Origin of the sequence: Pseudomonas sp. 10(2024), from assembly GCF_045164175.1 — a bacterium.
Lineage (GTDB): Bacteria > Pseudomonadota > Gammaproteobacteria > Pseudomonadales > Pseudomonadaceae > Aquipseudomonas > Aquipseudomonas alloputida.
Map to the genome: position 1 here is coordinate 4,488,535 of NZ_CP174006.1, position 55,779 is coordinate 4,544,313.

Genomic DNA, 55,779 nt, shown 5'->3' on the forward strand with positions numbered 1-55,779 from the left:
TCAGCCGCCAGCGCCTGATGCCGTGGCTGTTGGCCGGCATGGGCCTGTTCATCGCCGGCTTGCTGGGTTTTGCGCTGGCAGGCTCGGTACTGGCCTGGTGCCTGGCGATGCTGGTGTTCACGCTGGGCGAAATCATCGTGATCCCGGCCGAGTACATGTTTATCGACCTGATCGCACCGGAGCACTTGCGCGGGGTGTATTACGGCGCGCAGAACCTGTCCAACCTGGGGGCGGCGCTGGGGCCGGTGATGGTGGGGTTTGCACTGGTACACCTGTGGCCGGGGGCAGTCTTCTACCTGCTGGTGTTGTCGGTGATACTGGCAGGGGTGTTCTATTGGTTGGGTACCCGAAGGGGTTGATGTTGCCTGTTCCGGCCTATTCGCGGGTGAACCCGCTCCTACAACCATCGTCTGCGCTGACGAAGCGGCACTTGCGTGCCAGACTGATTGATCGGGACCGCGTTACCTTTTTGCTTCGGAGTCTTCATGTCGTTGTCCAGCGGGCTGATCGCCGTGGTCGCCCTGGCCTATATGGCCATCATGTTCGCCATCGCCTTCTATGGCGACCGCCGCAGCACGCCATTGCCGCCAAAGCTGCGTGCCTGGGTGTACAGCCTGTCGCTGGCCGTGTACTGCACCAGCTGGACCTTCTTCGGCGCGGTCGGCCAGGCCGCCGAACAGCTTTGGGCGTTCCTGCCCATCTACCTGGGCCCGGTACTGCTGCTGATCTTCGCCCCTTGGGTGCTGCAGAAGATGGTGCTGATCAGCAAGCAGCAGAACATCACCTCGATCGCCGACTTCATTGCCGCGCGCTACGGCAAGTCGCAGACCCTGGCAGTGGTGGTGGCACTGATCTGCCTGGTCGGCGTGCTGCCGTACATCGCCTTGCAGCTCAAGGGCATCGTACTGGGCGTGAACCTGCTGATCGGCGCCAACGCCGACGCCACCGGCACCCGCGTGCAGGACACCGCGCTGGTGATATCGCTGGTACTGGCGCTGTTCGCCATCGTCTTCGGTACCCGCAGCCTGGATGTGACCGAGCACCACCGCGGCATGGTCCTGGCGATCGCCTTCGAATCGCTGATCAAGTTGCTGGCGTTCCTTGCCGTGGGCATCTTCATCGTTTTCAACCTGTATGACGGTTTCGACGACCTGTTCAGCCAGGCCCGCCAGTCGATCCACTTGCAGGACTATTGGAAAGAAACCATCAATTGGCCGTCCATGGTGGTGCAAACCGCCGTGGCAATGATGGCAATCATCTGCCTGCCCCGGCAGTTCCACGTTACCGTGGTGGAGAACATCGAACCGCAGGACTTGCGCCTGGCGCGCTGGGTATTCCCGATGTACCTGGCACTGGCCGCGCTGTTCGTGGTGCCGATTGCCCTGGCCGGGCAGATGCTGCTGCCCGGCACGGTGATCTCCGACTCGTTCGTCATCAGCCTGCCCCTGGCCGAGGCGCACCCGAGCCTTGCCCTGCTGGCGTTCATCGGCGGTGCCTCGGCGGCCACCGGCATGGTGATCGTCGAGGCCGTGGCGTTGTCGACCATGGTGTCCAACGACATGCTGCTGCCCTGGCTGCTGCGCCGCAATAACGCCGAGCGGCCTTTCGAAGCGTTCCGCCACTGGATGCTTTCGGTACGCCGGGTAACCATCGTGGTGATCCTGCTGCTGGCCTATGTCAGCTACCGCCTGCTGGGTTCCACCGCCAGCCTGGCGACCATCGGCCAGATCGCCTTTGCCGCTGTGACCCAGCTCACCCCGGCCATGCTTGGCGCGCTGTACTGGAAGCAGGCCAACCGTCGCGGTGTGTTCGCCGGCCTGGCCGCTGGCATTTTCCTGTGGTTCTACACCTTGGTGCTGCCGATTGCCGCGCACAGCCTGGGCTGGTCGTTGCAGTTGTTCCCTGGCCTGGCGTGGCTGCACGGCAACCCGCTGAACCTGCCGATCAGTCCACTGACCCAAGGTGTAGTGCTGTCACTGGCGGGCAACTTCACCCTGTTCGCCTGGGTTTCGGTGCTGTCGCGCACGCGGGTTTCCGAGCACTGGCAGGCCGGCCGGTTCATTGGCCAGCAGACCAGCGCGCGGCCCAGCAGCAAGCCGCTGCTGGCGGTGCAGATCGACGACCTGTTGACCCTGGCCTCGCGCTTTGTCGGGGAAGAGCGCGCACGGCAGAGCTTCATCCGCTTTGCCTACCGCCAGGGCAAGGGCTTCAACCCTAACCAGAACGCCGATGGCGACTGGATCGAGCACACCGAGCGCCTGCTGGCCGGGGTGCTCGGTACCTCGTCGACCCGCGCGGTGGTCAAGGCGGCCATCGAAGGCCGCGACATGCAACTGGAAGACGTGGTGCGCATCGCTGACGAAGCCAGTGAGGTGCTGCAGTTCAACCGCGCCCTGCTGCAAGGCGCCATCGAGAACATCAACCAAGGCATCAGCGTGGTCGACCAGAACCTGCACCTGGTGGCCTGGAACCGCCGCTACCTTGAACTGTTCAACTACCCGGACGGGCTGATCAGCGTAGGGCGACCGATTGCCGACATCATCCGCTACAACGCCGAGCGCGGCCTGTGCGGCCCCGGCGAGGCACAGGTGCATGTGGCGCGGCGGCTGCACTGGATGCGCCAGGGCCGCGCGCACTCCTCCGAGCGGCTGTTCCCCAATGGCCGGGTGATCGAGCTGATCGGCAACCCGATGCCGGGCGGCGGCTTTGTCATGAGCTTCACCGACATCACCCCGTTCCGCGAGGCCGAGCAGGCCCTGCGCGATGCCAACGAACGCCTTGAGCAACGCGTGGCGGAGCGCACCCACGAACTGTCGCAGTTGAACCAGGCGCTGTCCGAAGCCAAGAGCCAGGCCGAAGCGGTGAGCAAGTCCAAGACCCGCTTCCTGGCCGCCGTCAGCCATGACCTGATGCAACCGTTGAACGCCGCACGGCTTTTCTCTGCCGCCTTGTCGCAACAGGCCGAGGGCATGAACGAAGAGGCCCGGCAGTTGGTACAGCACATGGACAGCTCGCTGCGCTCGGCTGAAGAGCTGATCAGCGACCTGCTGGACATCTCGCGCCTGGAAAACGGCAAGATCACCCCGGATGCCAAACCCTTCGCCCTCAACGAGCTGTTCGACACCCTGGGCGCCGAGTTCAAGCTGCTGGCGGCCGAGAAAGGCCTGGAGTTCCGCCTGCGCGGCAGCCGCCTGCGGGTGGACAGCGACATGAAACTGCTACGCCGGGTGCTGCAGAACTTCCTCACCAATGCCCTGCGCTACGGCAAGAGCCCGATTCTGCTGGGCGCGCGCCGACAGGGCGAGCGCCTGTGGCTGGAGGTCTGGGACCGTGGCCCAGGCATTGCTGACGACAAGCTGCAAGTGATCTTTCAGGAGTTCAAGCGCCTGGACAGCCACCAGACCCGTGCCGAGAAGGGGCTAGGGTTGGGCCTGGCCATTGCAGACGGTCTGTGTCGGGTGCTGGGGCATCCGCTGGAAGTGCGCTCATGGCCAGGCAAGGGCACGGTGTTCCGCGTCAGCGTACCGATTGCACGCCAGGCCGCCGCGGCGCCAAGCACGCCCGTGGAACAACAGGGCGGCCAGCCACTGGCGGGGCTGCAAGTGCTTTGCGTGGACAACGAAGACAGCATCCTGATCGGCATGAACAGCCTGCTGAGCCGCTGGGGTTGCCAGGTATGGACCGCGCGCAACCAGGCCGAATGCGAAGCCCTGCTGGCCAAAGGCATGCGCCCGCACCTGGCATTGGTGGACTACCACCTGGACGACGGCGAGACCGGCACCGGGCTGATGGGCTGGCTTCGAGCACGGCTGGGTGAGCCGGTACCCGGTGTAGTGATCAGCGCCGACGGCAGCAAGGAAACCATCGCCCTGGTACATGCATCAGGGCTGGACTACCTGGCTAAACCGGTCAAGCCTGCGGCCTTGCGCGCCCTGCTCAATCGCCATCTGAGCCTGGCTCAGTAACCGCTACCTCGGGCAGCGCCTCATCGGACAGCGCCCGCTCCAGCAGGTCTGCCGGCAAGCTCTTGCTGGCACGGGCGCCCAGCAGCTTAAGCTGCTCGCTGCGGCTGACCAGGTTGCCACGCCCTTCGCACAGCTTGTTGCGCGCGGCGGCATAAGCCTTGTCTACCTGCTGCAAGCGGCTGCCCAGCTCGTCCAGGTCCTGGATGAACAGCACGAACTTGTCGTAGAGCCAGCCGGCCCGCTCGGCAATTTCGCGGGCGTTCTGCCCTTGACGCTCCTGCTTCCACAGGCTGTCGATAACCCGCAAGGTGGCCAGCAACGTGGTAGGGCTGACAATCACGATCTGCCGGTCGAAGGCCTCCTGGAACAGGTTCGGCTCGGCCTGCAGGGCCGCCGAAAAGGCCGCCTCGATGGGCACGAACAACAACACGAAATCCAGGCTGTGCAGGCCTTCGAGGCGGCTGTAGTCCTTGCTCGACAGGCCTTTGACGTGGCTGCGCAGCGACTGCACATGCTGCTTGAGCGCAGCTTCGTCGTTGCCGGCAACGAACTGCTGGTACGCCGTGAGGCTGACCTTGGCGTCCACCACCACCTGCTTGTCGCCGGGCAGCATGATCAGCACATCCGGCTGGAAACGCTCGCCGTCGGCGCTTTTCAGGCTGACCTGGGTCTGGTATTCGCGGCCCTTTTCCAGGCCGGCATGTTCCAGCACACGTTCGAGGATAAGCTCACCCCAGTTACCCTGGGTCTTCTGGCCCTTCAAGGCCTGGGTAAGGTTGGTGGCTTCGTCGGACAGGCGCAGGTTGAGCTGTTGCAGGCGCTCCAGCTCCTTGCCCAGCGAGAAGCGCTCGCGGGCCTCTTGCTGGTAGCTTTCCTCCACGCGTTTTTCGAAGGCCTGGATGCGCTCCTTGAGCGGGTCGAGCAACTGGCCAAGGTGCTGCTGGCTGGTCTGGGCGAAGCGCTGCTCGCGTTCGTCGAAGATCTTGGTGGCCATGTCGGCGAACTGGGCGCGCAAGGTGTCACGGGCCTCCTGCAGGTCTTCCAGGCGTTGCTGGTGGCTTTCCTGCTGTTCGCGCAGTTCTGCGTCCAGGCGTGCGGTTTGCGCCTCCAGGCGACGCAATTCGGCTTCGCGATTGGCGCGCTCAAGGCTCCAGGCGTGGGCGGCGTCACGGGCGTTGTCGCGATCGATCTGCAGCAGCTCCAGCTCACGGCTTTGGGCGGCCAACTGGGCCTGCTTGACGGCGTTGGCCTCACTGAGGTCGCTGACCTCGTCGCGACTGGCGTCCAGTTGCGCCTGCAGGCCGGCCTGGGCCAGCTGGGCTGCATTGAGGCGTTCTTCGAGCAAGGCCTGCTCAGCTTGCCGGGCGCCTTGGCGGCGCTGCACCTGCATGACCCACACCAGGCAGGGTATTGCGCCTGCCACCAAGCCCAGCAGAATGCTGGCCAGATCCACTGTCATGCTTACCCCGAACGCTCTGATGCAAATTGAGTGCAGCTTATCAGCCTGATGGGTGTGTTGCCTGCATCCGCCTCTTTGCGGGCAAGCCCGCTGCGCAAGCCTGAAAGAAAAGCCCGCACGGTCGCCCGTAGGAGCGGGTTCACCCGCGAAGAGGCCGGCCCTACTGGCCAATTTCCACCCGCCGTTCACCGTCGCAGCCGCCACCGTATTCGCGGGTAAACCCGCTCCTACACACGCGTCGGGGGTTGAACACAGGCCGCCGTAGGAGCGGGTTCACCCGCGAAGAGGCCGGCCCTGCTGGCCAATTACCACCCGCCGTTCACCGTTGCTGCCGCCACCGTATTCGCGGGTGAACCCGCTCCTACACACGCATCGGGGGTTGAACACAGGCCGCCGTAGGAGCGGGTTTACCCGCGAAAGGGCCGGACCTGCTGGCCAATCCCCACCCGCCGTTCACCGTTGCTGCCGCCACCGTATTCGCGGGTAAACCCGCTCCTACCACGGTGGTGAACACACATCGGTGATTGCTCGCGAAAGGGCCCGCGCAGGCAAAAAAGCTCAGGCAGGAAACCACTGTCGCAACAAGCGCCGCGCTTCCTGCGATCCCTGCCCTGCCGCAAGCTCAAGCCAATAGCGCGCCTGCTCCGGCTCGTTGTGCTGACACAGCCGGGCGTATTCCAGCTGCGCCCGCCGATCCCCTGCGCGGGCAGCCTGACGCAGCAGCTCATGGCCTATACGCCGGTCACGGGCGTTGCCACAATCTCGGCACAGCATCTGCCCCAGGCGGCTCTGCGCCACAACCACACCTTGGCGCGCCGGCTGCTTCAACAAGCGCCCGGCCAGGTGCTTGACCTGAGGGTTGTCGCCCAGGCGCGGACTGTCGAGCAACCACAGGGCCACTTTCAGGGAAAAGCGTTTGGCGGGAGGTGCAAGTGTCGATGCAGCAGGGCTGGCGAGGTTTTTACCGCGAAACTTCATGAGCAACAGGTTTGGTAACTCGAAAGGCGCGCCACTCTACTCTTTTTTTTTCGCCCTGGCCTGTCGATTTCTGGAGGATTGAAAAAAAATTCCATGATCTTTTCTTGACGTTTTCGGGTGGATGACCAACCAGTCTGTTGGAGCATGGCAATTGTCGGACAGTCCATCTCATTGCTGGCACGCCCGTGCTAGAGCAAGTGCTCGGGACAATCCACAGTTCCTGTGGATAACTCGGTGGACAACCCCCTCTCACACCCCTCAAACCCCCGTGAATTGGGGGCTTTGGTCAAACTGACGATTTTTTCACCAGCTAAAAATAGTGTTTTTTTTCATTGACTTAACCACGCAGTCAAGGCATTGGCGAGGTGGCCGGGTGGTGTTACCAGGCCGTTACAAGCGCTGCCCCGAATGTGAACAAGTGCACCATAAACCTCCATTTGGGTGCACGAAAAGGGCACATCGGCCGGCATTCGGGCCATTTACCCCCTCTTCCCAGCAACGAAAATTCGCGCCATACTGCGCGGCTCACCTGAACAAACGTAGCGCTTGCCAAACATCTGCACTTCCGGTAAGGTGCCCCTCGTTAGTACCAAGCTGAAAGTCAATTCTGGCCGCAAGCGTCCTTGCAGACTCGCTCCCCCCAAGAGCGTCCCTGCTGAAACAAGGACCGGCCCATTCAATGATTCACTCGCCAGCCTTACGCTGCGCAAGCACGAATCACATGACAGATTGATCAGGATCCCACCTCGACGGCCTAGAACCTTGGCCCCGGCGTGCTGCCTGCCTTCCGAAGTACCTACCAGTCAGCCCAAGCGCCTACATTTGATTGCGCCCCCTCTGGCTGCCCTGTTCCAGTCAGGTTCGTTCGTCCCTTAATAAAGGCGTCACTGGAACGTTTCTATCATGCACGGATCATAACCCCCGTGTTTAAAGCAGGAACCTCCAACAATATGCAAACTCATCATCAGATTCAGGCTGCCATTGGCACCCTCTCCCAGGCCTTCTCGCCGTTGAAGTGCCTTATCGTTGCCCCACGCAAGGGCAGCTTCAGCTTTACCTTGGTAGACGAACACGGCGTTGCCTGCCACACAGAACGCCTGTACCACGAACAGTACAGCCGCCATGAACCGCTGCAGGCGGTGATCGCCCGGACGCGTCAGTCGCTCACCGCGTGACCGGCGAATACCGAGGTATTCAAGCGCTGAATCCTCCGATCGCAAGACTGCCTGAACGCTCTGGCCGTAATTGCCTTAGGGCATATAGCCCGGAGCATCAGGCAGCAATCGATTTAAAAACAGCTCTTTACACCACGATTATCACACTACACTTCAACTCGAGCGGTGCTTTCCGCTCCCGGCGGGCCTGATCATTCACCAGCTGCCAAGCTCCAGCGCCCGTCCGGCCCTTACCTGCTCGAGGGCATCATGGGTATTGCGGCGAATGAATTGTGTCAGTATGTGATCCGACCCACCCTGGTCTACCTGAACCGTCACTGCGCCAGCGCCGAAGCCTTGCTCCTGGGTATCGCCGCCAGCCAGTCAGCACTCGGCTCAGCCCTGCACGACCGACGCGGGCACGGCCTCTACCGCATCGGCGAACATCGTCACCAGGCGCTCTGGGACGAATACCTGGCCCGTGACCCCGACCTCGCCAGCCTGGTCCGCGGCCTGGCCAGCCAGCACGCCTTCCTTGGTGGCCCGCACCTGGAGCTCACCGTCAACCTGCGCTATTCCACTGCCATTGCCTGGATGCTCATCGAAGAGCAGGCCACCCCATTGCCTGCGGCGGACGATCTGCTGGCACTGGCGCGTATCTGGCGACAGATTTTCAACCCCCAGGGTCGTCTGCGCGACTTCACCCATGCCTGGCATGCCTGCATAGATCAGAAATTGCCACAGGCATCTTGAGACGCGTCCTACAAGTAACCCGGAAAAAATGGAATTTTGGTCGGATTGTCCTACAAAACCGCTCTAACTCCTGCGATTGAGCCTATAGCGCAGCGCGTGATTTGTTGGTAGCTTTTCGCCCCGGAGACCCAAGGAGTTTTCTAATAATGAAAAAAGTAATGCTCAAAACCTCCCTCGGCGTAGCCGTTGCGCTTGCTTCCAGCCAACTGCTCGCCGCCGGGTTCGCGCTGAACGAACAAAGTATCAGCGGCATGGGAACCGGTTTTGCTGGGCGCTCGTCTTCTGCCGACGATGCCAGCACTGTGTATGGCAACCCGGCCGGCATGTCCCGCCTCAAGCGCGAACAATTCACCGTGGGCGGCGCTGCCGTCATCGCCAAGACCGACATATCGGGCCCAGGTAGCAACTTCGGGGGGGAAACCGATGGTGACATGGTGCCTCTCGTTGGCGTACCCATGGGCTATTACGTCAAGCCGATTGATGATCACTGGAGCGTTGGCTTCGGCGTTTACGTGCCATATGGCCTGATCACCGACTACGGTAGCGATGACGCTGCACGCTACTGGGGCAAGAAGAGCAAGGTCGAGGTTGTCACCTTCCAGCCAACCGTCAGCTACGCCTTCAACGACAAGGTGTCGATCGGTTTTGGCCCGACTATCAACCGTATCAAGGGTGAACTGGGTTCGAACCTGAGCAGCAAGGCCCTTCTGGGGCCCAATGGCCCTGATGGCGAGACCAAGATCAAGGGCGACGACACTGCGATCGGTTACAACATCGGCGTTCTGGTGCAAGCTACGGACCGTACCCGTCTGGGCCTGACCTATCACTCGATGGTCGACTACAAGCTTGAAGGCAATACCCGCGTTTCCTACCCGATTCCACAGCTTGGCCTGAACGGCAGGTTCGACGCCAGCCTGAAGATCAAGACGCCAGAGTCAGTGGACTTCTCGGTCACTCATGAACTGGATGACCATTGGACACTGTATGCGGGTAGCACCTGGACGCGCTGGAGCCGCCTGGAAAGCATCGTCGTCGAGAACGAAGCGCCGGCAGGCTACCCGTTGAAGACCATCACCGAAGAGCAGAACTGGCACGACACCTGGGCCCACGCCATTGGCGCGTCCTACAAGGTGAACAAGGAGTGGACCCTGCGCGCAGGCTTCTCCGTCGACCAGTCGCCCACCAACAACCATGATCGCTCGCCACGCATTCCGACTGGCGATCGTAAAGCGGTCAGCTTTGGTGCCGGCTGGAGCCCGAACGATGACATGACCATCGACGTTGCCTATTCGTATTTGTGGGAAGAGGATACCAAGGTCAACAACCTGCCAAGCTCGCAACAACAAGGGCTGTTGAAAGGCAGCTACCAGGCCAAGTACGAGAACAGCGCTCACGGTATCGGTGCATCCCTCACCTACCGCTTCTGATTCCTGTGCGTTACATGAAAACCGCCTTCGTGGCGGTTTTTTCATGCCTGCACTTGCCAGCTGTCGCCCAGGCATTCGCGCAGGTAGTCCATGAAAGCGCGCACCTTGGTGGTCATGGCAAAGCGATCGGCCAGGCACAGGTAGATGTCCATGGGCTCGGTCTGGGCGTAAGCCTGGCTGCTGTCGCAGTATTCGAACAGCGGCACCAACGCACCCGAGGCCAAGTGCGGTCGTACGATGAACTCGGCCAGACGGGTGATGCCACCATCGTGCAGGGCCATCTGGGTCAGGGCATCGATATCGTCGCTGATCAATACACTGCCGAACTCCGCTTCGAAGCGCAGGCCGTCCCGCATGAAGCCCCAGCGCAAGAAGCGGCCATCCACCGGATAGCGAAACACAAGGCAACGGTGCCCGCGCAAGGCCTCGGGCGTGGCAGGTACGCCAGCGCTCTGCAGGTAACCGGGTGAGGCACAACAAATGAACGGGATGCGGGCGATGCGCCGGGCCAGCAGCTGGTCTTCGAGCTGTGGGGCAATGCGCAAGCTCACGTCAACGTCTTCACGGGCATGGTTGACCCGACGATCAGTCGTTACCAACTCTATCGAAAGTAAAGGGTAGCGGGCACTGAAAGCAGGTATCAACGGCGCCAGCACATGGCGCCCAAAGGCAGAGGTCGAGGCAATGCACAGCCGCCCCTGAGGCTCGCTGTCGGGTGTTGTCACTGCCTGTTCGGCCAGGGCCAGATCACGCTCGATATGCTTTACACGCTCGTAATACTGGGCGCCAGAGGGCGTCAGGGCCATGCTGCGTGTGGTTCGGCTGAGCAGGCGTACTTGCAGGTGGCCTTCCAGCCGCGCCAGGTTCTGGCTGACGGCTGCCGGACTGAGGCCGAGGATACGGGCACCGGCAGCGATGCTACCGGCCTCTACCACCTTGATGAAGCAGCGAATGGCGTTGAGCAGGTCCATGGTGAGCGCTTGGATTCGTAAGAATTTCTTTATAAAGAACTCAGTGCTGCCGGTCTACAGCTGTAGGCGCGCAGGTTGCTAATCTGCGCTTCCACTCAGCTTTCAGGAGTTCGCATGAGCAATCTGTCCCGGTCGCGCAGTCGACGTAAATTGCACCCGGTCGCTACTCCCTACGTTTTCGCGTTCTACATGTCGTCGATCATGGCGCTGTTGATGTGCTTCGTGATCACGGCGGCCAATGCCGGGTTTACTCCTGAGTATCTGGGCAATGTGCTCAAGGCCTATCAGTTGGCGATGCCGGTGGCATTTGTGTGTGTGCTGCTGGTCCGGCCGGTGGTGGTGCGGCTGGTGGCGATTACCGTGCATGCACGGTGAAGTGACCCGCAGCCAGCCACTTCCTGTTCTTGATCTTGATCCCGCGACTTCAGCAGGACGGCGTACGGCCTCCTGAAGTCGCAATCTGCGTCGCCTGAACTGCCTCGCGCTTAAAAGCAAACGCCGCAGCAAGCGCGGCCAGGTTATTGCTGCGAGGCGATGGCCTTTTCGATAGCGGCGCGGAACGCGGGATCATCCGGTTTGGTCAGGCTGGAGAAGTTACCGATCACCTTGCCCTTGCGATCGACAACATACTTGTAGAAATTCCACTTCGGCGCACTGCTCTGGCTGGCCAGTTCCGCGAACAGCGGTATCGCATCCTTGCCCCGCACCGCCTGCGTCTTGGTCATCGTGAAGGTGACACCGTAGTTGGCATAGCAAACCTTGGCAGTCTTCTCACTGTCGGCGTCTTCCTGCTTGAAGTCATTTGACGGCACGCCGAGCATTTCCAGGCCTTGGTCGTGATACTCCTTGTACGTCGCCTCGAGCCCCTCGAACTGAGGGGCAAAACCGCAATAACTGGCCGTGTTCACCACCACGAGCGGCTTACCGGCAAAGCGCTCGCACAGCTCGACCTGCCCCTTGCCGCGCAATTCCGGCAGGCTGCCCTGCAACAATGCCGGGCAATCTGCAGCCCAGCTCGATGTACTGGCAAGCAGGGCCAGCACCGGCACCGTCAACCAATGTGCACGCATGACTCGTTTCTCCCGCATGACAATCCTTGAGCTTGCAGGGTAGCGCCTAACACACACTCATGCCCAGTTGCATCAGCGCCATCCCACCCTGATGCCAGCCCCACCACACCAGTGCCAGCAGCAACAGAGCGGCAATAGCCAACAGGCCGCGTATCAGGTAGCGGTTCATACAGCCTGGGCCTGAAGGCGTGAAACCGGGCGTTCGCGCACCGGCCAGTTAAGGGCAGCGGCCAGCAGGCTGAGCAGGATGGAAATCTGCCAGACCAGGTCATAGCTACCGGTGCGGTCATACACTATCCCACCCAGCCAGCCCCCCAGGAACGCACCCAACTGATGGAACAGGAACACGATACCGCCCAGCATGGACAGGTTGCGCACCCCGAACACCGTGGCCACGGTCCCATTGGTCAGCGGTACCGTGGACAACCACAGAAGGCCCATGGCAATGCCGAACAGGTAAGCACTGAACTCGCTCACCGGCGCCCACAGGAACAGCACGATCACCACCGCACGCAGCAGGTACAACCCGGTCAGCAGGCGCGGCTTGGACATACGCCCGCCCAACCAGCCTGCGGTGAAGGTACCGACGATGTTGAACAGGCCCACCAGCGCCAGCACTGTCGTACCGGTGGTCGCAGCCAGGTGCTGGTCAACCAGGTAGGCCGGCAGGTGCACGCCAATGAATACGACCTGGAAGCCACAGACAAAAAAGCCCAGTGCCAGCAACCAGAAGCCGGAGTGCGTGCACGCCTCGCGCAGCGCCTGGCCCAGGGTCTGCTCGGCACCGTGACTGGGTAACGGGCGATCGCGCAGCAGACAGACGAAAGGCACGATGAACGCCACCAAAAGGCCCAGTACCAGCAACGCTGCCGACCAGCCCAGCCACTGAATCAGGCCTTGGGTGCCCGGCAACATGGCGAACTGGCCGAACGACCCGGCGGCGCTGGCGATCCCCATGGCCATGCTGCGCTTTTCGGCCGGCACTGCACGCCCGACCACACCGAGGATGACCGAGAACGACGTGCCGGACAGGCCGATGCCGATCAGCAAGCCCGCACTCAGCGACAACGACCAGGGCGAATCAGCCAAGCCCATCAAGATCAAGCCGACGGCATAAAGAATACCGCCGATGATGACCACCCGCGCCGCGCCAAGCCGGTCGGCCAAGGCGCCAGCGAACGGCTGCGCCAGGCCCCAGATCAGGTTCTGCAGGGCAATGGCGAAGGCAAACACCCCACGCCCCCAGCCAAAATCAGTACTCATCGGCTCCAGAAACAGGCCAAAGCCGTGCCGTACGCCCAGAGACAGCGCCAGTATCAAGGCCGCCCCCACCAACACCCATCCGCTGGTTCGCCACACCGAAGTCATTGTCGTTATCTCCAGCACATCGCAAGGTTTACGGGTATATACCCGCTTATAGTCGTATCAAATCAGGCCAGTTGTTCCAGCAGTCGCACCAGTTCATCCCGCTGCCCCACCCCGAGCCGTTCAACCAGCTCTTTCTGGGCCTGCTCCCAGGCCGGGTGGGCAACGTGCAAAAGTTGCTTACCCGCCGCGGTCAACAGCACCACGCGGTTACGCTGGTCGTCGCCCTCGCCCAGTGCTACCAGCCCATCCGCCTCCAGCACACGCAGGTTGCGGCCCAGGGTACTGCGCTCGAGCCCCATGGCTTCGGCCAGGGCTGTGATGCTGGGTCGGTCGAGCCGCTGCAGGTGCCGCAGCAGGGAAAACTGGGCGACATTGACCCCGAAGCCGGCAAGGGCTTCGTCGTAATGCCGGCTCACGCCGCGGGCGGCGCGACGCAGGTGGGTACAGATGCATTCACTGGTCAGCATGGATACGTGTATATACCCGCGTACGGAGTGTTGCAAGAAGTTTCACAAGGAATAGAGAAGCGTCAGTCCGGGTTCAAGCGCCTGCGGATCGGCTCGAACTCAACCGTGGCCTTGCGCACCAAGGGGTCTGGCGCGCCCTGCTCGACCGCCTGCCAGTAGCGCCACGGCACCTTCGCCGTGCCCAGCTCGTAGTCCATGCCATCCCAGTTGTCTTCACGGAAGCTATAGAACGCCCAGTGCAACCGGTTGCGATCCAGCACGACGAGCACATCTTCAAGGTACTGCCGACAACCCGGCAGCCTGCGCATGCAGCCAAACTCGCCCACCACCAGACGAGAAAGCGGTAGCCCCACAGCCTCGGCCCATGCCAGCGGCTGGCGCAAGTAGCCTTCAACTCGCCGCCCATCCCACAGCTGTGTCTGCCCGGCAAAAGATACGGGGCCTGGATAGGCGATGGGCTGTTTGCGCGCCATGTTCGGCGCACTGGTTGCGGCATAGGGCTCATACATGTGCACGCTGTACAGCACTCGCGGGTCCTCCAGCGGCGCTGGCCAATAGCCGAACGCGTCTGCGCCTGCATACCAGCCGGCATCGACCATGATCGGCGTATCAGCGTCTTCTTCACGTATGGCCGCTATCAGTTGCCGGTACAGCAAGGGCAGATCGCGCGCACCGCCCTGCGCTTGCGCATACCACTGCTGCATCTGCCCGAGTTCGGCATGTTCAGCCAGGCCGCCCCGTTTCTCCGGTGCTGGCTCATTGATCAGGTTGTAGGCCGCGATGGCCGGATGACTTTTCAGTTCGCGCGCCACATCTCGCCAGAACGCCGCAGCCTGGGACCAGTAACGTTTGTCTTGCCACAGGCGATCATCGAACTGGCCCTGGTTGTTTTGCGACCAGCGCATACCCGGTAGCGAGAGTGGCGCGATGACCACCTTGAGCCCCGCCTGGTGCGCCCGGTCGAGGGTGGCACGCAGCACCGCCAGGTCGGCGTCGGACAGGCCTTCATAGGTATCGGCGCTGCCGAGGAGGAAATCACGTTTCACCGGTTGCCATTTGTCGTACGACAGCCGCACCCATGTGGCGCCGTACCCCCTCAGGGCATCGAAGTAGGCTTGATCGGGTGGCAGCCGGTTGAAGCTGTTGCCGCCGTGGCGTGGGGTGACCCAGAACGCCATGAGATCTGCTGCAGTGGCTGGGAGGGTGGACAGGACCAATAGACTGGCAAAGATCCAGTGACGCACGGGAAGCCTACCTGGTTGCTGGGGGGAGGCTGAGGATACGCCGACAAGCAAGAGGCAGGCGCTACCGGACCGTTTCTGGAAGTTACTGGCCCCCTCCACACCTATGGCCTCCTGCTCAAAGCCCCAGCGCCAACCCGAGCACGACGGCCAGCTCCAGCAGCTCCAGCAACGCACCGGCGGTATCACCGGTGGTCCCGCCCAGGCGCCGGCACATCAGATGCCGCAACCAGGCAAACACCGCCAGCGCCAGCAGCACGCTCCATCCGCCCAGGAAGAGGCAGAACAGCACACAAACCAGCAATACCCACCCTGCTGCGCGCCGGGGCATATGTTCGGCCAACGCCTGGCCCAACCCGCCAGGTCGCACATAAGGTGTACAAAGGAACAGGCCCAACATCGCCGCCCGCCCGATCAACGGCGCCAGCAGCAATTGCGCCCCGATGCCCTGCCCGACCAGCACCCATAATGCGCAAAACTTCAGCAACAACACCAAGACCAGGGTGACCACGGCAATTGGCCCGCTGCGCGGGTCTTTCATGATCCGCAAGGTGCGCTCACGGTCGCCGAAACCACCGAGCCAGGCGTCGGCACTGTCCGCCAGGCCATCCAGGTGCAAGGCACCACTGAGCAGTACCCACAACGTCAGCAGCAAAGCCGCATGCAGCGGCGACGGCGTACCCTGTAGCAGGTGACTGGCCAACCACAGCAGCAAGCCGAACAGCAGCCCGACCAGCGGGTAGTACAGCAGCGAACGCCCTACCTCACGCGGTGCCGGCATGCCCGGCAGGCTCACCGGCAGGCTGCTGAGAAACTGCAGGGCGATCCAGAACGGCAACATCTCAGGGCGCCTCGACCAGTTGCCCATCGCCACCCGGCACCAGCCGCATCAACGCGCCATGGCCAACCTCGACCTGCAGCAACTGCTCCCTGGGCAAGCCACGGGCACGGGCCAGTAACAGCCGCATGACGCCGCCATGGGTCACCAGCAGCACGCGTTTGCCGGCATGCTGAAGGCGCAAACGCTCGACAGCCGCCAGCACCCGTTCGGCAAACGCCTCGACCGGCTCGCCATTGGGCGGTGTGAAGGCGTAAGGGTCGGCCCAGAAACGGCCCAGTGCATCAGCCTGGTGCTCCATGATCTGCGCGGCACTTTGGCCCTCCCAATCACCGAAGTGCAGTTCCTGCAGGGCGGGCTCACGCTGCACTGGCAGGTTCAACTTCGCACCCAGCTCATCGGCGAAACGCCCACAGCGTTGCAGCGGCGAGCTGACCAGCACCTGCCACGGGCCGACGTCGGCCACGGCGCGGCGCATCTGCGCCCAGCCCTTGTCGGTCAAGGCATCATCAAGGCTGCCACGCAGGCCGCCCTGTTCCGTTTCACCATGGCGCAGCAAGTCGAGGATCATGCCGGGCGGTCCGCCACCGCGGCCTCGGCAAAGGTCGCCATCTGCCCATGCAGCGCACAGGCCAGGCGCAACAGCGGCACCGCCAGGGCAGCGCCACTGCCCTCACCCAGGCGCAAGCCCAAGGCCAGCAAGGGCTCGGCCTGCAGCGCAGCAAGCAAGGTTTTGTGCCCGGGCTCAGCCCCCTGGTGAGCGAACAACAGCCAGGCCCGACACTGCGGGTTGAGGCGCACTGCCACGAGCGCAGCGACACTGCAGATAAAGCCATCCACCAACACCGCGACACCCGCCTGCGCGCAACCGAGGTAGGCACCCGCCAACGCCGCGATCTCGAAACCGCCAACACAAGCCAGTGCCTGTAACGGGTCTTCAGCACGCAAGCCATGCAGGCACAGCGCCCTCTCGATGACTTCAGCCTTGTGCTGCACCCCGGCGTAGTCCAGGCCGGTACCAGGGCCGCTCAGCTCCGACGCCGGACACCCCAGCAGAACACTGGCCAAGGCTGCGGCGGCGGTGGTGTTACCGATGCCCATCTCGCCACCGATGAACAGCTGTGCGCCCTGTTCGGCGGCGCGCTGGGCACTGTCGCGACCAGCCTGCAAGGCCGCTTGCAGCTGGTTTTCGGTCATCGCGGGTTGACGGGCAAAGTTGGCAGTACCGGTGCCCAGGCGCAGATGACGCACGCCGGGCAGCTCCAACTGCGCGTCAATGGTGCCCAGGTCGACCACGTCCAGGCTGGCCTGCAGTTGCCGCGCCAGCACACTGATCGCCGCGCCCCCGCCGACGAAGTTGCGTAGCATCTGCCCGGTCACCGCCTGCGGGTAGGCCGAGATGCCCTCTTCGACCACGCCGTGGTCGCCGGCAAAAATGCTGATGGCTACCTGATCCAGCATTGGTCGTTCAAGCCCCTGCAGGCCAGCCAGCTGAATGGCCAGTTCTTCAAGTTGACCGAGCGAGCCAGCAGGTTTGGTCAGTTGCTGCTGCCGGGCGCGGGCCTGGTCCATGGCGGCGTTGTCGAGGGGTTGGCAGGCGTCACGCCACCAGGCTTGGGTCATAGTGCAGGTCCTTTGAGGATTAGGGGCAGGCCGGCCACGGTCAGCACGACACGCTGACAGCGTTCGGCCACGGCCTGGTGCAGCCAGCCGGCCAGGTCGACGTAGCGCCGGGTCAACTCGCCCATGGGCACGACGCCCAGGCCGGTTTCGTTACTGACCAGGATAAGGGTGCCAGGTAACTGTTCCAGGCATGCCAGCAGGGCATCACGCTCCTCGGCCAGGCGCTGGTCATCTTCCAGCATCAACAAATTGGTCAGCCACAGGGTCAGGCAATCCACCAGCAGGCAGCGCCCTTCGGCCGCTTCGGCGCGCAGTACCGCGGCCAGGGCCAAGGGCTCTTCGATCAACCCCCAGTCATCCGGCCGGCGCTGACGATGCAGCAACACGCGTTCGTTCATTTCGCCATCCAGCGGCTGGCTGGTGGCGATGTAGGTCACCGGCAAGCCGCTGGCGCTGGCCAGTTGTTCGGCCAGGCGGCTTTTGCCAGACCGGGCGCCGCCGAGAATCAGGTTACGCATGTCAGGCTACCCCATACAGTTGGCGCAACTGCGCGGTGTCCAGGTGCTTTTCCACCAGATCGGCCAGGCGCTCGATGTCGTGTTCGCGCAACGCTTCGTAGTCGATAACCTGCACATCCTCCAGCCCGGCCCAGCGCAATAGCGCAGCACACGACTGGCTGCCTTCGAACAGGCCATGCAGGTAGGTGGCGAGGATCTGGCCATCGGCACTGACAGCACCATCATGGCGGCCATCAGCCAGTTGGACCGCGGGTTGCGCCAGCGCAGGCCCCGTCGTAACGCCAGCATGAATTTCATAACCGGTTACCGTTGCCGCTTCAAGGCTCAGCGTGCCGGCCACATTGCGCAGTTGCTTCTCGGCTTCGAGCACCGTGGCATAGTCGAACAGGCCGAGCCCCTGGCTCGAGCCTGCGGCCCCCTCCAGCCCCAGCGGGTCATGCACTTCCCGCCCCAGCATCTGCAGGCCACCGCAAATACCGATCAGCTTGCCGCCATAGCGCAGGTGCCGCTCGATGGCCTTGTCCCAACCGCGCTCGCGCAGTTGTGCCAGGTCGCCGCGCACACTCTTGGAGCCTGGCAAGATGATGAGGTCGGCAGCCGGAATCGGCTGGCCCGGGCCAATGAACTGCAAGTCCACCTGCGGGTGCAGGCGCAGCGGGTCGAAGTCGGTGTGGTTACTGATGCGCGGCAGCACTGGCACGATCACCTTTAGCACTCGCTCGTGCTTGACGCCTTGGCGCACATCGATGCCGTCTTCGGCTTCCAGGTGCAGGTCGGTAACGTAAGGCAGGACGCCCAGTACCGGTTTGCCGGTGCGCTGTTCCAGCCAGTCCAGCCCTGGCTGCAGCAGAGCAATGTCGCCACGGAAGCGGTTGATGACAAAACCTTTGACCCGCGCCTGTTCAGTGGTCGACAGCAATTCCAGCGTGCCCACCAGATGGGCGAACACACCACCGCGGTTGATGTCGGCCACCAGGATCACCGGGCAGTCCACCGCTTCGGCAAAGCCCATGTTGGCGATATCGCCGGCACGCAGGTTGATCTCTGCCGGCGACCCCGCACCCTCGACCATGACCACCGGGTACGCGGCGCTCAGGCGTTGGTGAGACGCCAGCACCGCTTGCATGGCAGTGGTTTTATAGTCGTGGTAGGCCACTGCATTCATGCTGGTGACCGCGCGACCGTGGATGATGACCTGGGCGCCGGTGTCGCTGTTGGGTTTGAGCAGCACTGGGTTCATGTCGGTGTGCGGTTGTAGCCGGCAAGCCTGGGCCTGCACCGCCTGGGCCCGGCCGATTTCACCGCCATCAGCCGTCACCGCGCTGTTCAGCGCCATGTTCTGTGGCTTGAAGGGCACCACAGCGACGCCCTGGCGCAACAGCCAGCGGCACAACGCGGTCACCAGTGTGCTCTTGCCTGCGTCGGAGGTGGTGCCTTGCACCATGAGGGTCGTCATGCCGTTTCCTTCTGATAAGCCGCCAGGGCCTGGGCCAGGCGCTGTTCGTCCGCCGCGCAGGCAGGCAACCCAAGGCGCACGGCAGCTGGCTGTTCGAACAGCCGTACCAGGATGCCGCGCCGGGCGAGAAATTCATGCAGCCGCGCAGCATGCTCGCTACGCACGTACTGGAACAGGTCGCAGCCACCACTAGGCGCCAGGCCGGCACTGCGCAACACGTGCGCAAGCCGCTCGCTGGCAGCAGCACAGCGTTGGGCCTGCGCGCGCTGGGCAGTCTCATCAGACAGGCTGGCCTGGGCCAGCACCCGGGTCGGGCCGTTGACGGTCCAGGGTCCGAGCAGCTCGGCCAGGCGCAGCAGCAAGCTGTGTTCGGCGGCAACGAAGCCCAGGCGCACGCCGGCCAAGCCGAAGAACTTGCCAAACGAGCGCAGCACAATCAGTCCCGGGCGTTCGGCGCAGTCCACCACGCTGTCCGCCGGGGTGTTGTCCATGAATGCTTCGTCGACCAGCAGCCAGCCACCGCGGGCAGCCAGGCGAGCATGCCAAGCCAGCAGGCGTTCGCGCGACACCCGCTGGCCGGTCGGGTTGTTGGGGTTCACCAGCACCAGCACATCGAGGCCGTCGAGCGCAGCCTCGACTTGCGCTTCATCCAGCGCCAGCAGTTGATGCCCCGCCCGTTGCCAGGCATAGGGGTGTTCGGCATAGCACGGCGTCAGCACGCCTACTCGAGCGGCTGGACGTAGCAGTGGCAAGGCCTGGATCGCGGCCTGGGAGCCGGCTACCGGCAGCAACTGGCGGGCACCGTAATACAAGCGCGCGGCGTCCTCCAGGCCGTCCTCGGTTTCCGGCAGGCGGGCCCAGGCGTCGACGGGAATCGGCGGGACAGGAAATGGCCAGGGCGCAATGCCGCTGGACAGGTCGAGCCACTGCTCACGGGGGATACCGTATTGCTGCACCGCGCGTAACAGGCGGCCACCATGTTCAAGCATTGATATAGGCCCCCAGGCAGATCACCAGCAGCCACAGCCACACGCCGCGCTGCACCAGCTGCCAGCCGCGCTCGATGGCATCGGCATCGGCCACTGGCCCCTCGCCCAGACGCGGCCGCTCATGCAGTTCGCCGTGGTACACCGCCGGGCCACCAAGCTCGACGCCCAGCGCGCCGGCGCCGGCAGCCATCACCGGCCCGGCGTTGGGGCTGTCCCACAGCGGACCCTGCTTGCGCCAGCAGGCCAGGGCCAGACGGGTCTTGCCCAACAGGGCATAAGTCAGGGCCACCAGCCTTGCAGGTATGTAGTTGAGCACATCGTCGATGCGCGCCGCGCACCAGCCAAAGCGCTCGAAACGTTCGTTACGGTAGCCCCACATGGCATCCAGCGTGTTGCTCAGGCGGTACAGCACCACGCCTGGCGCACCGGCCACCACAAACCAGAACAACGCGGCGAACACTGCGTCGCTGCCGTTCTCCAGCACCGACTCGGTCGCCGCTCGGGCCACCGCGGGCTCGTCCAGTTCGCGCGTTTCGCGGCTGACCAGGTAGCCAACCCGTCGCCGCGCCTCCGCCAGGTCGCCCTGGCGCAAGGCGTTAGCCACCGGCAGCACATGCTCGCCCAGGCTGCGCAGCCCCACGGCGCAGTAAAGCGCCAGCACATCAACCAGCCAGCCGATATACGGCAGCCACGAAAGGACCAGCGCCACCAAGGTCAGCGGCACCACCGCCAGAAACCACGCGCTCACGCCGTGGCTGCGCCAGCCGCGCCCGCCCGCATTCAGGCGGCGCTCCAGGTTGCCGGCCATATTGCCGAACGCCACCAAAGGGTGACGGCGCTGTGGTTCGCCCAGCAAAGCGTCCAGGGCCACCCCGGCCACGGTCAGCAAGGCCACGCTCATTGACGCTCTCCCCATTGGTTTTCGTAAAGCATTTCACTCAGAGGCCGCTCTTCGGCCCAGCTTTCCTGCACCAACATCGGCACCGGATAGAACTCGGCGACCGGCCCAAGGCACAGTACCGCCACCGGCTTGGCCCCGGCGGGCATGCCCAGCAGCGCGGCCAGCGCCAGCGGGTCGAACAGCGACACCCAGCCCATGCCCAGCCCTTCGCCACGCGCGGCCAGCCACAGGTTCTGGATGGCACAGGCCAGCGAGGCCAGGTCCATCTCCGGCAGGGTGCGGCGGCCGAAGATGTGTGGCTCGCGGTTGTCCATCAAGGCCGCCACCAGCAGCTCGGCACAATCGTTTATGCCCTCCACCTTCAACTTCATGAAGGCATCGGACCGCTCGCCCAACGCCTCGGCCGTGCGTACCCGCTCCGCCTCCACCAAGGCCTGGATGCGCCCGCGCAGCTCACGCTGGGTGATGCGGATAAAGCGCCACGGCTGCATAAGCCCGACACTGGGCGCCTGATGCGCGGCGGCCAACAAGCGGCCAAGCAGTTCGGGCGCCACCTGGCCACCCGCAAAATGGCGCATGTCGCGGCGCTCGCCGATGACCCGGTAAATGGCGGCGCGCTCGGCGTCGCTGTAGGCGTGATCATTCATGGTCGCAACAGCGCCGCCGCCGCATCCGGGCAGGAAGGGAAATAGAAGTGCACGTAAGAGGCCGTCAGCCGGCCCAGACGATAAACCGCCTCGTTGCCACGCCCGCCGTTGGGGCTCAGACCCCGGGCGATCGGTTCCAGCGCAGTGCTGGTCAGCGAATGGTGATAGGTGTGACCGCGCAAGGTCCCCTCCGGCAGTTCCACCGCCTGCAGCGCCAGGGCAGCCAGGCGCTTCTGCATGGTCGCCTCACCCGGCAGCAGGCCGAGCAGTTCGGCACGTTCACCGGTCACGTCAGTCAGGGCATCAAGCAGGTACAGCATGCCGCCGCACTCGGCCAGCAATGGCTTGCCCTGCGCGTGGTGGGCGCGGATCGCCTCGCACATCGGTGCGTTGGCGGCCAGCGCATGGTGATGCAGCTCAGGATAACCTCCCGGCAGATACAGGCTGTCTACCGCCGGCAGTTCGTGGTCGTGCAGCGGCGAGAAGAACACCAGCTGGGCACCCAGGTTGCGCAACAGGTCGAGGTTAGCGCCATAGATGAAGGCGAACGCCTCGTCCCGCGCCACGCCAATGCGCACACCGGCCAGCGAGGCAACGCAGGCTTGCGGTTCCGGCTCGGCAAAGCTGACTGGCGGCGGCAACGCCGCATCGCAACTGGCGCCCAGCGCTTCGGCGGCAGCGTCCAGGCGGGTGTCCAGGTCATTCAGCTCGCTGGCCTGCACCAGGCCCAGGTGGCGGCTGGGCAGCTCGATGCCGCGCTCGCGGGACAAGCCGCCATACCAGCGCAAGCCCTCGGTCAGGCTGCCTTCGAGCAGTTGCGCATGACGCAGGCTGCCTACCCGATTGGCCAGCACGCCGGCGAACGGCAGATCGGCCTGGTACCGCGCCAGGCCCAGGGCCAGGGCGCCGAAGGTCTGGGCCATAGCTGTGCCGTCGATCACCGCCAGCACCGGCACGCCAAAGTGGCGCGCCAGGTCGGCGCTTGACGGGGTACCGTCGAACAGCCCCATCACCCCTTCGATGAGGATCAGGTCAGCCTCGCCAGCAGCTTCCCACAGCAGACGACGGCTTTCCTCGGCACCGATCATCCACAGGTCCAGCTGATACACCGGCGCGCCACTGGCCCGTTCGAGAATCATCGGGTCAAGAAAGTCGGGCCCGCATTTGAACACCCGCACCTTGCGCCCGAGGTTGCGGTGCAGGCGGGCCAGCGCAGCAGTGACGGTAGTCTTGCCCTGGCCAGAGGCCGGCGCCGCGATCAACACGGCGGGGCAGTGCCGCGATCGACTCACAGTTCGACGCCTTTCTGTGCGCGGATACCGGCCTGGAAGGCGTGCTTGAGCATGCCCATTTCGGTCACGGTGTCGGCCAGTTCGATCATCTCGGGCTTCGCAGCGCGGCCAGTGACAATCACATGCTGCATGGGCGGGCGGGCCTGAATGTCGGACAGTACCTGGTCCAGATCGAGGTAACCATGTTTGAGGGCGATGTTGAGCTCGTCCAGCACCACGAACTGTACACCCGGGTCCTGCAGCAACTGGCGCGACACCGCCCAGGCGGCTTGCGCAGCAGCGATATCACGCTGGCGGTCCTGGGTTTCCCAGGTAAAGCCCTCGCCCATCACGTGGTAGCGCACCTGTTCGGGGAAGCGACGGAAGAACAGCTCCTCGCCGGTGCTGTTGCGGCCCTTGATGAACTGCACCACTCCGCATTGCATGCCGTGGCCCAAGGCGCGCGCGAGCATGCCGAAGGCCGAACTGCTCTTGCCCTTGCCATTGCCGGTCAGCACCAGCAGCAGGCCACATTCGTTAGGGGAATTGGCGATGCGTTCGTCGATGACCGCCTTCTTGCGCTGCATGCGCGCCAGGTGGCGTTCGTCGCGTTCGGTGGAATCGCTCATCAGGGTTCTCCGCTGGCTGGCACCACGGCAATGCGCGGCGACAGGTAATAGGCAGGCAAACGGAGAACGCGCAGAGGCCATGGCTGGGCGCCACGGTGCACCGCGCATCACCCTCCGTGATGCCGTTGGCAGTATCAGGCCGGTCTCCGGGCTTGTGAGTGGGCCTTGGCCCTGGCCTGCGCGCCTTCCCGGATGCTGGCATCCAGTGGCCCTGCGCGGCCTTTTACTCATCCACCGTTGCGGGGGCAGCGCCGGAATCGCGCCATGCTGGCGCCCACCGGCTTCCCAGTTTCACCCTGCCCAGTCGGGGCTGGCAGGGCACCTGAAACACGCCGCGAAGGTTAGAGGGTTGCACCGGGAGCGTCAATCGAAGCGGGTGGTCTGGCGGGTGAGCAAAACACCTTGAATCCAGGCAGCCGGTATCGGCCCCGAGCTCGAGGGGCCGCTAAACAGGCATGGATATCAAGGGTTCTGTGCCAGATGCCCTTGCGGAATCACCCGCTTGGCCTGCAGGTAGGCCTTGGCCCAGTAGCTGTTCGACAGGTAGTCCAGGCGCACGGTGCCACCGGTGGAAGGTGCATGCACGAAGCGCCCGTCCCCGACATAGATGCCGGCATGGCTGACCTGCGAGCCGCCACTGGTGGCGAAGAACACCAGGTCACCGGACTGCAGCGAACTGGCATCCACCGTGGGTGCGCGCATGACGATCATCTCTCGCGTCGAGCGCGGCAGGCTGATGCCAGCAGCATCACGATACACATACTTGATCAGGCCGCTGCAGTCGAAGCCGGAGTCCGGCGTATTGCCCCCCCAACGATAGGGCGTGCCAACCAGACCAATGGCGCGAATCAGCACGTCATCGGCAATCGGTGAAGGATTGGGCTGGCTATAGGTAACCTGCGGCTGTACCACAGGGGCCGGCGCAGGCGCACGGCTGGAGCATGCAGCCAGCAAGGCTGCCAAGGAGAGAAATGCGAAGCGCGCCATCTTTACCATGGCCAGAACATCCTGTCTGAGACCGCTGCGCTGCAGCCGAAAAGAGTTGAGAATTTAGATTAGACGCTTTCTGTAAATGCGCACGGCGGTGAGCTTTTTTTTCAAAGCATCACCGCCGCGGCAGGGTACATCATTTTGATATCAGTTGCGCGCGATGCTGGTCGGCGCCATGGCCAAGGCGCGCTTGGCTTCAATGAAGGTCTTGCTCCAGTAACGATCACCGAGGCTGTCGATGCGCACACCACCACTGCGGCGGCTGCTGGAGTGGATGAACTGGTTGTCACCCAGGTAGATGCCGGCATGGCTTACCCGGCCGCGGCCATTGGTGCTGAAGAACAGCAAGTCACCTGGCTTGAGTTTGTTGCGGGCCACTTTCGGCGCATCGACGTTGATCATTTCACGCGTGGAGCGCGGCAGCGTCATGCCCGCCTCTTCGCGGAACAGGTAACCGATGAAGCCACTGCAGTCGAAGCCGGACTTTTCCGAGGTACCACCAAAGCGGTAGCGGGTGCCGATCAACGACATGCCGCGCTCGAGAATGCTGTCAGCCAGAACCGGCAATTGGTAAGGCTTGCCGCCGGAGAAAGACGCCAGGTCATCTTCGGTGGCCAGCTCTTCCGGCTCGCCGAATACCGACGAGGAAGAGGCCTTGGCCTTGACAGCCGATTGTGCAGTGATCGGGGTGTGATCCTGGGGCTGAGATACCGGGCCTTGGGCCGCGCAGCCAAAAAGCAGGGTCACGAGTGCGAGTGGCACGAGGGGTGCGAAGCGCTTCAGCATGGGCACGACCGTGTCTGTAATCCTTTAGAAGGGTGAAACTATGCCCTCTATCATGGCCATTTGCAAATTTTATCGAAAAAGATGTGACTTTTTTGTTTTACCGCTCTGGCCCAGGGTTTTCAGGGGGTTACCAGCCGAGGGTTTCCTTGAGAAAAGGGATGGTGAGCTTGCGTTGTGCCTGCAGCGACGCCTGATCGAGGCGCTCTAGCAAGTCGAACAACGCGCTCATGCTCCGCGCGCCGCGGGTGAGGATGAAATGGCCGACTTCGTCGGTCAGGTGCAGGCCACGGCGCGAAGCTCGCAGCTGCAAGGCGCGCAGCTTGTCTTCGTCGGACAGGCCACGCATCTGGAACACCAGCGCCAGGGTCAACCGCGACTTCAGGTCCGGCAGCTTGATCGGCAGCTCACGCGGTGATGCCGAGGCAGCCAGCAGCAAGCGTCGGCCGCTGTCGCGCAGGCGGTTGAACAGGTGGAACATGGCCTCTTCCCAATCCGCCTTGCCGGCGATCACATGCAGATCGTCGATGCACACCAGTTCGTACTGGGCCAGGTAGTCGAGCAGTTCCACGCCACGGTCGAGCAATTGCGCCAGCGGCAGGTAGACAGCGGGCTCGCCACGTTGCTGGAAGCGATGGGTGGCGGCCTGCAGCAGGTGGGAACGGCCAACACCCTGCTTGCCCCACAGGTAGATAAGGCTCTCGGTCCAGCCGGCGTCGGCTTCGCATAGCCGCTCGACGTAACCCAATGCCGCAGCATTGGCGCCCGGATAGTAGTTGATGAAGGTGGCGTCATCGCGCAGGCGCACACCCAGGGGCAACTGGATCGGTGGTTTCATGCTCGCGGGCGGTCGACGGGACCGCTGGGGGCCTTTGGTGAACAATCTGCAAAGTCTATACCCGCAACGCGGGGCGCACAATCTCGACTGCAGATAGGGCAAGCAAAATCAACAAGTTGCGCTGCACAAGCGAGCGCCGGATGCAGGACGAACCATACTCAGCGCCCGCGAGATCGGGCGCCGCGAGGCGGCGCTCGATTTCGCCGGCGCGAAACAGCTCAAGACGAAACACGGGGCGTTCAAAGCTCCGGGTCAATATTCCCGGCGTACATATCCGATTCCTTGTACAGGTCATGCACATGCCGCAGCAGCACCATGATCACCGCCGCCACCGGCAGCGCCAGCAGCACACCGGTGAAGCCGAACAGTTCACCACCGGCGAGGATGGCAAAGATCACCGCAACCGGATGCAGGCCGATGCGATCGCCCACCAGCAGAGGGGTCAGCACCATACCCTCCAGCGCCTGCCCGACCATGAACACCGCAACGATGCCCAGCATCGGGTACAGGTCGCCACCGAACTGGAACAGGCCGGCCACCAGCGCGGCACCAATGCCAATGATGAAGCCCATGTACGGCACGATGGCCGCAAGGCCTGCAAGCATGCCGATCAGCAGACCGAGTTCGAGCCCCACCAGCATCAGGCCGGCTGAATAGATGACGCCCAGGGCCAGCATCACCATCAGTTGCCCGCGCACGAATGCCCCCAGCACTTCATGGCATTCACCTGCCAGGCCCATCACTTGCGGCTCGCGCTGGCGCGGCAGCAGGCCGCGCAGCTTGCCCATCATCAAGTCCCAATCGCGCAGCAGATAAAAGCCCACTACCGGGATCAGCACCATGTTGGCCAACCAGGCCACCAACGCCAGGCTTGAGGCAGTGGCCTGGGACAGCAGCATGCCGACGATATCGGTGGTCTGCCCCATGTGCGCGCCGATGGCGGCCTTGATCTTGTCGAATTTCCAGAAACCATCGGCCAGGCCAAGGCGGCCCTGTACCCACGGCAGCGCAACATGCTCCAGCCAGTCGAGCATTTGCGGCGCCAACTCGTACAGGCGCACCAACTGCTTGGCCAGCATCGGCACAAGCACCAGCAACAACGCCAACAGCAACAGGGTGAACAGGCCGAACACCACCACCACACCCCAGGTACGCGAAAGCCCCAGGCGCTCGAGACGATCGACCAGCGGGTCGGCCAGGTAGGCCAGCATGATGCCGACCAGGAACGGCGTAAGAATATTGTGCAGGCTATAAAGCAGCACAGCGATCAGCAGTGCTGCGCCCAGCCAGATCCAGCGACGCATGTCAGTCACGGCAAGCGCCCCTTACCAGCGAAAACGCAAGCCGTCGAACGGCTTGGGTGCTGGCTGCGCAGGCGCGGGCTGCGCGGCTGCGGCATCCACTGCCGGTGCTGGCATGGCCGGCACCGCCGGTGCCTGCTCGACCGGCACTTCCTGCAGTTTGGCCAGGCCAAGCTGGGCACGTAGCTGTTCACGATTGCCCGTAACCCCGTAGGTCAGGGTAGTGCCTTCAGCCGCCTGCAAGCGTGGGCCATAGGGCTCCAGCACGCGGGCCAGCTCGGCATAGCGCTGCAGGTTCATGCCCTGCACTTGCACCTGCAACTGGCTGCTGGCACCCGGCCGGGTAACGTAGCGCGGCGCCAGGCGGCTGCTTACCGCCATCATCACCGCGTCAGCCAAGGCGGCCTGGTCGGCGCCCTCGGCAGTGCCCTGCTCACGCTGGTCGCCCAGCCACAGCTGCCACTTGCCCTGCCACTTGCCGTCGGCTTCCTGGGCATGTACCGCCAGCAAGGCATCGGCGCCGTAGCGCTCGGAAGCTTCGCGCAGTGGCGCTGGATCGTTGCCTTCGATCTGCTTGGCATTGGCGACCAGCTGCTCCTGCAAGTCGGCCAGCGGCAAGCGCAACGGCAGACCACGGTGCTGGGCGGCGCGGCGCAGGGGTTGGGCACTGGCCTGGCCATCACCGACCAGGTTGCTGCCCTCGACCGTGTCGTTCAACCACCACCCCAGTATCGAGGGCCGGTTACTGCCCCACAGCGCCAGGCCAGCCTTGCGCAAGGCCCGCTCGGTGCTACCTGGGTCGAACTCGACCACTACCGACTCGGGCGGGCCGGCTTCGCTGCCCACCTGGTTGATGATTTGCTGTGGGTCCTTGCGCAGCTCGGCCAATGCAGGGCTCTGCACGGCCTTTGGGTCACCGGTCAGACGCTGCACCAACGTGTCCAGGGCTTTGACTGTGGCCGCGGTACGGGCTTCGGCGCCCGGCCCGGTGACCGGCTCGCGCACCTGATAAAGGCCGGAGACATTTTCAGCCAGGGCAGTGGCCGAGATCAGGGCCAGGCAACCGGCTGCCAGAATATTGAACAAACGCATGGAGGATTCCTGTCCAGTCGAGCTTCAAGCCGTAAGCTTCAAGCTGCAAGAAAAAGCAGGCCGAGCGCCGGGCTGCATTGTCGTGCAGCGTAAAGCTCGTTGCTTGCAGCTTATACACATGCAACCGCATCAACCACCCTCCAGCTTTTTTCAACAATTACCGCCCTGCCCGTCGGCCTGAGGATGGCCGCTGCCCGGCAACCCTGATAAAATCGCGCGCCTTCACAGACCACTGACGTTTCAGACCGCCGCCGCTTATCAGCCGGCCTTGGCCGTCATGGTCGTTTTTAAGAATCCCTCCCTCCTAAAGGCCTGGATCAATGAGCAAGCAACCCTCCCTGAGCTACAAGGACGCCGGTGTAGACATCGACGCCGGCGAAGCACTGGTCGAACGCATCAAGGGCGTGGCAAAACGCACCGCACGCCCTGAAGTCATGGGTGGCCTGGGCGGCTTCGGCGCCCTCTGCGAGATCCCGGCCGGCTACAAGCAGCCGGTGCTGGTCTCCGGCACCGACGGCGTCGGCACCAAGCTGCGCCTGGCGCTGAACCTGAACAAGCACGACAGCATCGGCCAGGACCTGGTCGCCATGTGCGTCAACGACCTGGTCGTGTGCGGCGCCGAGCCGCTGTTCTTCCTCGACTACTACGCCACTGGCAAGCTGAACGTTGACGTGGCCGCCACCGTGGTCACCGGCATCGGCGCCGGTTGCGAACTGGCCGGCTGCTCGCTGGTCGGTGGTGAAACCGCCGAAATGCCTGGCATGTACGAAGGCGAAGACTACGACCTGGCCGGTTTCTGCGTAGGCGTGGTGGAAAAGGCCGAAATCATCGACGGCTCCAAGGTTGCCACCGGTGACGCGCTGATCGCCCTGCCGTCCTCGGGCCCGCACTCCAACGGCTACTCGCTGATCCGCAAGATCCTCGAAGTGTCGGCTACCGACATCGAGAACACCCAGCTGGACGGCAAGCCGCTGACCGACCTGCTGATGGCGCCGACCCGCATCTACGTCAAACCGCTGCTGCAGCTGATCAAGAACACCGGCGCAGTCAAGGCCATGGCCCACATCACCGGCGGCGGCCTACTGGACAACATCCCGCGCGTACTGCCGAAAAACGCCCAGGCCGTGGTTGACGTAGCCAGCTGGCAGCGCCCGGCGGTGTTCGACTTCCTGCAGGAAAAAGGCAACGTCGACGAGCACGAAATGCACCGCGTACTGAACTGCGGCGTGGGCATGGTCATCTGCGTGGCCCAGGACCAGGTCGAAGCCGCCCTGAACGAACTGCGCGCCGCCGGTGAGCAACCGTGGGTAATCGGCCACATCGCCGAAGCCGCCGAAGGCGCTGCCCAGGTCGAGCTGCAGAACCTCAAGGCACACTGATGCCGAGCAAGACCTGCAATTTAGTGGTACTGCTGTCGGGCTCCGGCAGCAACCTGCAAGCCCTGATCGACAGCTGCCAAGGGCAGGACAGCCCGGTGCGTATCCGCGCGGTGGTTTCCAACCGCGCCGATGCCTACGGCCTGCAACGCGCCGCAGCGGCCGGCATCGACAGCGTCGTGCTCGACCACACCCAGTTCGACGGCCGTGAAGCCTTCGATGCCGCGCTGATGGCGCGCATCGACGGCTTTGCCCCGGACCTGGTCGTGCTGGCCGGTTTCATGCGCATCCTCAGTGGCGGCTTCGTGCGCCACTATCAGGGCCGCCTGCTCAACATCCACCCGTCGCTGCTGCCCAAGTACAAGGGCCTGCATACGCATCGCCGGGCATTGGAAGCTGGCGACGCCGAGCATGGCTGCAGCGTACACTTCGTGACTGAGGAACTCGATGGCGGCCCACTGGTCGTACAGGCTGTGGTACCGGTGGCGTCTGATGACACCGTCGAAAGCCTGGCACAGCGGGTACACCATCAGGAACACCTGATCTACCCACTGGCGGTGCGCTGGTTCGCTGAAGGGCGCTTGCGTCTTGGCGAACAGGGTGCATTACTGGACGGCCAGCCACTGGCGGCCAGCGGTCACTTGATTCGATCCTAGGAGAATTTATGCGTCGCGCCCTGCTCTTGGCTCTCGCCGTGCTCGCCCTGCCCCTCCAGGCAGCTGATCTGAAGCCGTTCTCGGCCAGCTACACCGCCGACTGGAAGCAGCTGCCCATGAGCGGCACCGCCGAGCGCAGCCTGGTCAAAAATGCCAACGGTACCTGGGACCTTAACTTCAAGGCTTCCATGATGATCGCCAGCCTGACCGAGCAAAGCACCCTGCGCCTGGAAAACGACACCCTGCTGCCGCAGAAGTATCACTTCGAGCGCGGCGGCCTGGGCAAGGCCAAGAAGGTCGACCTTGACTTCGACTGGAGCACCAAGAAGATCACCGGCAGCGACCGTGGCGATGCTGTCAGCCTGCCACTGAACCGCGGCGTACTGGACAAATCCTCCTACCAGTTGGCCCTGCAGCACGACGTGGCCGCAGGCAAGAAGAGCATGACCTACCAGGTGGTCGACGGCGACGAGATCGACACCTACGACTTCCGCGTGCTGGGCACCGAAAAGGTCACCACCAAGACCGGCCAGGTCGATGCCGTGAAGGTCGAGCGCGTGCGCGATCCCAGCCAGAGCAAGCGCATCACCGAGCTGTGGTTTGCCAAGAACTGGGACTACCTGCTGGTGCAACTGCGCCAGGTAGAGACCGATGGCAAGGAGTACGTGATCGTGCTGCAGGATGGCACGGTTGATGGCAAGCCGGTGAAGGGCAACTGATCGCGCACTGCCTGCAATACCTGAAGCCCCGCCCAGTGCGGGGCTTTTCTTTGCTGCGAAAAAGCCCACCCAGGCAGCATCCCTTCGAGCTTCATGAAACTTGTTTCATGCCTGTTTTACTTACTTAGTCTGCTAACAAACTCTATAAAGAAGACGTGCGACACACTGTCGCAGCCATCTTGAAGAAGTGGAGTTTACCGATGACTGTCCAAGTAACCGAACGCGACGAATCGAGAATGTCCCACGAAGGCCTGGCCGCTGGCGTGCGGATCTGGGATGTGTACCAACAAGGTCAACTGGTGGGCATGTTCCATAACGAACACGAAGCACACCAATACCGCGTTGAGCTTGAAGACCTGGAAAACCAGCGCGCCACACAATGACCCTGCCCATTGCGGCGCCCCCCTGACTCGCCTGGGCTGAGTGAGCAACCCCACAATACTGCGGCATTGCCGGAGCATCGTGGGGTTGCCATGACAGGGCCTACACCGCCCCGAAACGCACCTCTACCGACAGGCTGCCCAGGTTATCGCTCAGGCCAGCCCCGTAACGCCCGCCCAGGTCGTCATTGATGCACAGCTGCAACTCACCTTGCTGGCCACGCGGCAATTGCACCTGGTTGCCGACCAGGAACGGCACGCCGCTGTTGCCGATACGCCCGATCAACGCCCCTTCTGGTTGACCAGGCAAGGCATAGCCGGGCTTGGCGATCAACCTTGGGTTGCCCGCCGCGCCAACCATGCCGGTGGCCGGGTTCGCCGTCCACTGCCCGCCCGTGCATACCGCCAACTGCCAGCTCTGCCCATTGACCTGCATGCCCGTGCCCTGCCATGCCTGGTTGGCCTGCACCTGCACGGTGCGCTTGAGCAGGTCGCTGGCCACCACGTCGGCGGCCTGGAACGTCAACGCGGTGATGGTCAAGGTCGGGTTGGCGGTGCCGGTAGTGGGAAACACGCCGTCGCCGACCAGGAACAGGTTGGGGTGGTCCCAGCTGCGCTGGTCCTTGTCCACCACCGACTTGGTGCGGTCCGAGCCCATGCGGTAGGTGCCCATCAGGTGGCCAGCGCCGTAGAACGCGTAGTTCTGGCCGTCGTACTCGAACACCGTTTGCGAGCCGGGCTCGAGCTTAGGGTTCAGGTCGGTCAGCTCGGTAGCGCCCATCAGCTCGGTGATGATGTACGTAGCGGCCAGGCGCGCCTGCTTGAAACCCTCCTTGGTGTAGTCGGACAGTTCGTAGGTGATCTGCGGCCGAGGCAGGCCCAATCCGTCGGAGAACTCCGTACTCCTCTCCACCCGGCACAGCGCATTATCGGGGTCTTTCTCCACCTGCTCGACCAAGAAGCCCAGACGGAACTGGCGGGTCAGCACGCTGTTGAGCTGCTGCACCAGCGCCTGGCCGGACAACGCCAGATTGCTGGGGTTAGCGCCGCCGTGGTTGGTGCCGTCGATGAAATCGCAGACCGAGGTGTAGGGGTCGTTCACCGACCAGTTCCAGCCCTCGTTGCCGATTTCGATACGCCAGGCGGCACGCTGGCTGCGGAACGGGCCATCGCGCATGTCCTCGATCCCCGAGGTGGACAACGGCCCCCGGAACGGGAACAGCGGCTTGCCTTCGGGCATCAGGCCCCAGGCCAGGTACACCGGGTGGTCAGCCAATGCCTGGCCGACCTGGCCGCTGCTGTTGGCAACCCCTTTAGGGCTGTTCGGGCCGATAGAGTTGAGCAGCAGCTTCGGCGTTTCGATCGCGTGGGCGGCGATCACGTAGCGTTTGCCCTGGGCCGTGCCGTTCTGGCGCGTACCGTTGTTCTGGTACTGGATGAAATCGATGCCCGTGACCCCATTGGCATCGACCTGTACCTGGCTCGCCACGGTCTGGTAAAGGATGCGCACGTTGCCGGTATCCAGTGCCTTGGCCATGGTCACGGTGGCGTCGTACTTGGCCTGGATCGGGCAGATCGGCGTGCAGCTGGTGTTGCCTGCGCACACCCGGCGGCCGTTATCATTCTGCGAGTTGCGCCCGGCCGGGGTCTGCCGGACGTTGAGGGTGACACCTGGGTACGGCTTGCCGTCGGGCCCCTTCTCCGGGCTCTGGTACACGGTGCCCGTGACGTGCTTGCCCAGGCCCTGGTCGACCAGCGACGGCGGGATGCCATGCATGCTGTATTTGTAGCCCTGCGGGAAGGTCACGCCCAGGTAGGTCTGCGAGGCGACATCGGCGGACACGCCCATCTCCTCCTCGGCGCGGCAGTAGGCGGTCTGCAGGTCGTCGTAACTGATCGGCCAGTCGACCCCGACGTTGTACGCAGTGCGCATGCGAAAGTCGTTGGGCAACAGGCGCAGGGCCGTGCCCATCCAGTGCCACATGGTGCCGCCGCCTACACGCTCGTAGGTGCTGGCGAACAGGTGCGGCCCCTTCTGCACCAGGTAGCTCTTCTGCGCCTTGTTCGGGTCTTGGCTACCCGCGGTGATCAGGTCCTGGATGGTCGCCCGTGGCGCGAACTGCGTGGCCGGGGTCTGCTCGCTCTGCTCAGGTGGGTACGGCGACTCGGGCGCTTTGAGCACCGCGGTGTAGAAGCGCTCCAGGTACTCGCTGCGATTCGGCGGAATGGCCGGGCCCGATTCGAGCACCAGCACTTTCAACCCGGCCAGGCCCAACTGGTAGGCCATGACACTGCCGGCCATGCCGGCGCCCACCACGATCACATCGGCAGTTTCGATGTTCTGGGTTTGTACATTGCTCATGGCTGCTGCCCTTCCTTGGCGTCGACACCGGTGAATTGCTTGAGGGTCGGTGGCTGCTCACCCCAGTATCCGAAGTGGAACTGGCTGTAGCCCATGGGGTGGGATTGGGCGATCTTCCACGCCCAGCTTTCCTTGTAGGCCTGGTCGGAGACCACACGCGTGTCACCCTTGCGGGCGCTGCCCAGGTCGTAGGGTTGGTACCAACTGCCGAGCAGCCACAGCTTCATGATCGAGCGGGCGCCCTGGGCGATTTGCGGGTTCGCGTTATCGAGCACGGCGCTGGCGATTTGCGCGGGCGGCTGGCTCTGGATGCTGGCGTACAGCTCCAGCAGGCTGCTGAACGCCTCGAGGCCCATGCCTTGCTGGGCGGTGGCGAAGAACACCGGCGGCAGGTTGATCGGGTCGACGGAAGGCGCCAGCAGCTTGGCCGACAGGCCAGTGAGCACGGCGGACAAGCCGATGAAGTTTTGCAGGTTCTGGTCGCTCATGGCATCACTCCTTGGCGCCGGTGGATTGGGCACGTTCAAGCAGGAAAGTGAAATCGGCGAAGCTGGTGCGCGGTGACTGGGTCACGCGGGTGGTCGCGTTGTTGTGGCACTCCATGCAACTGGACGAGGCCTGCGGGGTGGTGCCCTGGTTGTAGGTCTCCAGGGTGGCGTTGGCCAGGAAGTTCGGCGCAGGCGTACCTAGCGGGTTGGTTGGCGACGGCACCTGGCAGTCATCGGCAGGGGCGGTGGGCCACTGGGTGCTGATCAGGTGGTAGTTGGCCCACACCGTGCCCTTGAGCGCGCCTTGCCACTGCGTGTTGAGCTGTTGGGTGGCGGCGGTGATGGGAATTTCACGCACGATCTGCGAGGGGATGGCCTTCTTCGACGGGTCCCACGGTGGCGCGGGCGGCTCGTTCACCGGGCGGTCGCTGGCCTGGGCGTCGTAGAACAGATAAGGCCCCTTGCGCTCGTTCATTGGCGTGGTCTTTTCCGGCACGTTGCGCACGTGCTCGAACGTCGACCATACCCACTGAGGTGCGCCTTCGGTCTTGTGCACGATGTGCAGGCCTACCAGCCCGACCTTCTGCGCATTGCACGACTCGGGGATCACCGCCCCCTTGTTCGGGTCGGCGTTGCCGGGGGTGTAGACCAGCGCGTCGACGGCGTGGAACTCCTGCGGGTTGTCGCTTCCATCGAGCACTTTCCAGGCCGACTTGACCATGATCGCGCCAACCTGCTGGGCCTTCTGCGAACCGCAGGCGAAAGCGATGCGGTTGTCGGCCTTGCTCAGGAACGCTTGCTGGCCTTCCTTGCTGTACAGGCCATTGTTGACGATGTCATCGAACATCGGCTGGTTGACCATGATCGCGTTGCGTGTGTAGGTGCCGCTTTGGTCAACCAGCGGGCCGGTCTTGAACGGCTGGATGAACTCATCGAGCACACCGGCGACCTTGCCCATCTGTTGCAGCACCGGCAAGTCACCCTTGCCTTGGCAGGCCGCGGGCACGGGCGCCTGCTGGTCCCAGGCGACGGGTTTCTGACCCTTGGGCAGGAAAATCTCGTAGCTTTCTTTCCACGACTCCCACACCGTCTTGCCGGGCGCGCCGATCTTCGCCGAGGTGTTGGCACTGCCGTCGGCATTGGCGGGCCAGTTCAGGGCGACGAAGGTTTGCCACGACAGCACGTCGAAATCGTGTTGCAGGTTGTCCAGGGTGAAGGGGGGATTGGCGGTGACATCGAAGGGAATCGCAGGTGACAGCACCGGCGGGCTGGCCGCATCGGCCATGGCGAACGCACTGGTGAAACTTGCACCCAGGCACGCCAGCCGTTTCAGGGTTATTTTCATTGTCGTCTCCTCAGCAGATAAAGCGTCGGGACGACGAGGCGTAGTGGCCCTTCCTGGACCGAATGTTCAGCGCTATCCCTGACGCTAAGCTGGAGGCTAGCCGTTGTGCCGGAACCCTAGGAAATGTCCGACGAACGGAGGGAACCAAGACGATAGTGCAACTGACTAACTGCGCCGGTTCGGCGAGCGACGCCCCCTTTCGCGACACAAGGCCAGCGTCCTCTTGAGAACGCGCGTGTCACGAAAGGGCCGCAGAGCGGCCCTGCGATCTTGAATAACCGCATTAACGCCAAGGCGGGATTTTCGTGCTTACCACATAAGATCATCAGGAATCTTGTAAGCCGCGTACGGGTCGTCTTCGTCCGCTTCCTCGACATGGCTGTTGAGCAGCAGAATACGGCCAGGGTCGCGCTCCTGGATCTTCAATGCGGCCTCACGGGGGATAACCTCGTAACCACCGGCATGGGCTACCACGGCCAGCGCGCCGTTGCTCAGCTTGGTACGCATCAGGGCGTTGACGGCAATGCGCTTGACCTTCTTGTCGTCGACGAAGTTGTAGTAATCCTCGGTGCTCAGCTTGGGCAGGCGAGTGGCCTCGATCAGTTGCTTGACCTGTGCGGCACGGGCCTTCTGCTCGGCCTTTTCCTGCTGCTGGCGGTTCAGCTCCTGGTCACGCCGGGCTTTTTCAGCCATGGCTTCCTTGGCCATGCGCTGCTGGCTGTCGTCGACTTCGACCTGGCCTTTGTGCTCCATGCGCTTCTGTTTCTTTTCAGCTTTGTTGGTCTGCGAGACCTGTTTCTGGTTGACCAGACCGGCTTTGAGCAATTGGTCGCGAAGGGAAAGGCTCATGAATATTCACTCACTTATGCAACAGCTCAGCCGCAGCTGGGCAGGTTCTTTTCCTGACGTTTGGCTTCCCCCCAAAGGGCATCCAGCTCGTCAAGGTCACAATCTTCAATGGGGCGGCCACTGTCGCGCAATGCCTGTTCGATAAAACGGAAACGTCGTTCGAACTTGCGATTGGCGCGGCGCAGCGCATGCTCTGGGTCTTGCTTGAGGTGGCGGGCCAGGTTGACCGCAGCAAACAGCAAGTCGCCGACTTCATCTTCCAGCGCATCGGCGTCGCCGTCGGCCATGGCCTGCAGCACTTCATCCAGCTCTTCGCGGACCTTGTCCAGCACCGGCAACGCCGCCGGCCAGTCGAAACCGACCGTGGCCGCACGTTTTTGCAGTTTGGCTGCCCGCGACAGCGCCGGCAAGGTTGCCGGCACGTCATCAAGCAGCGACAGCTGTTCGGGCTGGCTCTTCTCCGCGCGCTCTTCGGCCTTGATTTCTTCCCAGCGCGACTTGACCTGGGCTTCGCTCAAGCTGGGCGTGTCCACCGGCGCGTACAGCTCGCCAGTCGGAAAAACGTGCGGGTGGCGGCGGATGAGCTTGCGGGTGATGCTGTCGACCACGCCATCGAACTCGAAACGCCCTTCTTCGCGGGCCAGCTGGCTGTAGTAGACCACCTGGAACAGCAAGTCGCCCAGCTCGCCTTGCAAGTGCTCGAAGTCGCCGCGCTCAATGGTGTCAGCGACCTCGTAGGCCTCTTCGATGGTGTGCGGGACGATGCTGGCGTAATTCTGCTTCAGGTCCCACGGGCAGCCGTACTGCGGGTCGCGCAGGCGGGCCATGAGGTGCAGCAGGTCGTCAAGGGTGTAGGTCATACAGGCAGGTCCTTCGGTGGTGGCTTCTTCGCGGGCTTGCCCGCTCCCACAGGTACGGTGCAGATTTCAAACCTGCATCCATCCTGTAGGAGCGGGTTTACCCGCGAAGCAGACGCCCCGGTCTCAAGGGGTACGATTACGCCGCGTCTCGATGATGTTCGGCAACTGCGAGATCCGCCCTAGCAGGCGCCCCAGCGCGTCCAGGCCTGGAATCTCGATGGTCAGCGACATCAGCGCGGTGTTGTCTTCCTTGTTCGAACGGGTGTTCACCGCCAGCACGTTGATCTTCTCGTTCAGCAGCACCTGCGACACATCGCGCAGCAGGCCCGGGCGGTCGTAGGCGCGGATGACGATGTCGACCGGGTAGGTCTGCACCGGGATCGGCCCCCAGCTCACCTGGATCATGCGCTCTGGCTCCTTGCCCGCCAGCTGCAATACCGAGGCGCAGTCCTGGCGGTGAATGCTCACGCCACGGCCCTGGGTGATGTAACCGACAATGGCATCGCCCGGTAGCGGCTGGCAGCAGCCGGCCATCTGTGTCAGCAGGTTGCCGACACCCTGGATCTGAATGTCGCCACGCTTGCCGGTACGCGGCCCGGTAGGCTTGCGCGGCACCAGTTCGATCTGCTCGATACGCTCGGGCTCCAGCAACTGCTGGGCAGCGTTGACCAGATGAGCCAGGCGCAGGTCGCCAGCACCGAGCGAGGCAAACATGTCCTCGGCGGTCTTGACGTTGGTCTTCTCGGCCAGGCGCTCGAAATCAACCTGCGGCAGGCCCAGACGACTGAGCTCGCGCTCAAGCAAGGTCTTGCCGGCAGCAACGTTCTGGTCGCGGGCCTGCAATTTGAACCAGTGGACGATCTTGGCCCGCGCCCGCGAGGTGGTGACGTAGCCCAGGTTGGAGTTCAACCAGTCACGGCTAGGGTTGCCGTGCTTGCTGGTGATGATCTCCACCTGCTCGCCAGTCTGCAGGCTGTAGTTCAGCGGCACGATACGGCCGTTGATCTTCGCGCCGCGGCAGTTGTGGCCGATCTCGGTGTGCACGCGGTAGGCAAAGTCCAATGGCGTGGCGCCTTTGGGCAGGTCGATGGCGTGGCCGTCGGGGGTGAACACATAAACCCGGTCAGGCTCGATGTCGACCCGCAACTGCTCGGCCAGGCCACCAATGTCGCCCAGCTCTTCGTGCCATTCCAGCACCTGGCGCAACCAGGAAATCTTTTCTTCGTAGTGGTTGGAGCTGGGCTTGACGTCGGTGCCCTTGTAGCGCCAGTGGGCGCATACCCCAAGTTCGGCCTCTTCGTGCATGCCGTGGGTACGGATCTGCACCTCCAGCACCTTGCCCTCGGGGCCGATTACCGCAGTGTGCAACGAGCGGTAGCCATTCTCCTTGGGGTTGGCGATGTAGTCGTCGAACTCCTTGGGAATATGCCGCCACAAGGTGTGCACGATGCCCAGCGCGGTGTAGCAGTCGCGGATTTCCGGCACCAGCACGCGCACCGCACGCACGTCATAGATCTGGCTGAACTCCAGGCCTTTGCGCTGCATCTTGCGCCAGATCGAATAGATATGTTTCGCCCGACCGCTGATGTCGGCATTCACGCCAGTGGCGAGCAACTCGTTCTGCAGCTGGTTCATCACGTCGCTGATGAAGCGCTCGCGGTCCAGCCGCCGCTCATGCAACAGCTTGGCGATCTGCTTGTACTGGTCGGGCTCCAGATAGCGGAAGGACAGGTCTTCCAGCTCCCACTTGATGTGACCGATACCCAGGCGGTGCGCGAGCGGCGCGTAGATGTCGAACACTTCACGCGCGACACGCAGGCGTTTCTCGTCATCGGCGGACTTGACCGCCCGGATTGCGCACGTGCGTTCGGCCAGCTTGATCAGCGCCACGCGTACGTCGTCGACCATGGCCACCAGCATCTTGCGCAGGTTCTCTACCTGCGCCTGCGAGCCCAGCACCAGCGACTGTCGTGGGCTGAGGCTGGCACTGATGGCGGCCATGCGCAGCACGCCGTCGATCAGCTTGGACACCACCGGGCCAAACCGCTGGCTGACCTCGGCGAGGGTGACCTTGCCCTCGCGCACCGAGCGGTAGATGACCGCAGCCACCAGAGAGTCCTGGTCGAGCTTGAGGTCAGCCAGAATTTCAGCGATTTCCAGGCCTGCCTGGAAGCTGGACGTACCATCCGCCCAGGAATGCTTGGCCGGGTTGCCCTTTTTCTCTACCTCAAGAGCAAACTCGCAGGCTTCTTTCAGCGCTGCGCGATCCAGTGCCGAATCGACGCTTACCACATGGTCCAACCATGCTTCGAGATTGATACTGCCGTCGGTGTTGACCGGCTGGTGCACTCTCACCTGTACCATCTTTGTTTTACCTTTCCATGCAGCACACCATACGGGTGTGCTGGCGATCACCGTGCGGCCGCCATTCCGTGGCAACCGCACCAAGGGGCCAGTCAGCTAGCCCGCTTCGAATAACGCCATGGCCTCGACATGCGCCGTCTGAGGAAACATGTCGAGAATCCCGGCCCTTTTTAACCGGTACCCCTGGCCGACCAGCACTTGGGCGTCTCTCGCCAGCGTGGCCGGGTTGCACGATACGTAGACCAGCCTTCTGGCCTTGAGGCGGGCGATGCCTTGCACCACCTCGAAAGCACCGTCGCGCGGTGGATCCAAGAGTACCGCAGAAAAGCCCTCGGCGGCCCATCCGGTGCCTGCCAAAGGCTGCGATAAATCGGCCTGAAAAAACCCTGCGTTATGCACATTGTTGTTCCGGGCATTGGCCGCGGCCCGATCGACCATGGCCTGTACACCTTCCACTGCCACCACCTCACGCGCCTGGCGGGCCAGCGGCAGGGCAAAGTTGCCCAGACCGCAGAACAAGTCCAGCACACGCTCGTCGGCTTGTGGAGCGAGCCAGGCCAAAGCCTGCTCGATCATCGCCGTATTGACCTGGGCATTCACCTGCACGAAATCGCCCGGGCGCCAGGCCAGCTCCAGCTGCCAGGGTGCCAGGGCAAAGCCCAACTGCGCCGCTGGGTCCACGGGCGCCGGCTCACCTTCGCCTTGCAGCCACAGCTGGGCGTTGGCCTGCTCGCAGAACGCTTGCAACCTGGCCTGGTCCTCAGCCGGCAATGGCGCGACGTGGCGCACCAGAACCGCCTCGGCGGTGCCACTGAACAGCTCTACATGGCCCAGCGCCTGCGGCTTGCTCAACGAACGCAGCACGGTCGGCAAGTGGCGCAAAATGGACTGCAAGGGTTGTACCAGCACTGCACAATCGTCGATGGCAATGATGTCCTGGCTGGCTTCGGCGCGGAAGCCCACCTCCAGCTGACGCGCCTTGACGTCCCAGCGCACGGCCACACGGGCCCGGCGCCGGTAGCCGAATTCCGGCCCGCTCAGGGGGGCAGCCCACGCCTCGGGTTGCACGCCGGCCACCCGCTGCAACTGCTCGGCGAGTGTGCGCTGCTTCAGCGCCAGTTGCGCTTCGTGCGGCAGGTGCTGCAGGTTGCAGCCACCGCAGCGGTCGTAGTAGCGACACGGCGCCTCACGGCGCTCGGGCGCGGCCTGCAGCAACCGCTCCAGGCGTGCCTCGACCACTTTGCCACGGGCGTTGAGCACCCGCGCCTCCACGGCCTCACCGGCCAAGGCACCGCTGACGAACCAGGTACGCCCGTCGAGGAAGGCGATGCCACGGCCGTCACCGGCCAGGCGCTCGATGTCCAGGCGCTGCTTCTTGCCCACGGGGACCTGGGGGGTGCGATTGCCGCCGGCCGGCTGGAAGCGCAGGCCGCTGTTGCTTTTTTTCTTGGACATTTAGCGTGGATCAAACAGGCCGGTGGACAGATAACGGTCGCCGCGGTCGCAAATGATCGCGACCATTACGGCATTTTCCACTTCGCGGGACAGGCGCAACATGGCCGCAACCGCACCACCAGAAGACACGCCGCAGAAAATGCCCTCTTCACGCGCAAGGCGACGGGTGGTGTCTTCGGCTTCCTGCTGCGACATGTCGACCACGCGGTCGACGCGGGTGGCATCGAAGATTTTCGGCAGGTATTCCTCGGGCCAGCGGCGAATGCCCGGAATAGCCGAGCCCTCCATCGGTTGCAGGCCGATGATCTGCACCGCGGGGTTCTGTTCCTTGAGGTACTGCGAGCAGCCCATGATGGTACCGGTGGTCCCCATGGAGCTGACGAAATGGGTAATGGTGCCTTGGGTCTGCTGCCAGATCTCCGGGCCGGTGCTGTTGTAGTGGGCGATCGGGTTGTCGCCGTTGGCGAACTGGTCGAGCACCAGGCCACGGCCTTCGGCCTGCAGCTTCTCGGCCAGGTCACGGGCGCCTTCCATCCCCTCCTCCTTGGTCACCAGGATCAGCTCGGCGCCATAGGCCGTCATGGCGGCCTTGCGCTCGGCGGTGGAGTTGTCGGGCATGATCAGGATCATCTTGTAGCCCTTGATCGCCGCCGCCATCGCCAGGGCGATGCCGGTGTTGCCGGAGGTGGCTTCGATCAGGGTATCGCCTGGCTTGATCTGGCCCCGCAATTCGGCGCGAGCGATCATCGACAGGGCCGGGCGGTCTTTCACCGAGCCGGCAGGATTGTTACCTTCGAGCTTGAGCAGGAGGGTATTGCTGGTTTCGCCAGCGATGCGCTGCAGGCGAACCAGTGGCGTATTGCCGACGCAATCGGCGATGGTTGGGTACTGCAAGGTCATGGCGTATTTCGCAATCCGGACGGCGGGGGTGCCTATCATACCGGCAAACCCTTCGCGGCCATATCACGCAATCTGTAGTGCATATAGCTACAAGCTATAACGGTGTGACATGTGCTGGCCTCTTCGCGGGTAAACCCGCTCCTACGGGGATTCGCTAGCCTGTAATCGATGGACTCGCCCCCGCCGAGGCATCACAGTGCCACGGTGGTGTTCGAAGAAGCCAACGGCAGCGAGGGCGAGACCATGAAAAAGCATAGTTCGAAACACGATTCCCTGTCTTCCACTGATGTGGAGCTTTGCACAACCATCTGCGTAGACCTGGCCAAACAGGTCTTCCAATTAGCAGGCGAGGACGCTACTGGGCGGGTGATCTACGAAGATCGCATCAAATCCCGCCAAGCGTTCCATGATTTCCTGCTCAGGCTGCCAACGACCGTGGCCGTCTTGATGGAGTGCGGTCCAGGTGCGCAAGCCTGGGCCAGGCTGCTGCAGGCCAAAGGTAATCCGGTTCGCATCCTGCCGGCGCAACGTGTCGCCGAACATCGCAGCGGTGCAAAGAACGATCGTAACGACTGCTATGCCATTTTGCGTGCCGGTCGCGATACGAGCATCGCTTCGATACCGATCAAGAGCACCACAGCACTGGCTATTCAAGCGCTGCACCGTATCCGGCGCGGTAACATCAAGCGACATACCGCGCTGGGCAATCAGATCCGTGGTTTGCTACTTGAGCATGGCGTATCCATGCCCCAGGGCGATGCCGCGATCAATAAGCATGTGCCTCAGGCGCTTGAGGATGCTTCCTTGCCTCTACCCGACCTGTTGCGCGAGTTGCTCGATGAGTTGCTGATGGACTGGTTGTCTCTAGGTGAACGCATAGCGGCGCTGAGCCGCCGGCTCGAAGCGACTGCCCAAGAGGATAAAGTCGCTCAGCGACTGATCACCATTCGCGGCGTCGGCCCTATCATTGCCACGGCGATCGTGGCGAAACAGACCGACCCCAGCCGCTTCGCCAGTGGCCGAATGTATTCCGCCTTCTTCGGTATCGTGCCCGATCAGCACAGCAGCGGAAACAAAATCAGATTGGGCAAGATGAGCAAGCGCGGTGACGGCTACATACGCAGCCTGATGATCCAGGGCGCGCATTCCGTCTTGAGCCAGCTAAGGCCTGATTCCGATCAGCCAGATGATCGCCGCCTCTTGCGTTGGCTATCCCGCCTTGGGCGCAAGGAGGCGGCGATCAGGCTGGCTAATCGAAATCTGCGGATTATCTGGGCCCTGTTACAGAGCGATCAGGTTTACCAACGCAAACCGAACGAAAAACCGGAGGCGGCTATGAGCCTCTGACCCACCGGGTAATGCCACCGGGGCGCTAGGCGCTCCAACCCCTGCTAGTGAACATTGACCCTAGGTAAGACCGTCGCAGACCGATGCCTCCGCTCCTACAGGCCTGATAGTGGCCTCAATGTAAACGGCACACTGCGAGCTCACCACGATGTTGGCCAGAAGCAAAAAGCTTCCTCGAACAGGCCTGATACATAGATGCAACCGGGTTCCTATGTTCAAAAAAGCAGCTAGACAGTGTGGGCGAGTCCATACATAGGAGCGGGTTTACCCGCGAAGAGGCCGGCACATGCAACGGCAACCTCATCCACAAGCGCAACCCGCGTTTGCCATTCTGCGCCCACAAGGTGCCGCCCTGGCGCTGGATGGCACTGCGGGCGATGCTCAGCCCCAGGCCGAAGCCACCATCCCCGGGCCGCGAACCGTCCAACCGCGAGAACGGCGCGAAGATCCGTTCCAGGTCTTCTTCAGCGACACCGCCACCCTCATCCTCAAGCCACAACCACCAATAGCTGCCCTCACGCTGCCCACCCAACCGCACCACCCCCTCGGCCGGCGAGTGGCGAATGGCATTGCGCAAGATGTTCTCCAGCGCCTGAGCCAGGTGGTTGAGGTTGCCCTGCACCCAGCAGTCGGCCGGTACTTCGCAGCGCAGTTGCGCAGGCGACCAGCCGCTCTCGTAGCTGGCATTTTCGGCCAGCAACTCCCACAAGGCGTGGACCTCGATCGGCTCAAGGTTCATCGGCGCACGCTCGGCGTCCTGCCAGGCCAGTTGCAGGGTGTCTTCGACCAGTTGCTGCATGCAGTCCACTTCACGGATCAGGCGGTCACGCAAACGCTGCAGGTCGGTTTCACCATCGCAGGCCACCCGCAGCCGGCTCAGCGGCGTGCGCATTTCGTGGGACAGGTCGCGCAGCAACTGCTGCTGCATAGCCACCGTGCCTTGCAGCCGCTCGGCCATCTGGTCAAAGGCACGCGCCAGTTCGCCCAGCTCGTCATGCCGGGCGATGGTGCGCTCGTCCAGCCGGGCCGACAGCTGATCGGCCCGCCAGGCATTGGCCTGCTCGCGAAGTTGATTCAGCGGCACGATCAGCATGCGGTACAGGCCTACACACAACAGCAAGGTGAACAGCCCCGGGATGATGCCGTTGGTGACAATGCGCCACAGCAAGCGGTGCTGCCCCGGATTGAAGCGCTGCGGCAGTTCGATCACCAGCATGCCCTGCTCCGGCGCCCCCGGGAACGGTATGCGCACCCACGGCTGGTCGACACTGCGCCGACTCATCGGCCAATCGACACCGCGCAGGCGCGTCAGACGCTGCATGATCTGTGGGTTGAGTGTGGCGCTGTCGAGCGGGCGCAGGTTGATGTCGAGCACCCCGACCCAGCCCCGTTCGCGCTGATGCATGGCCGCCACCCACTGGTCCAGCCCTGCCCGCCCGCCACTGCGCCAGGCCTGTTCAGCTTCGGCGGCATAACCCCGCAGGGTCTGGCGTGCCGGCTCCGAGAGGAAGGCATTCTGGGTCTCCATGTGCCGGCCCCAGGTATAACTGAGGCCGATCATCAGCAGGCAGAAGCCCACCAGCAAGATGGCCAGCTTCCAGAACAGCGAATGGCGGTCGAGCATGGTTCACTCCGCCTCGCTGGCACTGAGCACGTAACCCTTGCCCCACACGGTACGGATCTGCCGTTCGTGATAACCGATGCCCTTGAGCTTGCGACGGATCTGGCTGACGTGCATGTCCAGGCTGCGGTCATGCCGTGAATAGCCGCGCTGCAACACGTGCTGGTACAGGAACGGCTTGCTGAGGACTTCGTCGAGGTTGCGGTTGAGGATATCCAGCAGGCGGTATTCGCTGGGGGTCAGGCCTGCCAGGCGGCTATTCAGGCGCACGTCGCACAGCCCCTCATCGAACTGCAGCTCGCCGCAGCCGGCTTGCTCCAGCGGGCCCTGATGCCGCCGCTCCAGTGCCACGCGGCGCAGAATCGCCTCGATGCGCACCTGCAACTCGGCCATGCTGAATGGCTTGGGCAGGTAATCGTCGGCGCCGCGCTGAAAGCCGCTGATACGATCCGCCTCGGCCCCCAGCGCCGACATCATGATCACCGGTGTGGTGCTGTGCCTGCGCAACTGCGCCAAGGCGTCCAGCCCATCAAGCCCGGGCAGCAGGATGTCCATCAGCACCACATCGAAAGCCTGGCGGCCAGCCGTTTCCAGGCCCTCCAGGCCATTGCGGCACCAGGTGACCTGGCAGCCTCCACGCTGCAGCTCTTCCTGCAGATAGGCGCCAAGCACCGGGTCGTCCTCGATGGCAAGGATGTTGGTGTTGTAAATAGATACAGGATTCATTGGCAACTGCCATGCATTCTCAATTGCGTGATTATTGAGCATTCGCCACCTGCCAGGCAACCGCACTGCGACCAATGCCTCGGCAACGGCGCATAACACGTACTAAAGAGATGCAATGGTGCGGCAGGCGGAGTAACTTCGCGGCTTGGCCGTTACCACTTGACGGCATCCAGGCACATCAGAGGAGGCGAGTGTGCTCGATCGCTTGGGAATCCGCAGCCGGGTACTGCTGCTGGCACTGCTACCGGCCGGCTTGATGGCCCTGGTGCTGGGTAGCTATTTCACCTGGCTGCAACAGAACGACCTGCGCACCCAGCTGCTGCAGCGCGGCAAGATGATCGCCGAACAACTGGCGCCCCTGGCCGCACCCGCCATGGCCCGGCTCGCGCCTGCGCAACTGGAGAGAATTGCCGCACAAACCCTGGAGCAGGCCGATGTGCGCGCAGTGGCGTTTCTGGCCCCGGACCGCACGCGCCTGGCCCACGCCGGCCCGAGCATGCTCAATCTGCCGCCCAGCGGCGGTACCGGCACCCAACTCCTGCAGCGCAGTGGCAACGACGCCACCCGCTACCTGATGCCAGTTTTCGGCCACCACCGCGACCTGGCCACCGACGCCGTGCCGGCCGAAGCCGAGCGCCTGCTGGGCTGGGTAGAGATCGAGTTGTCGCATGACGGCACGCTGCTGCGCGGCTACCGCAACCTGTTCACCAGCCTGTTGCTGATTCTCGCCTGCCTGGCACTCAGCGGCCTTCTGGCGCTGCGCATGAGCCGCACCATCAACGACCCCATCGAACGCATCAAGCACGCGGTCAATCAGCTCAAGGACGGCCACCTCGAAGAACGCCTGCCGACCATGGGCAGCCATGAGCTGGACGAACTGGCCCACGGCATCAACCGCATGGCCGAAACCCTGCAGAACGCCCACGAAGAACTGCAACACAGCATCGACCAGGCCACCGAAGACGTGCGCCAGAACCTGGAAACCATCGAAATCCAGAACATCGAGCTGGACATGGCGCGCAAAGAGGCCCTTGAGGCCAGCCGCATCAAGTCGGAGTTCCTGGCCAACATGAGCCACGAAATCCGCACCCCGCTCAACGGCATCCTCGGCTTTACCCACCTGCTGCAAAAAAGCGAGATGACACCGCGCCAGCTCGACTACCTGAACACCATCGAGAAGTCTGCTGACAACTTGCTGGGAATCATCAACGAGATCCTTGATTTCTCCAAGATCGAGGCCGGCAAGCTGGTGCTCGACAGCATACCGTTCAACCTGCGGGACCTGATCCAGGACACCCTGACCATCCTCGCTCCGGCCGCCCACGCCAAGCAGCTGGAATTGCTGAGCCTGATCTACCGCGACACGCCTGCTTCGCTGGTGGGCGACCCGTTGCGGCTCAAGCAGATCCTCACCAACCTGGTCAGCAACGCCATCAAGTTCACCCGCGAAGGCACCATCGTCGTGCGCGCCATGCTGGAAGACGAGCACGAAGACTGCGCGCAGTTGCGCATCAGCGTGCAGGACACCGGCATCGGCCTGTCGCCACAGGATGTGCGCACACTGTTCCAGGCCTTCAGCCAGGCTGACAACTCACTGGCCCGCCAGCCCGGCGGCACCGGTCTGGGGCTGGTGATTTCCAAGCGCCTGATCGAACAGATGGGCGGCGAGATCGGTGTCGACAGTACCCCGGGCGAAGGTTCGCAGTTCTGGATCAGCCTCAACCTGCCCAAGGCTCATGACGATGCCGAAGCGCTGCCACCGCAGCCATTGCTGGGCCGCCGTGCTGCCATTGTCGATGGCCACGAACTGGCGCGCCAGGCACTGGAGCACCAGCTGGAAGACTGCGGCCTCAGCGTGAGCCTGTTCGCTACCTACGACCAGTTGCTGCAGGGGGTGCAGGCCGCCAGCCAGGCCGGCCTGCCCTTCGAGTTCGCGGTGCTCGGGGCCAACCTGGGTAACCTGTCGCCCGAGCAACTGGGCCGTTATCATCAGCAGCTCGAGCGTTACCACTGCCAATGCGTGGTGCTGTGCCCGACCACCGAGCAGGCGCTGTACCACCCGTACCTGCCCAACGGCCATGGCCAGTTGCTGTCCAAGCCGACCTGCACCCGCAAGCTGCGGCGCCTCTTGCTGGAGCTGGTACAACCTCGCCGTCCACTGGCCGAGGGGAGCAACGCCAACGGCCAGCGACGACCGAAAATACTCTGCGTCGACGACAATGCCGCCAACCTGCTGCTGGTAAAAACCCTGCTCGAAGACTTGGGTGCCGAGGTACTGGCCGTCAACAATGGTTATGCGGCTGTACAGGCCGTGCAGGAAGAGTTGTTCGACCTGGTGCTGATGGATGTGCAGATGCCCGGCATGGACGGCCGCGCCTGTACCGAACAGATCCGCCTGTGGGAAAACACCCAGAGCGGCAACCCGCTGCCGATCGTCGCCCTCACTGCCCATGCCATGGCCAACGAAAAACGCGCGTTGTTGCACAGCGGCATGGACGACTACCTGACCAAACCGATCAGCGAACGGCAACTGGCCCAGGTGGTGATGAAGTGGACCGGCCTGAGCCTGGGCACACCGCAGCAGGCACAGGCCGAGCTGCTGACCAACGGCGACGAACTGAAGGTACTCGACCCCGAAGAGGGCCTGCGCCTGGCCGCTGGCAAGGCAGATCTGGCGGCTGACATGCTGAGCATGCTGCTGGCCTCGCTGGATGCAGACCGCGAAGCCATACGCGCCGCCCGCGCCGCCGATGACCGCAATGGCCTGATCGAGCAGGTACACCGTCTGAACGGTGCCTCACGCTATTGCGGCGTGCCGCAGTTACGGGCAGCGTGCCAACGCAGCGAGACCTTGCTGAAGCAGGACAATCCCCAGGCACAGCAGGCCCTGGATGAACTGGACAGCGCGATCAGCCGGCTGGCGGCACAGGCCAGATTGAGCGCTTGAGGGGATCTGGGCCACGCTGGGCATGCCTTGACAGGCAGTGACCCACCCAAGACATGCATTGCAAAGGAGTTCGACCATGCGCGCCCTGTTGTTCAGCAGCCAGCACTACGATCAGGAAAGCTTCACCAAGGCTGCCAGCGGCACCGCCCTGGAGCTGCATTTCCAGCCCGCCCGCCTGACCCTCGACACCGCCGCCCTGGCAGATGGCTTTGAGGTGGTCTGCGCCTTCATCAATGACGAACTCGACGCGCCGGTGCTGCAGCGCCTGGCCGCCGCTGGCACGCGGTTGATCGCCCTGCGCTCGGCCGGCTACAACCACGTCGACCTGGCCGCCGCCCAGCGCTTGGGCCTGGCCGTGGTGCGCGTGCCGGCCTACTCGCCACACGCCGTTGCCGAGCATGCCGTGGCGCTCATCCTGGCACTCAACCGGCGCCTGCATCGGGCCTACAACCGCACCCGCGAAGGTGACTTCACCCTGCATGGGCTGACCGGCTTCGACCTGCACGGCAAAACCGTCGGGGTGGTCGGTACCGGCCAGATCGGGGCCGCCTTCGCTCGCATCATGGCCGGTTTCGGCTGCCAGCTGCTGGCGTACGACCCCTACCCCAACCCAGAGCTGCTGGCCCTTGGCGCCCGCTACATGGCCCTGCCCGAGCTGTTGCGCGAAGCCCGCATCATCAGCCTGCACTGCCCACTGACCGAACACACTCGCCACCTGATCAACGCGCAAAGCCTGGCCCAGTTGCAGCCCGGCGCCATGCTGATCAACACCGGTCGCGGTGCGCTGGTCGACACCCCGGCGCTGATCGACGCACTGAAAAGCGGCCAGCTTGGCTACCTGGGCCTGGACGTCTACGAAGAAGAAGCCCAACTGTTCTTCGAGGACCGCTCCGACCTGCCCTTGCAAGACGATGTGCTGGCTCGGCTGCTGACCTTCCCCAACGTAATCATCACCGCCCACCAGGCTTTCCTCACCCGCGAGGCGCTGGATGCCATTGCCGCGACCACACTGGACAACATCAACCGCTGGGCGGCAGGCAATCCACAGAACCTGGTGATGGGTTAATGCTAGGATACGCGGCATTTCTGGAGGACCCATGGTCGAACACGATTTTCGCTACACCCTTTTCAACCCGCAACACACCCTGATCGAGTGCCGCGCTTTGGTGCCGGGCCGCTATCAGGTCACGGGCAACGGCGGTTCGATGCAAAAAGGCGACAGCCTGCTGGTCACGCTCAAGGGCAGCAAGGATTTGTCCATGCGCCTGACCGTGGAAAGCGTGCGCCACCTGATCAACCCACGCGGCCAGTGGGTGGCCGTGGCGAGCGGCCCGGTATTCAACGAGCTGGAAATCCTCACCTGGCAGGTCGAGTGCGATCGCTGCGATGCGGTGCTGGGCTTCGAGTTCGCAGTAGACGCCAAGCTCGGCAAGGCAGCTCGTCAGCCGGCTGCCAGCGCCCGTATCGCAGAGCTGGGCTGGGCCAGCCGTGGCGAAAAACACCTGTGCCCGCGTTGCCAGGAGAGCGCCGAGTGAAGAATCTGCTGACCGGCGTGCTGATTGCAACCGGCCTGCTCGGCTGCGCCACGGAACCTTCCCGGCTGCAGCAGGAACGCAGCTACGTGCTGGAGTGGATTGGCGAACGACCACTGATCGACTACAGCCACCTGACCTTGACCCTGGCCAGCGACGGCCGTGCCTATGGCAACGGCGGCTGCAACCACTGGTTTGCGCCTTACACGCTCGATGGCGAACACCTGAGCTTCGGCAAGGTCGGCAAGACCCGCAAGCTGTGCGCACCCGCGCTGATGGAACAGGAAAAGCGCTTCCTGCAGGCGCTGGAAACGGTAGAGCGTTGGGATGTGTCACCGGTGGAGCAGATGCGCTTCTGGCCGGCCGAAGGCAAGCCGCTGCGCTTCTGGCCTGAGGAAGGCTGAGGATTGCCGGGGCCGCTTTGCGGCCCTTCGCGGGCGCGCCCGCTCCCACAGTTTGTCGCGTCCCCCCTGTGGGAGCGGGCCTGCTCGCGAAGGGCCGCGAAAGCGGCCCCGAATGCATCAGGCGCCTTTCAGGGCCTTGATCTTGGCCTGCAACCCTTCCAGGGTCTGCTCGCCCATCAACTGCTCACGCACCTTGCCCTTGTCGTCGATGATGTAGGTCACCGGCAACGCCTCGCTGCGCGGCAGGTCATAGCGCTCGGCCGGGTCCTGGGCAAGCACGGTGAAACCGATACCCAGGGTTTCGGCAGCCTGCTTCAGGTCCTGCCCCTGCAGGCCATCGAAGTTCACCCCCACCACCTTGACGCCATCAGCCGCCCATTGCTTGGCCGCCGCGTTCAGTTCCGGGATTTCGGTACGGCACGGTCCGCACCATTCAGCCCAATAGTTGAGCACTAGCCAGTGCCCTTCGATCTGTTCGGCCTTAACCGTATTACCGTGTTGGTCCACGCCGTAATCGGCACCGCAACCACCGAGCAACAGGCTCGCGGTGATGGCCAGTACTGCTGCCAGACGCCTTGCCATGGGTCAATCCTTCTCGAGTTTTAAAGCAAATTGGTCAGTCGCTGCGGTTAGAATAGCCGCCACACCCAGCTGGATGCGACCCGACATGACTGACCTCACGCTCTATCATAACCCGCGCTGCTCGAAATCCCGCGGCGCCCTGGAACTGCTCGAAGCCCGCGGCCTGGCCCCGACCATCGTGCGCTACCTGGAAACCCCGCCCGACGCGGACACCCTCAAGGCCCTGCTCGGCAAGCTGGGCATCGCCCCGCGTCAGTTGCTGCGCACCGGCGAGGACGAATACAAAGCGCTGAACCTGGCCGACCTGGCACTGACCGACGCGCAACTGATCGAGGCCATGGCCCAGCACCCCAAACTGATCGAGCGGCCGATCCTGGTTGCCGGCGACAAGGCCGTGGTCGGTCGCCCGCCGGAAAAGGTGCTGGAGATCCTGCCGTGAGCGCGCCCTACATCCTGGTGCTGTATTACAGCCGCCATGGCGCGACCAGCGAAATGGCCCGGCACATCGCCCGCGGTATCGAGCTGGCCGGCATGGAGGCGCGTCTGCGCACGGTGCCGGCTATTTCCACCGAATGCGAAGCGGTGGCCCCGGATATTCCGGCCAGTGGCGCGCTGTACGCCACCCTTGATGACCTGCGCCACTGCGCTGGCCTGGTACTGGGCAGCCCGACCCGGTTCGGCAACATGGCAGCGCCACTCAAGTATTTCCTCGATGGCACCAGCAGCCTTTGGCTAGGCGGTGAGCTGGTCGGCAAGCCGGCTGGCGTGTTCACCTCCACCGCCAGCCTGCACGGCGGCCAGGAAACCACCCTGCTGTCGATGATGCTGCCGCTGATGCACCACGGCATGCTGGTGATGGGCCTGCCCTACAGCGAGTCGGCACTGCTCGAGACCCGTGGTGGCGGCACGCCTTATGGCGCCAGCCACCACGCAGGCGCCGATGGCAAGCGTGAACTCGACCCACACGAAATCACCCTGTGCCGCGCCCTGGGCCAACGTCTGGCGACCACGGCCAAGGCCCTGGAGGCGGCGCGTGGCTAGAAAGCCCAAGGTATTGCCGCCGCTGCAATGGCTGGTACCACGCCTGCGCCTGACGCGGGCATTGAGCCTGGCATGCTTCTTCGGCCTGATCGCCCTGCTGGTGGTGAACAACCTGTGGTTCGCCAACCTGCATGGGGCCCGGGTCGAGGTGATCCTGGCGATCGAGCTGGTGCCGTTGCTGTTGCTGCTGCCAGGCATGCTGAAAGGCAGCGCCCGGGCGCATGCCTGGACCTGCTTCGTGGTGAATATCTATTTCATCAAGGGCGTGCTGGCGGCGTTCGACCCGGCCCGGGCGGTATTCGGCTGGCTTGAAGTGCTGGTGAGCCTGGGGCTGTTCATTGCCGGGCTACTGTACGTGCGCTGGAAGTTCCAGCATGAGCGGCGCATGGCGGGCGAAGGCAGTTAGATTTTTCGCGGGCACGCCCGCTCCCACAGGTACTGCACAGGCCTTAAGTGCGGTGCGATTCCTGTGGGAGCGGGCGTGCCCGCGAATGGGAGCAACACAAGGCTCAATGGTTGACGGTATGCGCCAGCATCACCGACAACTGGCACAGCGGCCGCCCGCTCTCTGCATGCCACTGGTTGAACGCCTGCTGCACCAGAGCCAGGTCGCGCTGGCTGGTTGGCTGCTTGTCGATCACCTTCTGCGCAATCAACGCCGCTGCCATGTCATCGGTCGGAATGAACGTGTCCTTGCCGACCATGCGCAAGAACCGTGGCGCCGACAACCCGCCCAACTGGTTGCCGTGCTTGGCCAGGTACTTCCACAAGCCGACAATGTCGGTCACTGGCCAGTCGGCGATGAATGCACCAAAACTGCCATGCGCCTTGGCGATATCCAGCACCATTTGCGCATTGCGCGGCACGCTCTTGAGCTTGCCCAGGTGGCGGATAATGCGCTCATCCTGCATCAACCGCTCCAGATGCTCGGCGCCCATCAGCACCACTTTCTCCGGGTCGAAGCCAAAGAACACCTGCTCGAACGCCGGCCACTTGGCATCCACCAGGCTGTGCTTGAGCCCCGCGCGGAACACGCGCAGGGCCAATGTCGACAGGTAGCGGTCGTCACTGATGTCGCGCAGTTGCGCCGGCGTGCGCGGCTGCGGCAGGAAAGCCTCCAGCGCCTGGGCCGAACCAAAGCGGTTCAGGCAATACTCATGCAACCACTGGTAATCACGCATGGGCTCAGATGTTCAGCACGTCGAGGAAACGCGGGGTAGCGTTTTCGTCGATCTTCAGGCTGGTGAAGTCAAACAGATTCCGGTCGGCCAGCTGCGACGGTGCCACGTTCTGCAAGGCACGGAAGATGCTCTCGGTACGGCCCGGGTGCTTGCGTTCCCACTCCACCAGCATGTCCTTGACCACCTGGCGCTGCAGGTTTTCCTGCGAGCCGCACAGGTTGCACGGGATGATCGGGAATTCCTTCATGTCCGAGTAGGCCTGGATGTCCTTCTCGCTGCAGTAGGCCAGCGGGCGGATCACCACGTTGCGGCCATCGTCGGCGCGCAGCTTCGGCGGCATGCCCTTGAGCGCGCCGTTGAAGAACATGTTGAGGAAGAAGGTTTCGACGATGTCGTCGCGGTGGTGCCCCAGCGCCATCTTGGTAGCGCCGATTTCGTCGGCGAAGGTGTACAGGGTACCGCGGCGCAGGCGCGAACACAGCGAGCAAGTGGTCTTGCCTTCGGGTACCAGCTCCTTTACCACCGAGTAGGTATCCTTCTCGACGATGTGGTACTCGACCCCCAGTTCCTTGAGGTAGGCCGGCAGTACGTGCTCAGGGAAGCCCGGCTGTTTCTGGTCCATGTTCACCGCAACGATCTCGAACGTGATCGGTGCCACCTTCTGCAGGTGCAACAGAACGTCGAGCATGGTGTAGCTGTCCTTGCCGCCAGACAGGCAGACCATGACCTTGTCGCCATCCTCGATCATGTTGTAGTCGGTGATGGCTTCGCCAGCGAGACGACGCAGGCGTTTTTGCAGTTTGTTCTGGTTGACCGAGAGGGTGCCCATAGCGCTTGGATCCGCGAGGTGTGACAAAAGCCGGCTATTTTACGCACAAACGCGACGCCGCTGTAGGCATTCCGATAAAGACTTCATTGTAATCAACAGCACGGCTTACAGCGCAATTTGCTCTAAAAAGCGCGGTTTATGTAGGTAACGGCTTCCTATACTGCGACATAAGGCCACATTACCGCTTGCATCGGTGTTAGGGCCTCGGGCCGCTTACGCTCCATATTGGGGGGCGTTTGGCAACATTGAGAGGAGTGATCGGCATGATTCATCACGTTGTGGGGCTGTTTACCCATCCCGATCAGGAATGGCGGGAGATTCGTGGCGAAGAAGAAACCATCAGCCACATGTACCTGACACACACCCTGATCCTCGCGGCGATTCCGGCCGTTTCGGCGTTTATCGGCACTACCCAGGTGGGCTGGGTGATCGGTGACCGGCCAGCAGTGATGCTGACCATGGAAAGCGCAATCTGGATGAGCATCATGTCCTACCTTGCCATGCTTGCCGGGGTGGCGGTAATGGGCGCGTTCATCCACTGGATGGCCCGCACCTACGATGCCAACCCGTCCATGGCGCAATGCATCGCTTTTGCCACCTACACCGCCACCCCCTTGTTCATCGGCGGCCTGGCGGCGCTTTACCCGCACCTGTGGCTGGGCATGCTGATCGGCACTGCCGCCATCTGCTACACGGTGTACCTGCTGTATGTCGGCTTGCCGACGTTCATGAACATACCGTCGGATGAAGGCTTCCTGTTCTCCAGCTCGGTGCTGGCAGTGGGCTTGGTAGTACTGGTGGCAATCATGGCCGCTACCGTGATTATCTGGGGACTGGGCGTGGGGCCCGTCTACACCAACTAGAACAGACCGAACCAACACTGGGGCATCAACCAGGGGCCGCCGCAAGGCGGCCTCTGGCTGTGCGCTGACCGGTGACTCGGCAAGCCACCTGCGCTTGCGGCATAATGCCTGGTCAGGAGAACCGCCCCGCCATGCCCGAGCAGCTCAAACAACGCGTCGAAACCTGTTACCAGCAAGCCGAAGCCTTTTTCAAACGCCGCTTCCCGCGCCCCGAAGTCAGCTT

At 63.3% G+C, this 55,779-nt stretch carries 55 protein-coding genes, 1 pseudogene and 1 riboswitch (2 of these 57 cut by a window edge); of the genes and pseudogenes, 20 read left to right on the top strand and 36 right to left on the bottom strand.

All coding sequences use genetic code 11. The features are described from left to right. Both ACI7M0_RS20295 and ACI7M0_RS20300 read left to right on the top strand, forming a co-directional pair. Positions 1 to 359 carry the final stretch of an MFS transporter gene (locus ACI7M0_RS20295; protein WP_010952748.1) on the top strand. Its footprint begins 820 nt before the window's first position, so the window shows 359 of its 1,179 coding nt (coding positions 821-1,179); the start codon falls outside the window, past its left edge; the stop codon is at positions 357 to 359. 126 nt (positions 360 to 485) lie between these two features. Continuing rightward, complete coding sequence (locus tag ACI7M0_RS20300) at positions 486 to 3,965, top strand: PAS domain-containing hybrid sensor histidine kinase/response regulator (protein ID WP_129933919.1); 3,480 nt, start codon at positions 486 to 488, stop codon at positions 3,963 to 3,965. Here ACI7M0_RS20300 and rmuC read toward each other — a convergent pair. Together rmuC and ACI7M0_RS20310 are read right to left on the bottom strand one after the other, a co-directional pair. Further along, the gene (gene rmuC, locus ACI7M0_RS20305; RefSeq protein ID WP_162497237.1) at positions 3,937 to 5,310 is read right to left on the bottom strand and encodes a DNA recombination protein RmuC; all 1,374 of its coding nucleotides are present in this window, start codon (positions 5,308 to 5,310) and stop codon (positions 3,937 to 3,939) included. The two genes, ACI7M0_RS20300 and rmuC, sit on opposite strands and share 29 nt — an antisense overlap. A 672-nt stretch (positions 5,311 to 5,982) precedes the next feature. Then, positions 5,983 to 6,402, bottom strand: coding sequence for a tetratricopeptide repeat protein (locus ACI7M0_RS20310; protein ID WP_014592081.1), 420 nt, complete (start codon positions 6,400 to 6,402; stop codon positions 5,983 to 5,985). A gap of 950 nt (positions 6,403 to 7,352) precedes the next feature. Between ACI7M0_RS20310 and ACI7M0_RS20315 the strand changes: the two genes are divergently transcribed. From ACI7M0_RS20315 to ACI7M0_RS20325, 3 genes are all read left to right on the top strand, one after another. Further along, entirely contained in the window at positions 7,353 to 7,577 is a 225-nt protein-coding gene (locus tag ACI7M0_RS20315; RefSeq protein WP_010952743.1) for a hypothetical protein, read from the top strand. A 249-nt stretch (positions 7,578 to 7,826) separates the two neighbouring features. Beyond that, positions 7,827 to 8,309, top strand: a complete 483-nt coding sequence (locus ACI7M0_RS20320) for a hypothetical protein (protein ID WP_003252489.1) — start codon at positions 7,827 to 7,829, stop codon at positions 8,307 to 8,309. A gap of 146 nt (positions 8,310 to 8,455) precedes the next feature. After that, entirely contained in the window at positions 8,456 to 9,736 is a 1,281-nt protein-coding gene (locus ACI7M0_RS20325; protein WP_014592083.1) for an OmpP1/FadL family transporter, read from the top strand. 41 nt (positions 9,737 to 9,777) lie between these two features. Here the strand turns inward: ACI7M0_RS20325 and ACI7M0_RS20330 are convergent, their stop codons facing one another. Continuing rightward, complete coding sequence (locus tag ACI7M0_RS20330; protein WP_104962402.1) at positions 9,778 to 10,707, bottom strand: LysR family transcriptional regulator; 930 nt, start codon at positions 10,705 to 10,707, stop codon at positions 9,778 to 9,780. Between the two features lie 114 nt (positions 10,708 to 10,821). On the opposite strand from ACI7M0_RS20330, the gene ACI7M0_RS20335 reads away from it, so the two are divergent. Continuing rightward, positions 10,822 to 11,082, top strand: coding sequence for a DUF2798 domain-containing protein (locus ACI7M0_RS20335; RefSeq protein ID WP_020189978.1), 261 nt, complete (start codon positions 10,822 to 10,824; stop codon positions 11,080 to 11,082). 143 nt (positions 11,083 to 11,225) lie between these two features. Here ACI7M0_RS20335 and ACI7M0_RS20340 read toward each other — a convergent pair whose 3' ends face one another. The 20 genes from ACI7M0_RS20340 to ACI7M0_RS20435 all read right to left on the bottom strand — a co-directional run bounded on the left by ACI7M0_RS20340 (position 11,226) and on the right by ACI7M0_RS20435 (position 28,729). Next, positions 11,226 to 11,777 carry a glutathione peroxidase gene (locus tag ACI7M0_RS20340; protein ID WP_129933132.1) on the bottom strand — a complete coding sequence of 184 codons (552 nt, stop codon included), beginning with the start codon at positions 11,775 to 11,777 and terminating at the stop codon, positions 11,226 to 11,228. Between the two features lie 46 nt (positions 11,778 to 11,823). Further along, positions 11,824 to 11,946, bottom strand: a complete 123-nt coding sequence (locus tag ACI7M0_RS20345; RefSeq protein ID WP_010952738.1) for a hypothetical protein — start codon at positions 11,944 to 11,946, stop codon at positions 11,824 to 11,826. Beyond that, positions 11,943 to 13,145 carry an MFS transporter gene (locus tag ACI7M0_RS20350; RefSeq protein ID WP_064491169.1) on the bottom strand — a complete coding sequence of 401 codons (1,203 nt, stop codon included), beginning with the start codon at positions 13,143 to 13,145 and terminating at the stop codon, positions 11,943 to 11,945. The genes ACI7M0_RS20345 and ACI7M0_RS20350 overlap by 4 nt, the downstream gene beginning before the upstream one ends. Positions 13,146 to 13,207: 62 nt before the next feature. After that, entirely contained in the window at positions 13,208 to 13,612 is a 405-nt protein-coding gene (locus ACI7M0_RS20355; protein ID WP_014592088.1) for a MarR family winged helix-turn-helix transcriptional regulator, read from the bottom strand. Positions 13,613 to 13,674: 62 nt separating this feature from the next. Next, complete coding sequence (locus ACI7M0_RS20360; RefSeq protein ID WP_129933133.1) at positions 13,675 to 14,790, bottom strand: glycoside hydrolase family 5 protein; 1,116 nt, start codon at positions 14,788 to 14,790, stop codon at positions 13,675 to 13,677. A 181-nt stretch (positions 14,791 to 14,971) separates the two neighbouring features. Next, the gene (locus ACI7M0_RS20365) at positions 14,972 to 15,694 is read right to left on the bottom strand and encodes an adenosylcobinamide-GDP ribazoletransferase (protein ID WP_014860997.1); all 723 of its coding nucleotides are present in this window, start codon (positions 15,692 to 15,694) and stop codon (positions 14,972 to 14,974) included. A 1-nt stretch (position 15,695) separates the two neighbouring features. Then, entirely contained in the window at positions 15,696 to 16,262 is a 567-nt protein-coding gene (locus tag ACI7M0_RS20370; RefSeq protein WP_129933130.1) for a histidine phosphatase family protein, read from the bottom strand. Further along, complete coding sequence (gene cobT, locus ACI7M0_RS20375; protein ID WP_104962407.1) at positions 16,259 to 17,314, bottom strand: nicotinate-nucleotide--dimethylbenzimidazole phosphoribosyltransferase; 1,056 nt, start codon at positions 17,312 to 17,314, stop codon at positions 16,259 to 16,261. Before cobT ends, ACI7M0_RS20370 begins: the two co-directional genes overlap by 4 nt. After that, positions 17,311 to 17,832 carry a bifunctional adenosylcobinamide kinase/adenosylcobinamide-phosphate guanylyltransferase gene (gene cobU, locus ACI7M0_RS20380; protein ID WP_003252463.1) on the bottom strand — a complete coding sequence of 174 codons (522 nt, stop codon included), beginning with the start codon at positions 17,830 to 17,832 and terminating at the stop codon, positions 17,311 to 17,313. The genes cobT and cobU overlap by 4 nt, the downstream gene beginning before the upstream one ends. A gap of 1 nt (position 17,833) precedes the next feature. Beyond that, entirely contained in the window at positions 17,834 to 19,288 is a 1,455-nt protein-coding gene (locus tag ACI7M0_RS20385; protein WP_129933128.1) for a cobyric acid synthase, read from the bottom strand. After that, positions 19,285 to 20,277, bottom strand: a complete 993-nt coding sequence (gene cobD / locus ACI7M0_RS20390; RefSeq protein WP_129933126.1) for a threonine-phosphate decarboxylase CobD — start codon at positions 20,275 to 20,277, stop codon at positions 19,285 to 19,287. Before cobD ends, ACI7M0_RS20385 begins: the two co-directional genes overlap by 4 nt. After that, entirely contained in the window at positions 20,270 to 21,178 is a 909-nt protein-coding gene (gene cbiB, locus ACI7M0_RS20395; protein WP_121162092.1) for an adenosylcobinamide-phosphate synthase CbiB, read from the bottom strand. The genes cobD and cbiB overlap by 8 nt, the downstream gene beginning before the upstream one ends. Beyond that, positions 21,175 to 21,825 carry a 5,6-dimethylbenzimidazole synthase gene (gene bluB, locus ACI7M0_RS20400; protein ID WP_129933124.1) on the bottom strand — a complete coding sequence of 217 codons (651 nt, stop codon included), beginning with the start codon at positions 21,823 to 21,825 and terminating at the stop codon, positions 21,175 to 21,177. Before bluB ends, cbiB begins: the two co-directional genes overlap by 4 nt. Next, positions 21,822 to 23,117 (bottom strand): cobyrinate a,c-diamide synthase, encoded by a 1,296-nt coding sequence (locus tag ACI7M0_RS20405; protein ID WP_129933122.1) that lies wholly within the window; start codon positions 23,115 to 23,117, stop codon positions 21,822 to 21,824. The genes bluB and ACI7M0_RS20405 overlap by 4 nt, the downstream gene beginning before the upstream one ends. Further along, entirely contained in the window at positions 23,114 to 23,725 is a 612-nt protein-coding gene (gene cobO, locus ACI7M0_RS20410) for a cob(I)yrinic acid a,c-diamide adenosyltransferase (RefSeq protein WP_003252448.1), read from the bottom strand. The genes ACI7M0_RS20405 and cobO overlap by 4 nt, the downstream gene beginning before the upstream one ends. Before the next feature lie 119 nt (positions 23,726 to 23,844). Further along, a riboswitch (cobalamin riboswitch) is annotated at positions 23,845 to 24,066 on the bottom strand. Positions 24,067 to 24,187: 121 nt separating this feature from the next. After that, positions 24,188 to 24,721 (bottom strand): C40 family peptidase, encoded by a 534-nt coding sequence (locus tag ACI7M0_RS20415; protein ID WP_129933120.1) that lies wholly within the window; start codon positions 24,719 to 24,721, stop codon positions 24,188 to 24,190. A 141-nt stretch (positions 24,722 to 24,862) separates the two neighbouring features. Then, the gene (locus ACI7M0_RS20420; protein WP_129933118.1) at positions 24,863 to 25,501 is read right to left on the bottom strand and encodes a C40 family peptidase; all 639 of its coding nucleotides are present in this window, start codon (positions 25,499 to 25,501) and stop codon (positions 24,863 to 24,865) included. A gap of 127 nt (positions 25,502 to 25,628) precedes the next feature. After that, positions 25,629 to 26,336: a DnaA regulatory inactivator Hda gene (gene hda / locus ACI7M0_RS20425; protein ID WP_003252443.1), complete on the bottom strand. Its 708-nt coding sequence runs from the start codon at positions 26,334 to 26,336 to the stop codon at positions 25,629 to 25,631. A gap of 239 nt (positions 26,337 to 26,575) precedes the next feature. Continuing rightward, on the bottom strand, positions 26,576 to 27,649 hold the full coding sequence (locus tag ACI7M0_RS20430) for an AI-2E family transporter (RefSeq protein ID WP_010952723.1): 1,074 nt from the start codon (positions 27,647 to 27,649) through the stop codon (positions 26,576 to 26,578). A gap of 12 nt (positions 27,650 to 27,661) precedes the next feature. Next, complete coding sequence (locus ACI7M0_RS20435; protein WP_104962415.1) at positions 27,662 to 28,729, bottom strand: DUF2066 domain-containing protein; 1,068 nt, start codon at positions 28,727 to 28,729, stop codon at positions 27,662 to 27,664. 320 nt (positions 28,730 to 29,049) lie between these two features. Here ACI7M0_RS20435 and purM point away from each other — a divergent pair, with 320 nt between their 5' ends. The 4 genes from purM to ACI7M0_RS20455 all read left to right on the top strand — a co-directional run bounded on the left by purM (position 29,050) and on the right by ACI7M0_RS20455 (position 31,863). After that, complete coding sequence (purM, locus tag ACI7M0_RS20440) at positions 29,050 to 30,108, top strand: phosphoribosylformylglycinamidine cyclo-ligase (RefSeq protein ID WP_003252437.1); 1,059 nt, start codon at positions 29,050 to 29,052, stop codon at positions 30,106 to 30,108. Beyond that, a complete protein-coding gene (gene purN / locus ACI7M0_RS20445; protein WP_129933116.1) occupies positions 30,108 to 30,761 on the top strand; it encodes a phosphoribosylglycinamide formyltransferase in 654 nt (217 codons plus the stop codon). The genes purM and purN overlap by 1 nt, the downstream gene beginning before the upstream one ends. 8 nt (positions 30,762 to 30,769) lie before the next feature. After that, positions 30,770 to 31,480, top strand: coding sequence for a DUF3108 domain-containing protein (locus ACI7M0_RS20450; protein ID WP_010952720.1), 711 nt, complete (start codon positions 30,770 to 30,772; stop codon positions 31,478 to 31,480). Positions 31,481 to 31,680: 200 nt separating this feature from the next. Further along, entirely contained in the window at positions 31,681 to 31,863 is a 183-nt protein-coding gene (locus tag ACI7M0_RS20455; RefSeq protein ID WP_003252431.1) for a hypothetical protein, read from the top strand. Between the two features lie 100 nt (positions 31,864 to 31,963). On the opposite strand, the gene ACI7M0_RS20460 is transcribed toward ACI7M0_RS20455, so the two are convergent. The 8 genes from ACI7M0_RS20460 to cysM form a co-directional block, all read right to left on the bottom strand. Next, positions 31,964 to 34,222, bottom strand: coding sequence for a GMC oxidoreductase (locus tag ACI7M0_RS20460; protein ID WP_129933114.1), 2,259 nt, complete (start codon positions 34,220 to 34,222; stop codon positions 31,964 to 31,966). After that, positions 34,219 to 34,710 carry a sorbitol dehydrogenase gene (locus ACI7M0_RS20465; protein ID WP_020192005.1) on the bottom strand — a complete coding sequence of 164 codons (492 nt, stop codon included), beginning with the start codon at positions 34,708 to 34,710 and terminating at the stop codon, positions 34,219 to 34,221. Before ACI7M0_RS20465 ends, ACI7M0_RS20460 begins: the two co-directional genes overlap by 4 nt. A gap of 4 nt (positions 34,711 to 34,714) precedes the next feature. After that, the gene (locus ACI7M0_RS20470) at positions 34,715 to 36,055 is read right to left on the bottom strand and encodes a cytochrome C (protein WP_121162105.1); all 1,341 of its coding nucleotides are present in this window, start codon (positions 36,053 to 36,055) and stop codon (positions 34,715 to 34,717) included. Between the two features lie 309 nt (positions 36,056 to 36,364). After that, a complete protein-coding gene (locus ACI7M0_RS20475; protein WP_070384243.1) occupies positions 36,365 to 36,904 on the bottom strand; it encodes a DUF2058 domain-containing protein in 540 nt (179 codons plus the stop codon). A gap of 26 nt (positions 36,905 to 36,930) precedes the next feature. Continuing rightward, positions 36,931 to 37,764: a nucleoside triphosphate pyrophosphohydrolase gene (mazG, locus tag ACI7M0_RS20480; protein ID WP_003252422.1), complete on the bottom strand. Its 834-nt coding sequence runs from the start codon at positions 37,762 to 37,764 to the stop codon at positions 36,931 to 36,933. Between the two features lie 123 nt (positions 37,765 to 37,887). Continuing rightward, positions 37,888 to 40,128, bottom strand: coding sequence for a GTP diphosphokinase (relA, locus tag ACI7M0_RS20485; protein ID WP_003252420.1), 2,241 nt, complete (start codon positions 40,126 to 40,128; stop codon positions 37,888 to 37,890). 96 nt (positions 40,129 to 40,224) lie between these two features. After that, positions 40,225 to 41,583 carry a 23S rRNA (uracil(1939)-C(5))-methyltransferase RlmD gene (gene rlmD / locus ACI7M0_RS20490; protein WP_129933112.1) on the bottom strand — a complete coding sequence of 453 codons (1,359 nt, stop codon included), beginning with the start codon at positions 41,581 to 41,583 and terminating at the stop codon, positions 40,225 to 40,227. Continuing rightward, on the bottom strand, positions 41,584 to 42,483 hold the full coding sequence (gene cysM, locus ACI7M0_RS20495; protein ID WP_010952713.1) for a cysteine synthase CysM: 900 nt from the start codon (positions 42,481 to 42,483) through the stop codon (positions 41,584 to 41,586). A 288-nt stretch (positions 42,484 to 42,771) separates the two neighbouring features. On the opposite strand from cysM, the gene ACI7M0_RS20500 reads away from it, so the two are divergent. Continuing rightward, positions 42,772 to 43,830: an IS110-like element ISPpu11 family transposase gene (locus ACI7M0_RS20500; RefSeq protein ID WP_405314606.1), complete on the top strand. Its 1,059-nt coding sequence runs from the start codon at positions 42,772 to 42,774 to the stop codon at positions 43,828 to 43,830. Positions 43,831 to 44,083: 253 nt separating this feature from the next. On the opposite strand, the pseudogene ACI7M0_RS20505 reads toward ACI7M0_RS20500, so the two are convergent. Then, positions 44,084 to 45,454, bottom strand: a pseudogene (locus ACI7M0_RS20505) (sensor histidine kinase); the annotation flags it as partial. Positions 45,455 to 45,457: 3 nt separating this feature from the next. Continuing rightward, a complete protein-coding gene (locus tag ACI7M0_RS20510) occupies positions 45,458 to 46,177 on the bottom strand; it encodes a response regulator transcription factor (RefSeq protein WP_104962423.1) in 720 nt (239 codons plus the stop codon). A 193-nt stretch (positions 46,178 to 46,370) separates the two neighbouring features. On the opposite strand from ACI7M0_RS20510, the gene ACI7M0_RS20515 reads away from it, so the two are divergent. The 4 genes from ACI7M0_RS20515 (at position 46,371) to ACI7M0_RS20530 (ending at position 51,060) form a co-directional block, all read left to right on the top strand. Then, a complete protein-coding gene (locus tag ACI7M0_RS20515; RefSeq protein WP_129933608.1) occupies positions 46,371 to 49,124 on the top strand; it encodes a response regulator in 2,754 nt (917 codons plus the stop codon). 76 nt (positions 49,125 to 49,200) lie between these two features. Then, positions 49,201 to 50,190 (top strand): 2-hydroxyacid dehydrogenase, encoded by a 990-nt coding sequence (locus ACI7M0_RS20520; RefSeq protein ID WP_104962425.1) that lies wholly within the window; start codon positions 49,201 to 49,203, stop codon positions 50,188 to 50,190. A 31-nt stretch (positions 50,191 to 50,221) separates the two neighbouring features. After that, complete coding sequence (locus tag ACI7M0_RS20525; RefSeq protein ID WP_014592115.1) at positions 50,222 to 50,659, top strand: hypothetical protein; 438 nt, start codon at positions 50,222 to 50,224, stop codon at positions 50,657 to 50,659. Then, positions 50,656 to 51,060, top strand: coding sequence for an META domain-containing protein (locus ACI7M0_RS20530; protein ID WP_003252405.1), 405 nt, complete (start codon positions 50,656 to 50,658; stop codon positions 51,058 to 51,060). Before ACI7M0_RS20525 ends, ACI7M0_RS20530 begins: the two co-directional genes overlap by 4 nt. Positions 51,061 to 51,177: 117 nt before the next feature. Here the strand turns inward: ACI7M0_RS20530 and ACI7M0_RS20535 are convergent, their stop codons facing one another. After that, positions 51,178 to 51,642 carry a peroxiredoxin family protein gene (locus tag ACI7M0_RS20535; protein ID WP_010952706.1) on the bottom strand — a complete coding sequence of 155 codons (465 nt, stop codon included), beginning with the start codon at positions 51,640 to 51,642 and terminating at the stop codon, positions 51,178 to 51,180. Between the two features lie 85 nt (positions 51,643 to 51,727). Here ACI7M0_RS20535 and arsC point away from each other — a divergent pair, with 85 nt between their 5' ends. The 3 genes from arsC to ACI7M0_RS20550 are packed head-to-tail and all read left to right on the top strand — an operon-like array spanning position 51,728 to position 53,089. Then, complete coding sequence (gene arsC, locus ACI7M0_RS20540; RefSeq protein ID WP_129933607.1) at positions 51,728 to 52,081, top strand: arsenate reductase (glutaredoxin); 354 nt, start codon at positions 51,728 to 51,730, stop codon at positions 52,079 to 52,081. Beyond that, on the top strand, positions 52,078 to 52,683 hold the full coding sequence (wrbA, locus tag ACI7M0_RS20545; RefSeq protein ID WP_014592118.1) for an NAD(P)H:quinone oxidoreductase: 606 nt from the start codon (positions 52,078 to 52,080) through the stop codon (positions 52,681 to 52,683). Before arsC ends, wrbA begins: the two co-directional genes overlap by 4 nt. Then, positions 52,676 to 53,089 (top strand): DUF2069 domain-containing protein, encoded by a 414-nt coding sequence (locus ACI7M0_RS20550; protein WP_021785866.1) that lies wholly within the window; start codon positions 52,676 to 52,678, stop codon positions 53,087 to 53,089. Before wrbA ends, ACI7M0_RS20550 begins: the two co-directional genes overlap by 8 nt. A gap of 103 nt (positions 53,090 to 53,192) precedes the next feature. Here the strand turns inward: ACI7M0_RS20550 and ACI7M0_RS20555 are convergent, their stop codons facing one another. After that, positions 53,193 to 53,864, bottom strand: coding sequence for a DNA-3-methyladenine glycosylase I (locus ACI7M0_RS20555; protein WP_010952703.1), 672 nt, complete (start codon positions 53,862 to 53,864; stop codon positions 53,193 to 53,195). Positions 53,865 to 53,868: 4 nt separating this feature from the next. Then, entirely contained in the window at positions 53,869 to 54,693 is an 825-nt protein-coding gene (ttcA, locus tag ACI7M0_RS20560; RefSeq protein ID WP_014592121.1) for a tRNA 2-thiocytidine(32) synthetase TtcA, read from the bottom strand. 263 nt (positions 54,694 to 54,956) lie between these two features. On the opposite strand from ttcA, the gene ACI7M0_RS20565 reads away from it, so the two are divergent. Both ACI7M0_RS20565 and ACI7M0_RS20570 read left to right on the top strand, forming a co-directional pair. Then, complete coding sequence (locus ACI7M0_RS20565) at positions 54,957 to 55,556, top strand: Yip1 family protein (protein WP_003252385.1); 600 nt, start codon at positions 54,957 to 54,959, stop codon at positions 55,554 to 55,556. A 131-nt stretch (positions 55,557 to 55,687) separates the two neighbouring features. Further along, on the top strand, positions 55,688 to 55,779 hold the beginning of the coding sequence (locus tag ACI7M0_RS20570; protein ID WP_010952701.1) for a SprT family zinc-dependent metalloprotease. Its footprint extends 403 nt past the window's final position; the window shows 92 of its 495 coding nt (coding positions 1-92); it begins with the start codon at positions 55,688 to 55,690; the stop codon falls past the right edge of the window.

Bases quoted from the DNA above. Each gene is read 5' to 3' on its own strand.
- relA (WP_003252420.1), bottom strand. From the start codon at position 40,128: ATGGTACAGGTGAGAGTGCACCAGCCGGTCAACACCGACGGCAGTATC.
- ACI7M0_RS20315 (WP_010952743.1), top strand. From the start codon at position 7,353: ATGCAAACTCATCATCAGATTCAGGCTGCCATTGGCACCCTCTCCCAG.
- ACI7M0_RS20565 (WP_003252385.1), top strand. From the start codon at position 54,957: ATGATTCATCACGTTGTGGGGCTGTTTACCCATCCCGATCAGGAATGG.
- ACI7M0_RS20325 (WP_014592083.1), top strand. From the start codon at position 8,456: ATGAAAAAAGTAATGCTCAAAACCTCCCTCGGCGTAGCCGTTGCGCTT.
- cobU (WP_003252463.1), bottom strand. From the start codon at position 17,832: ATGCGTAACCTGATTCTCGGCGGCGCCCGGTCTGGCAAAAGCCGCCTG.
- ACI7M0_RS20555 (WP_010952703.1), bottom strand. From the start codon at position 53,864: ATGCGTGATTACCAGTGGTTGCATGAGTATTGCCTGAACCGCTTTGGT.
- hda (WP_003252443.1), bottom strand. From the start codon at position 26,336: ATGAAACCACCGATCCAGTTGCCCCTGGGTGTGCGCCTGCGCGATGAC.
- ACI7M0_RS20475 (WP_070384243.1), bottom strand. From the start codon at position 36,904: ATGAGCCTTTCCCTTCGCGACCAATTGCTCAAAGCCGGTCTGGTCAAC.
- ACI7M0_RS20355 (WP_014592088.1), bottom strand. From the start codon at position 13,612: ATGCTGACCAGTGAATGCATCTGTACCCACCTGCGTCGCGCCGCCCGC.
- ACI7M0_RS20385 (WP_129933128.1), bottom strand. From the start codon at position 19,288: ATGACGACCCTCATGGTGCAAGGCACCACCTCCGACGCAGGCAAGAGC.
- ACI7M0_RS20520 (WP_104962425.1), top strand. From the start codon at position 49,201: ATGCGCGCCCTGTTGTTCAGCAGCCAGCACTACGATCAGGAAAGCTTC.
- cobD (WP_129933126.1), bottom strand. From the start codon at position 20,277: ATGCTTGAACATGGTGGCCGCCTGTTACGCGCGGTGCAGCAATACGGT.
- ACI7M0_RS20420 (WP_129933118.1), bottom strand. From the start codon at position 25,501: ATGCTGAAGCGCTTCGCACCCCTCGTGCCACTCGCACTCGTGACCCTG.
- ACI7M0_RS20350 (WP_064491169.1), bottom strand. From the start codon at position 13,145: ATGACTTCGGTGTGGCGAACCAGCGGATGGGTGTTGGTGGGGGCGGCC.
- rlmD (WP_129933112.1), bottom strand. From the start codon at position 41,583: ATGTCCAAGAAAAAAAGCAACAGCGGCCTGCGCTTCCAGCCGGCCGGC.
- ttcA (WP_014592121.1), bottom strand. From the start codon at position 54,693: ATGGGCACCCTCTCGGTCAACCAGAACAAACTGCAAAAACGCCTGCGT.
- ACI7M0_RS20340 (WP_129933132.1), bottom strand. From the start codon at position 11,777: ATGCGTGCACATTGGTTGACGGTGCCGGTGCTGGCCCTGCTTGCCAGT.
- ACI7M0_RS20510 (WP_104962423.1), bottom strand. From the start codon at position 46,177: ATGAATCCTGTATCTATTTACAACACCAACATCCTTGCCATCGAGGAC.
- purM (WP_003252437.1), top strand. From the start codon at position 29,050: ATGAGCAAGCAACCCTCCCTGAGCTACAAGGACGCCGGTGTAGACATC.
- ACI7M0_RS20360 (WP_129933133.1), bottom strand. From the start codon at position 14,790: ATGGCGTTCTGGGTCACCCCACGCCACGGCGGCAACAGCTTCAACCGG.
- ACI7M0_RS20470 (WP_121162105.1), bottom strand. From the start codon at position 36,055: ATGAAAATAACCCTGAAACGGCTGGCGTGCCTGGGTGCAAGTTTCACC.
- arsC (WP_129933607.1), top strand. From the start codon at position 51,728: ATGACTGACCTCACGCTCTATCATAACCCGCGCTGCTCGAAATCCCGC.
- ACI7M0_RS20525 (WP_014592115.1), top strand. From the start codon at position 50,222: ATGGTCGAACACGATTTTCGCTACACCCTTTTCAACCCGCAACACACC.
- ACI7M0_RS20450 (WP_010952720.1), top strand. From the start codon at position 30,770: ATGCGTCGCGCCCTGCTCTTGGCTCTCGCCGTGCTCGCCCTGCCCCTC.
- ACI7M0_RS20370 (WP_129933130.1), bottom strand. From the start codon at position 16,262: ATGATCCTCGACTTGCTGCGCCATGGTGAAACGGAACAGGGCGGCCTG.
- ACI7M0_RS20330 (WP_104962402.1), bottom strand. From the start codon at position 10,707: ATGGACCTGCTCAACGCCATTCGCTGCTTCATCAAGGTGGTAGAGGCC.
- ACI7M0_RS20465 (WP_020192005.1), bottom strand. From the start codon at position 34,710: ATGAGCGACCAGAACCTGCAAAACTTCATCGGCTTGTCCGCCGTGCTC.
- ACI7M0_RS20300 (WP_129933919.1), top strand. From the start codon at position 486: ATGTCGTTGTCCAGCGGGCTGATCGCCGTGGTCGCCCTGGCCTATATG.
- cysM (WP_010952713.1), bottom strand. From the start codon at position 42,483: ATGACCTTGCAGTACCCAACCATCGCCGATTGCGTCGGCAATACGCCA.
- ACI7M0_RS20460 (WP_129933114.1), bottom strand. From the start codon at position 34,222: ATGAGCAATGTACAAACCCAGAACATCGAAACTGCCGATGTGATCGTG.
- ACI7M0_RS20415 (WP_129933120.1), bottom strand. From the start codon at position 24,721: ATGGTAAAGATGGCGCGCTTCGCATTTCTCTCCTTGGCAGCCTTGCTG.
- ACI7M0_RS20310 (WP_014592081.1), bottom strand. From the start codon at position 6,402: ATGAAGTTTCGCGGTAAAAACCTCGCCAGCCCTGCTGCATCGACACTT.
- bluB (WP_129933124.1), bottom strand. From the start codon at position 21,825: ATGAATGATCACGCCTACAGCGACGCCGAGCGCGCCGCCATTTACCGG.
- ACI7M0_RS20365 (WP_014860997.1), bottom strand. From the start codon at position 15,694: ATGTTGCCGTTCTGGATCGCCCTGCAGTTTCTCAGCAGCCTGCCGGTG.
- cbiB (WP_121162092.1), bottom strand. From the start codon at position 21,178: ATGAGCGTGGCCTTGCTGACCGTGGCCGGGGTGGCCCTGGACGCTTTG.
- ACI7M0_RS20345 (WP_010952738.1), bottom strand. From the start codon at position 11,946: ATGAACCGCTACCTGATACGCGGCCTGTTGGCTATTGCCGCTCTGTTG.
- ACI7M0_RS20435 (WP_104962415.1), bottom strand. From the start codon at position 28,729: ATGCGTTTGTTCAATATTCTGGCAGCCGGTTGCCTGGCCCTGATCTCG.
- ACI7M0_RS20455 (WP_003252431.1), top strand. From the start codon at position 31,681: ATGACTGTCCAAGTAACCGAACGCGACGAATCGAGAATGTCCCACGAA.
- mazG (WP_003252422.1), bottom strand. From the start codon at position 37,764: ATGACCTACACCCTTGACGACCTGCTGCACCTCATGGCCCGCCTGCGC.
- cobO (WP_003252448.1), bottom strand. From the start codon at position 23,725: ATGAGCGATTCCACCGAACGCGACGAACGCCACCTGGCGCGCATGCAG.
- purN (WP_129933116.1), top strand. From the start codon at position 30,108: ATGCCGAGCAAGACCTGCAATTTAGTGGTACTGCTGTCGGGCTCCGGC.
- ACI7M0_RS20535 (WP_010952706.1), bottom strand. From the start codon at position 51,642: ATGGCAAGGCGTCTGGCAGCAGTACTGGCCATCACCGCGAGCCTGTTG.
- cobT (WP_104962407.1), bottom strand. From the start codon at position 17,314: ATGACCCAAGCCTGGTGGCGTGACGCCTGCCAACCCCTCGACAACGCC.
- ACI7M0_RS20320 (WP_003252489.1), top strand. From the start codon at position 7,827: ATGGGTATTGCGGCGAATGAATTGTGTCAGTATGTGATCCGACCCACC.
- ACI7M0_RS20335 (WP_020189978.1), top strand. From the start codon at position 10,822: ATGAGCAATCTGTCCCGGTCGCGCAGTCGACGTAAATTGCACCCGGTC.